Here is a 52,060-nt window from a genome sequence, read left to right as displayed (position 1 = left end):
GCACCACGTGGATCCCGAAGGAGAGCCCTCGCGAGGCGAGTTCGCCGATCTTGGTCTCCACGTCGGCGAAGTCCTGCTTGACCGTGAACCAGCCGGTGCGTCAGGTGCGGCCGGGGACCGTGCGGGCGACGATCATGCGCTGGAGCTTCTGCGGCACCAGGCGGCCGATGGTGACCAGCGCCTTGTACTGCGCGCCCGGGATCGAGACGTCCTTGCCGCTGCGGAGATCCGCCAGCGCACCGTGGACCACCTGGTCGGCTTGCAGCCAGAACGCCTTGGGCAGGCGCCCCATCTCCAGCCCGGCCCGCTGGTGGAACTCGGTCTGGGTGAAGCCCGGGCACAGCGCCATGACCCGAACCCCGGTGCCGATCAGCGAGACCGACAGGCCCTGCGAGAACGCGGTCACGTACGCCTTGGTCGCGCCGTAGGTCGAACCGGCCACCGGGAAGAACCCGGCCACGCTCGACACGTTGATCACGTCGCCCCGGCCGCGCTCGCGCATGCCCGGCACGGCGGCGTGGGTCAGCGCGAGCACTGCGCCCGCGTTGACGTCCAGCTGCTTCTGCAGCTCTGCGGCGGGGGTTTCGGCGAACGAGCCGGCGGTGCCGAACCCGGCGTTGTTGACCAGCACGTCGACCGGCCGGTCGACGTCGGCGAGCCGCTGCTCGACCTTCGCGCGCTGCTCGGCGTCGGCGAGGTCGGCCGGCAGCACCTCGACGCGCACCCCGTGCCGGGCCTGCAGCCGGTCGGCGAGTTCGGAGAGCCGGTCGACGTCGCGGGCGACCAGGACCATGTCGTGGCCTTCGGCGGCGAGTCGGCGGGCGAACGCGCGCCCGATCCCCGCGGTGGCTCCGGTGACGAGTGCGGTAGGCATGTGCCCGAATTTACCGTGCGCCCGGCGCGGTGCGACCACACCCGTGAGCTCTTTGGGTGCCTATGGCAACCCGAAGTACTCACGGGACCTGACGTGCGAAAACGGCCTCAGCGGGCGGACTCGGAGGAGGTGGTTTCCGGCTCGACCGCGGTTTCCTCCTCGTTGGGGTCCGCGTCGAACGGGTCGATCAGGTCGGCGAGGTCGCCGAGGTCGCGCAGCAGGCGCTCTAGGCGGGCCGGGTCGGCGTTGCCCGGTTCCAGGGCGGCCAGGACCCAGTCGTCCTCCAGCCACACCACGGTGACGTCGGAGCCGATCTCCTCGGTGGCGTCCACCAGGTCCGGGGTCACCAGCGGCCGGGCCGCGGCCACCTCGGTGACGAACGCGTAGCGGGCGCCGACCGGGCCGAGCAGGTCCAGCTCGGAGTCCTGGGGCACCGGCACGTCGGGCAGCCACAGCTCGATGGTGGCCGGGGTCGCCCGGCGACAGCGCATGCCGACCAGCACGGTCGCCGACCGGCTACCGGCGTCGAGGTCCATCACGTAGACCTGGCGGCGGCCGTCGGAGGTGAAGGTCGAGCCGGCGACCACGTCGGTGGCCATCGGGCTGCCGTACTGGGCGAGCGCGCCGCGCTCCCAGCGGGTCGGCAGGACTTGGTCCACCTCGGCGAACTGCCAACCGCGCAGCGCTGCCCAGCGCCGCCGTTCCCGGTTGTTCGAGACGCGCTGCGACCGGTCAGCGATCAGCAGCACGACGCCCGCGCCGATGGCGAGGACGGCGATGACGAACCAGAGCCACGCAGGGATGCCCACACTGCGCAGGGTAGTCCGATCACCGCTGAAGACGAAGATCACCTGGTGATCCAACGCGGATCCGCCCCATCGGTTGAAGTTGACCTGCGAAAACACGCGGGGTGGGGCGCGGCCGGGCGTTGCTTCCGACCGCGCCGCCGATCAGGCAGCGATCTGCTGCTCGATCCAGTCCCGGACTGCGGCCGGATCGGCGAAGACGATCGGCTCATCACCGCACGAAGAACCCGGTTCGGGCTTGGTCCCGTGACTGGTGACGCCGGGAATCGGCCCTGAACAGCAAAAACGCCCCAGACGAAGCCGGGGCGCAAGCGCAGACTCGACCTAGGACGACTAGATCAGGAGGCGGCGAGGTTGTCGCAGAGGGCTTGCCACTCCGCTCGGTCCGGGGCCGGGCCGGTGAGTTCCGGGCCGCTCGGGCGCAGGCCTTCGAGGATCAGGCCCAGGTAGCGGGAGCGGAGTTCGGCGCGGCGGTGCTCGGTGGTGGGCAGCCGCGGGTTGAGGTGCTTGAACAGCAGGACGATGTCGGTCCAGTCCACGTCCTCACGCAGCTCACCAGCCTGCTTGGCGGCGGTGACGAGCTCCTCGATCGCCTTCGCGCCGCGCTCGCGGAGGTCGCAGAACTCCTGGGAATAGACGTGCAGCGGGTCCATCGGCGGCAGCACCGTGCCGATGCCCGAGCCTTCCCGCAGGGACCGCCGCATGAACCGGACCAGGGCCGCCCAGGCGTCGGGCTCCTCGGCGCGCGCGCTTTCCGCCTCGTCGATCAGCAGCTGGAACGCGGCCATGCGCACCTGCTCGATCAGCTCGTTCTTGCTCGGGTAGCGGCGGTAGATGCTGGCCACGCCGACGCCCGCGCGCTTGGCGACCTCGGCCATCGGGGCGGCGAAGCCCTGCTCGGCGAACACGTCGCGAGCCGCCCGGATGACCAGGTCGTCGTAGTGCGCCTGCTTGCTCGGTGTGGTCATGACCACAGGATATCGCCGCGCCGGAATGATCCGTTCCGACATCGGGTTGGACCGGAACGGAATAATCCGTTCCGGTCTTCCGAGGATTGGACATCAATGACCACCACGGAACTCGTCCGGCCCCGCGCTGCGGCGCTGTCCCGGTCCGCTTCGTTCTGGTTCATCGGCGCGCTCTACGCCCTGTTCCTGATGGCGTCCACGGCACCGTCCCCGATGTACGCGATCTACCAGCAGCGATGGGGCTTCACGACCACCGTGCTCACCGAGCTGTTCGCCGTCTACGCGGTGGCGATCCTGGTCGCGCTGCTGATGTTCGGCTCGCTGTCCGACCACGTCGGCCGACGCCCGGTGCTCCTGGTCTCGCTCGCACTGGAGATCGTCTCGATGCTGCTGCTCGCGTTCGCGCCGAGCATCGGCTGGCTGTACGCGGGTCGCGTCCTGCAGGGCCTGGCGACCGGTGTGGTGACCAGCGCGATCAGCGGCTCGCTGCTGGATTTCCAACGCCCCGGCACGAACCGCGGAGCGCTGGTCAACGGCGTGGCCGGAGCGTTCGGCATGGCGCTGGGCTCGCTGATCGCCGGAGCGCTGGTGCAGTACGTTCCGGGCCCGACGCTGACCAGCTACCTGCTGCTCGTCCTCGGCTTCGCGGTGGCGATCCCCGGCGTGCTGGCCCTGCCGGAACCGGTCGCACACCGCGGCTCGCTGCGCGAGGTGCTGCGCCCGCAGCGCCCAACCGTCCCGCCCGGCAAGGGCGTGGCGTTCGCGCTCATGGCCACCACGCTGCTCGCGGCCTGGATCGTCGGCGGAATGTTCATGTCCCTGGGCCCATCGGTGGCCAAGGGAATGGTCCACGGCAGCCCGTACCTCATCGGAGGCGCAACAGTCGCGACCCTTGCCGGGTTCGGCGGCTTGTCCCAGCTGGTCCTGTCCAGCGTCGATGCCCGCCGCGCAGTGCGAATCGGCGGCCCGGTGATGATCCTCGGCTTGGCCGGGATCGCGACCTCGACTGTCGAGCACCAACCACTCGCCTTCTTCGCCGCAGCAGCCGTCTTGGGAACCGGTTGGGGCGTGATGTTCATGGGCGGCTTGCGAATGCTGACCGGCCTGGCCTCCCCCGAACAGCGCGCAGGCACCTCGGCCCTGATCTACGTGGTCGCCTACCTGTCAGCAGGAGTCCCCAGCGTCACCCTCGGCGTGGTCAGCACCTTCTTCGGCCTCACCACGGCAACGGTCGTCTTCGCCTCGGCAGCAGCCCTTTTCGCCGCAGCCGCCGTCGCTTCCACCTACGTCCGCCGCTGACCGATCCACTGTGGAGCGTCAGTTTTCGGCGGAGACCAAGAGGGACTCGTTGTCGTCCGCGGTGTCGACGAGGATCTTGTCGCCCTCCCGGATTTCGCCCGCCAGGAGCTTGCGGGCCAGCTGGTCTCCGATGGCCGATTGGACCAGGCGGCGCAGCGGCCGGGCCCCGTAGATGGGGTCGAAGCCGTTGAGGGCCAACCAATCCCGGGCCGCTGGCTGGACGTCGAGGGCCAGACGACGCTGGGACAGGCGTTGGGCGAGGCGGTCCACCTGGATGTCCACGATGGACGTCAGCTCCTCGGTGGACAGCGCGTGGAACACCACCACGTCGTCGAGGCGGTTCAGGAACTCCGGCTTGAAGTGCTTGCGCACCACCGAGAGCACCGCGTCGTCACGTTCCCGCTCGGTCAGGTTCGGGTCGGCGATCGCCTGCGAGCCGAGGTTCGAGGTCAGCACCAGGATCGTGTTGCGAAAGTCCACCGTGCGTCCCTGGCCGTCGGTGAGGCGACCGTCGTCGAGCACCTGCAGCAGCACGTCGAAGACGTCCGGGTGCGCCTTCTCCACCTCGTCGAACAGCACCACCGAGTAGGGCCGGCGGCGCACCGACTCGGTCAGCTGCCCGCCCTGGTCGTAACCCACGTACCCGGGCGGCGCGCCGACGAGCCGGGCCACCGAGTGCTTCTCGGCGTACTCGCTCATGTCGATGCGGATCATCGCGCGCTCGTCGTCGAACAGGAACCCAGCCAGCGCCTTGGCCAGCTCGGTCTTGCCAACACCGGTCGGGCCCAGGAACAGGAACGATCCGGTGGGCCGGTCCGGGTCGGCGACTCCAGCTCGGGTGCGACGCACCGCGTCGGACACCGCGCGCACCGCCTCGGCCTGCCCGACCACGTGGGCGCCGAGTGCTTCCTCCATGCGCAGCAGCTTCGTGGTCTCGCCCTCCAGCAGCCGACCGGCGGGGATGCCGGTCCAGGAGCTCACCACGTCCGCGACGTCGTCGGCGGTGACCTCCTCCTGCAGCATCGCCTTGCGCTCGGACTGCGCCGCGGTGGCCGCGTCGAGTTCCTTCTCCAGCTGCGGGATCCGGCCGTAGCGCAGCTCGGCGGCCTTGCCCAGGTCGCCGTCGCGCTCGGCGCGATCGGACTCGCCGCGCAGCTGCTCGAGCTGCGTCTTCAGGTCGCGGACGGTGTCGATGGACTCCTTTTCCTGCTGCCAGCGCGCGGTCAGCTCGGACAGCTTCTCGCGGCGGTCGGCGAGTTCGGCGCGCAGCGCCGCCAGCCGCTCCAAGGAGGCCGGATCGTCCTCTTTGGACAGCGCCATCTCCTCGATCTCCAGCCGCCGCACGGCGCGCTCGACCTCGTCGATCTCCACCGGCCGCGAGTCGATCTCCATGCGCAGCCGCGAAGCAGCCTCGTCGACCAGGTCGATCGCCTTGTCCGGCAGGAAGCGCGCGGTGATGTAGCGGTCGGACAGGGTGGCGGCGGCGACCAACGCGCCGTCGGTGATCCGCACGCCGTGGTGGACCTCGTAGCGCTCCTTGAGCCCGCGCAGGATCGCCACCGCGTCCTCCGGACTCGGCTCGCCGACCAGCACCTGCTGGAACCGGCGCTCCAGCGCGGCATCGGTCTCGATGTGCTGGCGGTACTCGTCGAGCGTGGTCGCGCCGACCATCCGCAGCTCACCGCGGGCCAGCATTGGCTTGATCATGTTCCCGGCGTCCATCGCGCCCTCGCCGCTGGCACCTGCGCCGACGATGGTGTGCAGCTCGTCGATGAAGGTGATGACCTGCCCGGCCGAGTCGGTGATCTCCTTGAGCACCGCCTTGAGCCGTTCCTCGAACTCGCCGCGGTACTTCGCCCCGGCGACCATCGAGCCGAGGTCCAGCGACACCACGCGCTTGCCGCGCAGCGATTCCGGCACGTCACCGGCGACGATGCGCTGGGCCAGGCCCTCCACGATCGCGGTCTTGCCGACACCGGGCTCGCCGATGAGGACCGGGTTGTTCTTGGTGCGGCGAGAGAGCACCTGCACGACGCGGCGGATCTCGGTGTCGCGGCCGATCACCGGGTCCAGCTCGCCCTTGCGCGCGCGGTCGGTGAGGTCCTGGCCGTACTTCTCCAGGGCCTTGTAGGTGCCCTCGGGGTCCGGACTGGTCACGCGCGCGGATCCGCGCACCTTGCCGAAGGCCTCGGTCAGCGCCTCGGGCGTAGCGCCGTGCTGCTTGAGCAGGTCGGAGACGCGTCCGCCTTCAGCTGCCAGGCCGACCAGCAGGTGCTCGGTGGAGACGTACTCGTCGCCCATCTCGGTCGCCAGCCGCTGGGCATGGGTGAGCGCGCGGACCGCGTCGCGGGACAGCTGCGGCGCTGACACCGTGCTGCCGCTGGCGGTGGGCAGCTTGTTGATCAGCTGGTCGAGCTCGCGGTGCACCGCCGACGGCTCGGCGCCGACCGCGGTGAGCAGCGGTGCGGTCACCCCGTCGCCCTGGGCGAGCAGCGCGCCGAGCAGGTGCGCGGGGCTGACGTCCGGGTTGCCGGCCACCGTCGCGGCCTGCACCGCCGAGGAGATCGCCTGCTGGGTCTTGGTCGTCGGGTTGAACGCGTCCATTCTCCACCTCGTCGCCGCTGGCTCCTACCAGGACATCTTGCCCTGCAACCGCCATGTCTACACAGATAACGGTAGAAAAGTTGAGCTGGTTCCGCTCAATCCTGGAACGTGATGCACACAACACGAACCGATCTCATTTTCGACGAATGTCACGAAGAAGCCTTGCCCGAAACATTTCACCCGTTTTAGCTAAATCGCCATGACCAATACGACAGCGCCGGACGGGCAACTCGTCCTGGCTGCCGAAGAGGGCGGCGCGCTCTCTGGCATAGAGAACGCGATCAACACCGTTTTCAACCCGATCTCCGAGGGCTTCTCCAACATCGTCTTCGGCGAGGTCACCGTCTTCGGCGTGACCTTCCCGTGGATCGTGGCCTGGCTGGTGATCGCCGCCGTGGTGTTCACCCTCGTCTTCGGGTTCGTGCAGATCCGCTCCTTCAAGCTGGCCATCGACCTGGTGCGCGGCAAGTACAGCGAGAAGGATGCGCCCGGCGAGATCACCCACTTCCAGGCACTCGCCTCGGCCGTTTCCGGCACCGTCGGGCTCGGCAACATCGCCGGTGTCGGCGTGGCGGTGACGGTCGGTGGAGCCGGCGCGACCTTCTGGATGGTCGTCTGCGGCCTGCTCGGCATGGCCACCAAGTTCGTCGAGTGCACCCTGGGCGTGCGATACCGCGAGATCGCGGCGGACGGCACCGTCTCCGGCGGTCCGATGCACTACCTGCGCAAGGGCATCGCCGAACGGTTCCCGAACGCGTTCGGCGTGACCCTGGGCAAGGTGCTGGCCGTGCTCGCCGCGGTCATGATCCTGTTCTTCGCCATCGCCGGCGGGAACATGTTCCAGGCCAACCAGACCTTCGCCCAGCTGCGCAACGTCACCGGCGGCGACACCGGCCTGCTCGGCTCCGACGGCGCGGCGCTGATCTTCGGCATCCTGCTGGCGGTGCTGATCGGCGCGGTGATCATCGGCGGCATCAAGTCCATCGGCGCGGTCACCAGCCGCCTGGTGCCGACCATGGGCGTGATCTACGTGGTCGCCTGCCTCATCGTCATCGGCGTCAACTACGACTCGGTGCCCAGCGCCATCGGCGATATCATCTCCGGCGCGTTCACCCCGGAGGCCGGGTTCGGCGGGCTGATCGGCGTGCTGATCATCGGTTTCCAGCGCGCCGCGTTCTCCAACGAGGCGGGCCTCGGCTCGGCCCCGATCGCGCACTCGGCGGTCAAGACCAGGGACCCGGCCACCGAGGGCATCGTCGCGCTGCTGGAGCCGTTCATCGACACGGTCATCGTCTGCACCATGACGGCGCTGACCATCGTCATCGCCAAGACCCAGTTCTGGACCGACGCGCAGCAGACCGTGCTCAACGGCGGGGACACCCCGGACGGCGTCACGGTCACCTCGGAGTCCTTCGCCACCGTGCTGCCGTGGTTCCCGTACGTGCTGACCGTCGCGGTCGCCCTGTTCGCGATCTCCACGATCATCACCTGGGGCTACTACGGCCAGCGGGCGTGGCTGTACCTGTTCGGCAAGAGCAAGACCCAGGAACGCGTCTACAACGTGGTCTTCTGCGCGTTCACCGTGGTCGGCTCGGTGCTGACCCTGGGCAGCGTGCTCGACTTCGCCGACGCGGTCCTGTTCGCGCTGGCGCTGTTCAACATCACGGGTCTGTACCTCCTGATCCCGGTGGTGAAGAAGGAGCTGTCGTCCTACAAGGCCAAGCTCCGCACCGGCGAAGTCCGCAAGACCGAGAAAGTCTGACGCCCGGGGAACGCGATTCCCCCGAAGTCCCGGACTTCCCCACGAACTCCGGTGTGTCAGACACCCGACACACCGGAGTTCGTCGTTTCAACCCGCCCTGTCCTCGTCCCGCCCAGCCCCAGGGAGACCACAGTTTCAATTGAAACTGTAAATCCCACCCACGACGGATCACAGTTTCAATTGAAACTGTGATCCTGCGCGGGGTCAGGCCTCGTGGACGGCTTGGATGTCGATCTCGACCTTGAGGGTCGTGCCGATCGCCGCGATTCCCGTCTGCAGGGCCTGGTTGAAGTTCATCGCGAAGTCCTCGCGGCGGAGCTGAGTCGTCGCAGCCGCCGAGGCGCGGGTGCCGCCCCACGGGTCCGGGCCGACACCGGCGAAGCGGGTGTCCAGGCGCACCGGACGGGTCACCCCGCACAGCGTCAGCTCGCCCTCCAGGTCCCAGCGGTCGCCGCCGCGCGGGCGCAGCGCCGTGGAGCGGAAGGTGATCTCGGGGTGGCGCTCGACGTCCAGGAAGTCCGCGTTGCGCAGGTGGTCGTCGCGCATCCCGTTCGCGGTGTCGATGCTGGACGCGACGATCGAAGCCTCCACTGTGGACGATTCGATCGGGTTGCCGATGCGGATCTCACCGGAGAACTCGTTGAACCGACCGCGAATGCTGCTGATCCCCAGGTGCCGCGCGGTGATCTGGATCGACGAGTGCACCGGGTCGATCCGCCACAAGCCCGGCGCAGGCAGATCGGCACCACCCGCACGGCGCAGCTCGACCTCGCCGAGCGTGGCCGCGGTTCCGTCGTGCACCAGCGTGGTGCGCGCTACCGGTTCGTGGCCCATCGCCGTGACGATCGCGGTGTAAGCACCGGCCTTCAGCCCGGTGGCGACCACCGAACCCTGCGCGTCGCCCTGCACGCGGGCGACCTGGGTGCCGGTGCCGTCGATGACGGTCAGCACCGCCTCCGGGACCGGCCAGCCGTCGCCGCCGCGCACGGTCGCGGTGACCGCACCCGCGCCAGCACCGACGCCGGTCGTTTCGACCTGCTGTTGGCCGAGGTCCATCTAGAACATCTCCTCAGAGCCTGTTTTCGAACTCATTTTGCGCAGCGGTGCAGGTAGCGGAACCTCAGCCGCGGCAGTGCCAGCGCCGTAAGCGGGCTAAGCGGCTACGCCGCTTCAAGACAAAGAACCAGGATCAACACACACGATCAGAGCGTGAAGATCGTGGGCGGGGTGGAGCGAACGGACCAGGGCGGCCCGTTCGCTCCACCGCTGCTCAGTCGGCTTCCGGGTAGCCGAGCTCGACATCGTGCGTGCTCGTCTCGCCGGACAGCTGCAGCGACGTGGCGACCGGCGGGTAACCGGTGGCGATCACCGTGTACTCGCCGTCGGGCAGGTCGGTGAACGTGTAGTTGCCGTCGACGTCGGTGGTCGCCGCGCCGACGACCGCGCCGCCGGAGTTGAGCAACGTCACCCGCGCGTCCGGCACCGCGACACCGAGGTTGGCCGACCGGACCACGCCGGTGAGCTGCGCGCCGTTCTGCAGCACGACGTCCGCCGTGGTCTGCTCGCCGTCGGCCACGGTCACCGAGTTGGCCACCGGCCGGTACTTCGGCGCGGTGACGGTCAGCGCGTACGAGCCGCCGACCAGGTCGGCGAACGCGTAGCGCCCGTCCGCGGTGGTCGCCGTGGTGGCCACGACCTCGCCGCGCACGTCGGTGAGCACGACCATCGCCCCGCCGACGCCGACACCGCCGACGTGCACGAGACCGGCCAGCTGACCGGCGCCGAGCAGCTGCACGTCGTGGCGCACCGGGTGCTCGCCGACCGCCACCATCGACGCGGTGGGCTGGTAGCTGCCGCCGGAGGCGATCAGCACGTAGGTACCGCCGTGGGTGACCGCCAGCCGGAACTGGCCGTCCTGGTCGGTGCGGGCCCGCTCGACCTGCCGCCCGTTGGCGTCGGTGAGGGTGAGCACGACACCGGCCACCGGACTGCCGACGGAGTCCTGCGCGGTGCCGTGCACGTACAGCCCATCGCCGCCGAGATCGCCCGCCAGGTGCTTGCCGTTCCGCTGCGGCGACACCGGCTCTGACCAGGCCTGCGAGCGCCTGTCCACAGAGTTGTCCACAGGCTCGGCGGCCAGTCGCACGGTGTCCGGGCTAACGCCTCCAACCTGCGAAGAACCGTTGGCCAGGGCGCCGGTCACCAACGAGTTGTCCACAGGACGAGTGGGGTTGTCCACAGCGTCCTCGTGCGCGGCCACCGCAACCGCCTCCTTTTCCGCGTGACTGTCGACCGTGGTCCGCAGCGGGGTCTCCCGCACGAACAGCACCGCCAGGAAGGTCACCACCGCGATGCAGGCGGAGATGAAGAAGATGTCCCCGATCGCATCGCCGTAAGCGGCGCGGACGACGACCTGGATCGGCGCCGGCAGGTGGTTGATGTCCAGCGAACCGCCGCTCTGGCCACCGGCCGCCTGCGCGGCGCCGGGGATCTTGGCCAGGCCCTGCACGATGTAGTCCGACACCTGGGTGGCCAGCACCGCGCCGAGCACCGAGACACCGGCCGAACCACCGAGGGTCCGGAAGAAGGTGACCATCGAGGTCACCGAACCCATGTCCCGAGCGCTGGTCGAGTTCTGCACCGCCAGCACCAGGTTCTGCATCAGCATGCCGACGCCGGTGCCCATCAGGAACAGGTAGATGCCGATCAGCCACAGCTCGGTCTGGTGGTCCATCGTGCTCAGCAACCACATGGCCGCGACCATCACGATCGACCCGGACACCAGGAACGGCTTGATCTTGCCGGTGACCCGCGAGATCACCTGACCGGAGATCGTCGAGGACAGGAACATCCCGCCGACCATCGGCAGCGTCATCAGACCCGCGTGGGTCGGCGTCATGCTGCGCGAGATCTGGAAGTACTGGCCGAGGAACACCGAGCCGCCGAACATCGCGGTGCCTACCGCGACGGTGCCGATGGTGGCCAGCGTGACGGTTGGGTTGCGGAACATCCGCAGCGGCACGATCGGCTCGCTGACCTTCGTCTCGATGATCACCGCGATGATCAGCGCCAGCACACCGCCGCCGACGTAGGCCGCGGTCTCGGGTGACCACCAGTCGAACGACTTGCCCGCCAGCGAAACCCACACCAGCAGCAAGCTCACGCCGCCGACCAGGAACAGCGCGCCGAACCAGTCGATCTTCACCGGCCGCTTGATGACCGGCAGCTTCAGCGTGCGGCCCAGCACGATGAACGCGATCACCGCGATCGGCACGGTGACCCAGAAGCACCAGCGCCAGCCCAGCCAGGACGTGTCCACGATGAGGCCGCCGACCAGCGGGCCGCTGACCGTGGCCACTGCGAAGGTGGCGCCGATGTAACCGCTGTAGCGGCCGCGGTCGCGGGGGGAGACCATGGCCGCGATCACGACCTGGATCAGCGCCTGCAGACCGCCCATGCCGATGCCCTGCAGGGCGCGGAAACCGATCAGGGTCTCCATCGACTGCGCGAAACCGCCGGCCACCGAACCGACCGTGAAGATCACGATGGCCAGCTGGTAGAGCAGCTTCTTGTTGAACAGGTCGGAGAGCTTGCCCCAGATCGGGGTGGACGCGGTGGAGGTCAGCAGCATCGCCGTGACCACCCACGTGTACTGCCCCTGGGTGCCGTTGAGGTCGGCGATGATGCGCGGCAGCGCGTTGGACACGATCGTCGAGCTGAGAATGGCGACCAGCAGCGCCAACATCAGCCCGTACATCGCCCGCAGGATCTGCCGGTGGGTCATCGGCGATTCATCGGCGGACCCGTGCGCATCCCGCCGGGCCGGTGCGTCTTGCACCTCCTCCGTCGAGCTGGTCATCGAGTTCCTTCCCTGGTCTCGGGGCCCGCGTGGCAGATCCCCTCGTCGATCGTGTAGCGGCGGATGTCGTCCATGGCTTCCCCCAGCAGCCGGGTGAGTTCGCGGACTTCCGCGTCCTCCCAGCCCTCCAGTGCGCCGGCGATCCACTCCGTCTTCTTGCGTTCGAGTTTGGCCACTGCGTGCTCGCCCTCCGGGGTGGCGCGCAGCAGCGACACCCGCCGGTCGGCGGGGTCGGGTCGTCGGCTGATCAGCCCTGCCTGTTCGAGCTGGCCCACCTGCCGACTCACCACGGAGGCGTCGACGACGCGGTGGTGGGCGAGGTCGGAGGCCCGGCATTCGCCGCGGAATACGAGCTCGGTGAGCAACCCGGCCGCGGCGTAGGGCACCTGATCAGCGAAGTGTCCTCGTTGTAGTGCGACCTGTTTGAACCCCATCAACGCCCGGAGCGGGCGGAGCAGTTCACCGCAGGTCTCGAGCTTCGGTCCCATGCGAACCCAATCCTTTAGTTGCTGCACGCAACCATAACCTCAATTGGTTGTAGCACACAACTTGTCTCCCTGTGACCCCAGGCACCACGATCGTTCAGCCTGCTCCGGGCGAGGTGCGGTTCGGGCTGTTCAATAAAAAGAGCCCCACCGCTGAAGCACGAGCGGTGGGGCGAGAAGACTGAGCACCCTCGCGGGGCTCACATCATGTCGTTGAGCTTGGCCAGGAGCCTGGCCAAATCCTTCAGATCATCGGTGGTCCAGCTGGCGAACTGGCCGTGGAGGTGCTTGCGACGCTCCGCGCGGACCTGGGCGAGGCGTTCGCGGCCGAGGTCGGAGAGCTGTATGCGGCGGGCTCGGCCGTCGTCCGGGTCCGGGACGCGCTCCAGGAGGTTCAGCTCCACCAGAGTCGCGATCTGACGGCTCACCGTCGACTTGTCCAGGCCGGTGCGGCCGGCCACGTCCATGCCGCGCAGCGGTCCCGCGTCGTCGATCATCAGCAGCAGGCTGTAGGACGCCGGGTCGAGGTCCGGGTGGACGTGCGCCGCGACCGTGGTCGACAGGTTCCGGGCGCGGCGGAACATCATCACCAGCTCGCGCTCGACGTTCTCCGCTGCGGTGCGCCGGTCCACGCCTTCCTCGCGCACACCCTCGGTCGCCCGCGCCTCGTCCTGCTCGATCACAGCTCTCCCACCCGCGCCTCCGCCGCTCGAAGACGCACCCGCGGCCCGATCACAGGGCCCGAGCACCACGTTAGTCCGTTTCACCCCACTCCAAGGAACCGGTATCCGAACCAATTGTGGGTGACGCCGCAGGTGGCGGAACCCCGCGTCACTTCGCGGAGATCGGCTCCGAGCCGTGCCAGGGTCGCGGGGTGCCCTTGGCCTCGAAGTAGTCGCCGCCCTTGCGCTTGACGTCGTCGGTGCCCCAGGAGCGCTGGCGCAGCACCGGGACCATCCGCGGGATGTGCTTGCGGCAGTGGATGTAGGCCTCCTCGACCTGCACCACCACCCAACGCTCGGGGGTGCGGCCGCGGTCGAACTCGGTGGGCAGCGCTGGGTGGATCGCGCGCAGGTCGGAGTCCTCGACGATGCGGGCCTTGCCGTTGAGGTGCAGGCCGATCAGGTCGGTCACGAAGTCCACCAGCAGGATCCCGATGTGCGGGTTCTCGCTGATGTTGCCGAGGCTGGCCATCACGCCGTTGCCGCGGTACTCGGGGTAGCAGACGTGCCAGTCGTCGAGCACTTCGATGAAGCCGGGCGGGCCGACGCGCAGACTCGAGTCGCACTCGCCGCCGGCGTCGGAGGTGGCCACGAAGGCCATGTCCATCCGCCCGATGAACTCCTTCATCTGCGAGTTCAGGTGGTCGAGCACCTGGTCGTCGTAGAACTTGTGGGCGCGCTTCTCGGTGCCGTAGGCCCGCTGCAGCAGGTGCTCGCCCGACGACCCGGGCAACTGCGCCAGCCGGTCTTCGTCGACGAACGGATCGCGGGGGACGGCGTCCAGCGCGTGGTTCTGCAGCGGGGTGGTGGCCTGCCAAGCGTCGGTCGGGGGCGACGGCTCGGACAGTTCGAGGTCCAGCAACGCGTCATCAGCGGTGCCGGTCGGGGGCAGGTGGTCGGGGCTCACGCGGCTCACCGTGTCACGCCTTCCTCTCCACTCACAGACGTGGATACTAGGTTCCCCCGACAGGTTCGTGCACCATCAACCAGCAGTAGTTAACAACCACTCAAAAGTGGCATCAAGGCAGACGTGTCCCGGCGCACCAGTTAGGGTCAGCCCAGTGTCGGGGGACGCATGCAAGGAGCGGTGTACCCAAAGGGTGCCGCCGCCAACGTGGAGAAGACTGCGCCCGAACCATGACAGCGAACGCCGTACTGAGCCCCGGACCACCCCCGAACGAGCCGTCCTCCGGTGTGAGCAAGATGGTTCGACTGATCCGCGAGAGCTTCGAGGTCGTCGAACCGCGGATCGACGAGGTCGCCAAGTTCTTCTACGGGATGCTCTTCAGTCTTTCCCCGGCCACCCGCGAACTGTTCGCGGTGAACATGGAAGTGCAGCGCAGCCGCCTGCTTCGGGCGCTCGTGCACGTGATCCAAATGGTCGACAAGCCCGATGAGCTGCTGCCGTTCCTGCACCAGCTCGGCCGCGACCACCGCAAGTTCGGTGTGGTCTCCGACCACTACGAGGCGGTGGGCACCGCCCTGCTGGCCTCGATCAAGAAGCACGCCGGTGACGCCTGGAACGACACCGTGGAGCGCGCCTGGGCCGAGGCCTACACGGTGATGGCCTCGGCCATGACCGAAGCGGCCGCCGCCGACGACGGCCCCGCCTGGTACACCGGCGAGATCATCCACCACGAGCGGTTGAGCTGGGACGTCGCGGTGATCCGCGTCCAGACCGACCACCCGATGCCCTACGCGCCCGGCCAGTACGTGAGCGTCGAGGTGCCACAGCGGCCGCGGCTGTGGCGGTACCTGAGCCCGGCCAACGCGCCGACCGAGGACGGGATCATGGAGTTCCACGTCCGCTCGGTCGACGGCGGCTGGGTGAGCCGCGCGCTCGTCGGGCACGCCCGCATCGGCGACCAGTGGCGGATCGGTTCGCCGATGGGCCGGATGTCGGTGGACCGGGAGGAATCCCCGGACGTGCTGATGATCGCCGGCGGCACCGGGGTGGCCCCGATGCACGCGATCATCGACGAGCTCGCCCAGTACGGCGAGAACCCCCGCGTCCAGCTGTTCTACGGCGGCCGCACCCGCGAGGACCTCTACGACCTGGAGAACCTCCAGCGGATCGCGATGCACAACCCGTGGCTGACGATCACCCCGGTGCTGGAGGACGACCCGTACGTCTCCGGCGTCGAGCACGGCACCCTGCCCGAGGTCGTGACCCGCTTCGGCGCTTGGCAGGGCTGGGACGTTCTGGTCAGCGGTTCACCGGCGATGATCCGAGCGACGGTCTCCCGGATGCTGGTCGCGGGCACGCCCCTCGACCGGATCCACTACGACCCGTTCGCCTTGGACTGAGACGTAAAAGCCGAAGGGGCCTTCGACCGAACTGGTCGAAGGCCCCTTCGCTTGTGTCTGAGTGCCTGTTTTTGATCCGAATCAACGGCGCTTGCGGTCTGGTTTCCAGACGACCAGCGCGGTTTCCTGGCGCACCGGCACCAGATCTCGACGGTAGGAGGCGTGGATCTGCGCCGCCGCCTGCTCGGCCGCCGCGTGAGCCGCCGCGACTTCTTCGGCCAGTTCCTGAACCTGCGAGCGCAGCACGTCGACCTCGTTCTCCAGGTCGATGATCCGCTTGATGCCCGCGAGGTTGACGCCCTCTTCCTGCGACAAGCGCTGGACCTCGCGCAGCAGCGCGATGTCCCGGAGGGAGTAGCGACGGCCACCTGCCGGCGTTCGCCCGGGCGAGACCAAGCCCAACCGGTCGTAGCTGCGCAGGGTTTGCGCGTGCAGACCGGAGAGCTGGGCGGCCACCGAGATCACGAACATCGGCGTGTCCTCGTTGGCCCCCGGCGGGAACCCGAAGCCCGGATCGGTTGTGCGGCGACCGGCCATGACTACCTCCCGAGAAACTCGTTCAGGTCCTGGCGCGGATCGTGGTCGGCGGTGGCCTCCGCGTAGTCCGCCAGCGCCTCGGCTGCCTTGCCGTCCAACTTGGACGGAACCGTGACCTGCAGCGTGATCAGCAGATCCCCGCTGCTGCCGTCCTTCTTGCCCACGCCCTTGCCGCGCACCCGGAAGGTGCGGCCGCTGGCGGTCCCGGCAGGGACCTTCAGCGAGACCTTCCCGCCCAGGGTCGGCACGGTCAACGTAGTGCCCAGCGCCAGCTCCGGGAAGGTCGTCGGCACCGTGATCGTCAGATCATCACCGGAACGTCCGAACACCCGGTGCGCGTTGACGTGCACCACGACGTAGAGGTCACCGGAGGCAGCGCCCTTCCGGCCCGGCTCGCCCTGACCCGCTAACCGGATCCGCTGCCCGTCGTTGACGCCAGCCGGGATCCGCACCGTCAGCGTGCGGCTGCGGGTGCTGACCCCCTCACCGGCGCAGTCCGGGCACGGGTCGTCGATCAGCTGTCCGCGACCGCGGCAGTCCGGGCACGGCTCGCTGAACGCGAACGCGCCCTGGTTGCGGGTGACCAGCCCCGAACCGGAGCAGGTGCTGCAGGCACGCGGCCGGGTGCCCGGCTTGGCGCCGGAACCGCGGCAGGTCTGGCAGGTCGCCGGGCTGGAGAGCCGCAGCGGCACGGTCGCGCCGCGCACCGCCTCGGTGAAGTCGATGCGGACTTCGGTTTCCACGTCGGCGCCGCGCTTGGGCCGGTTGGCCGTGGACGCGCCGCCGCCGGGGCGGCGGTTGCCGAACAGGCCGCCGAAGAGGTCGCCGAGACCTCCCGAGCCCTGACCAGCGCTGGCGCCACTGCCGAAGAGGTCACCGATGTCGAAGCCGCCGCCCGGTCCGCCGAAGCCGCCGAACCCGCCCTGGCCACCGCCTCCGCTGAAACCACCGGAGCCGAACAGCCTGCGGGCCTCGTCGTACTGCTTGCGCTTGTCCGGATCGGACAGCACCCCGTACGCCTCGGAGACGGCCTTGAACTTGGTCTCCGCCTGGGCGTTTCCGGGGTTGGCGTCGGGATGGTTCTCCCGCGCCAGCTTCCGGTACGACTTCTTGATCTCGTCCGCCGAAGCGCCGGAGGAGACGCCCAGCTCGGCGTAGAAATCCTTCTCAAGCCATTCCCTGGCACTCACTGGACGCCCCTCCTCCCGAAAACCTGTTGGCGGTTGCCTTGCTCACGTGGTCGCTGAGCGGAACCTGGAAGATTCCCTGGACTGCGGGTGCCCCTCCTGATGTATGTCCAATACACGGCGGAGGGGCCGTCCTCGCTAGGAAACCTCTCAGAACCCGCCGGTGGCCACCCTGCATAGGTGGTCCAAGCGGCTGACGCCGCTTCCACAAGCGCGGACGGCATTCGCCGACAGGTTCTCACTCTCGATCAACCCTGCTCGGTGTTCTCGTCAGCGGCAGCAGGTTCCGCCGACGTCGGCTCGTGGTCGGTCACCGCGACCATGGCCGGCCGCAGCACCCGGTCGGAGAACCGGTAGCCGCGACGCAGCACGGTGGTCACGGTCGGACCGCTCACGTCCGGGGAGGTGCTGTGCTGCACCGCCTCGTGCACGGACGGGTCGAACTCGTCGCCCTCCGCGCCGAACGCTTCCAGACCGGCCGAGTTCAAGGTCGCGACCAGCTTGTCGGCCACGGCCTTGAAGGCACCGTTGAGGTCCCCGTGCGCCTCGGCGCGCTCCAGGTCGTCCAGCACCGTCAGCAGGTCGCCGGCCACCGAGGCCTTGGCCCCGGCGATCACCGACTCGCGGTCGCGTTCCACCCGCTTGCGGTAGTTCGCGTACTCCGCGGTGACCCGCTTGAGGTCAGCGGTGAGCTCGTCGACCTGCTGCTGCAGACCGGCGGACTCGCCCTGGGGGGCTTCGGCGGCGGGAGCGGACTCCTCCGCCGGGACGTCCTTGGAGATCTCCTCGTCGAGGGTGCCGGAGATGCTTTCGGACACCTGCGCCTCTTCTCCGTTCGGAGCGGGCTCCCGGCGCTGGCCGGTGACCGGGTCGATGCGACGCCGGTCCCGGACCACCACCGGTTCCTGCTCTTCGTTGTGCGACATCTCGGACCGGTCCGCCGTCACTTCTTCTTCTTCTCGTCCTCGTCGTCGACGATCTCGGCATCCACCACGTCGTCGGCACCGGAGGCCTTGGCGTCCGCGGCGTCGTCCGCAGCGCCCGCACCGGCACCCGCCGCCGCGTTGGCACCGGCGTCGGCGTACAGCGCCTGGCCGAGGGCCTGGGACTCGGTGGCCAGCTTCTCCACCGCGGCGGAGATGGCGGCGACGTCCTCGCCCTTGAGCGTCTCGTTGACCTCGTCGATCGCGGACTTGACCTTGTCCTTGACCTCCGACGGCAGCTTCTCGTCGTTCTCCTTGAGGACCTTCTCGGTCTGGTAGACGAGGGTCTCGGCCTGGTTGCGGGCCTCGGCCTCCTCGCGACGCTTCTTGTCCTCGTCGGCGTGCGCCTCGGCGTCCTTGACCATGCGGTCGATGTCGTCCTTCGGCAGCGCAGAGCCGCCGGTGATCGTCATCGACTGCTCCTTGCCGGTGCCCAGGTCCTTGGCGGAGACGTGCACGATGCCGTTGGCGTCGATGTCGAAGGTGACCTCGATCTGCGGCATGCCGCGCGGCGCCGGCGGGAGACCGGTCAGCTCGAACATGCCGAGCTTCTTGTTGTGCGCGGCGATCTCGCGCTCGCCCTGGAAGACCTGGATCTGCACCGACGGCTGGTTGTCGTCCGCGGTGGTGAAGGTCTCCGAGCGCTTGGTCGGGATCGTGGTGTTGCGCTCGATCAGCTTGGTCATGATGCCGCCCTTGGTCTCGATGCCCAGGGACAGCGGAGTGACGTCGAGCAGCAGGACGTCCTTGACCTCACCGCGCAGGACACCGGCCTGCAGGCTGGCGCCGACCGCGACGACCTCGTCCGGGTTCACGCCCTTGTTCGGCTCACGGCCACCGGTCAGGTCCTTGACCAGCTCGGAGACCGCCGGCATGCGGGTGGAACCGCCGACCAGCACCACGTGGTCGATGTCGTCGAGCTTGACGCCCGCGTCGCGGATGACCGCCTCGAACGGCTTGCGGCAGCGATCGAGCAGGTCGGAGGTGATCCGCTGGAACTCGGCGCGGGACAGCGTCTCGTCCAGGAACATCGGGTTCTTGTCCGCGTCCACCGTGATGTACGGCAGGTTGATGTTCGCGCTGGAGGAGCTGGACAGCTCGATCTTGGCCTTCTCCGCGGCTTCCTTGATCCGCTGCATGGCCATGCGGTCCTTGGTCAGGTCGATGCCCGACGAGGTCTTGAACTTCTCGACCAGCCACTCGACGATGCGCTCGTCCCAGTCGTCACCACCGAGGTGGTTGTCACCGGAAGTCGCCCGCACCTCGACGACGCCCTCGCCGATCTCCAGCAGCGAGACGTCGAAGGTGCCGCCACCGAGGTCGAAGACCAGGATGGTCTGCTCGTTCTCGCCCTTCTCCAGGCCGTAGGCCAGCGCGGCCGCGGTCGGCTCGTTGACGATGCGCAGCACGTTCAGACCGGCGATCTGGCCGGCTTCCTTCGTGGCCTGCCGCTGGGCGTCCTCGAAGTACGCCGGAACGGTGATCACCGCGTCGGAGACGTCCTCGCCCAGGTACGCCTCGGCGTCCCGCTTGAGCTTCATCAGCACGCGGGCGCTGATCTCCTGCGAGGTGTAGGCCTTGTCATCGATCTGGACGTTCCAGTCGGTGCCCATGTGGCGCTTGACCGACCGGATGGTGCGGTCCACGTTGGTGACCGCCTGGTTCTTCGCGGGCTGACCCGTGAGGATCTCCCCGTTCTTCGCGAAGGCCACCACGGACGGCGTGGTCCGCGAGCCCTCGGAGTTGGCGATCACCGTCGCTTCGCCGCCCTCCAGGACGGAAACGACGGAGTTGGTCGTTCCCAGGTCGATGCCGACCGCTCGCGCCATGCTGCTTTCCTCCCGACTGTGTCTGTCCACCCAAGCGCCACCCCGGGCCCTTGAGCCTTGCTCACTCAAGTTTTACCCACTGCTCATCATCACCGTCAATCCGGATTGAGCGCGGGCCACTCAAGCTTTCTGCCAGAACAACGGCTGACCAGGCGCGGGAGTTCCGGCGGCAGCACGGACGTGACGTGGCCGACAGGCGGCCGGTCGCGGCCAGGACCACTGGACGCGGATGCCAGCACCCCCGATCAGCACCAATGCCGCCCGGCCGCCGTCGGAGTTTTCGACGTCATTCGCCTTCTGGAACGCGGCGAACCGGCATGGCCGGGAGCCGACACGTCGGCTTGTCGACATGTCGACGCTGATGCCGGGGGTCAGGCCTGCTTGACGCGGATCTCGCCGCTGCCGCTGGACAGCGTCAGCCGCTTCGCGGCGGCCGGATCCTGCGCCACGTCCACGTCCACGTCGACGCCGCCGGAGCCGCTGTCCGTGTCGACGCGGTAGCGGTCGCCGGGCACGTTCAGCTCGATGCCGCCGCTCCCGGTGAACACCTCGACGGTCTGCGGCCTGACCAGTTCCAGCTCGACGTCGCCGGATTCGGCCTTCGCGACGACGCCCGGGCCGCGCAGGCCGCGCCCGCTGATCCCGCCGCTGCCGGTCTCGACCCCGATCTGGCCGCCGATCTCGCTCAGCGTGATTTCCCCGGACCCAGTGTCCGCATCGACCGGACCGTCGACCTCGCTCACCGACACGCCACCAGAGCCGGCGTGCGCCCTGACTTCGCCGGCGATCTCGGCCAGCGTGATCTCCCCGGAGCCGGTTTCCGCGTCGACCGGACCGCGGACCTGGGTCACCGACACGCCGCCGGAGCCCGTGCGGACGTCGACCGGGCCACCGATCTCGCTCAGCAGCACCTCGCCGGAACCCGTCTTGGCATGCACCGACTGCATGCCCACCACGTTCAGGTCGCCGGAGTCGAGGTTGCCGTGAACGGGCACCGAGGTCGGCGGCGTGACCTGGTAGTCGACGGAGCAGTTCCAGCCGCAGTCGGTGGGCAGCACCAGCGCGCCACCCTCGACGCGGTGCTTGATCTCGGTGGCGTCGTCCCCGCCTCCGCCCAAGAAGGTGCTTTCCCAGCGGTGGACCCGCTGCACGATCTCGGCGCGGGCGCCCGGCGCGTGCCGCACCTCGACGTCGCCGGTGCCGCCGACGAGTTCTACGCGGTCGATCCCGCCCAGTCCGGTGGCGCGCTCCCGCACGGATGACGAGGGCCACCCGAACAGCGCTGCTCCCCCGATCAGCACCAGCGCCGCCCCGCCCACCACGAGCCCAACCCGAGCCATCGTCGTCCCCCCAAGCTTTCCGACTGCCGCGCGGTTGAAGTTACGCATCACGTCCGGCCCGCACCTCAGGGACACCCCGGAAGTTCCCCCGAAACCGACCTTCGGCGCAGCCCACCGCAACCTTCGCCTTCGGCCATCTGGCGGCATTTCCGCCACGCCCCGGGGAAAACCGCCGCTTGTGGCCCGGCGCACCCGACCGCTGATCGGCCTGGCCAGTGCTTTGGGTCGCTGTAGCTGGCTGTTTCCAGGCTCGTCCTGCGTGACGGTGCGGGTAGCGGCCCCCTGCGGGAGTTACGGCCGCCGCTTGGACTCCGGGATCCCCGACTCATGTACCAATACGCCACGTCGGGGACTGGCCTCGCCAAGAGCCCTGACGGGGTGGGCACAGCCTGAGAACCCGCGGCGGTGCAGGTTGCTTAGGTGGGCTGAGCGGCTACGCCGCTTCAAAGACACAAGCCCGCCCTACCGCACCCCGGACGATCACTTCCAAAACAGCCTCTATAGCAGCTCGAAGTACTCGTGAGCACTCACCTGCGCGAACATTCGTCCACTTTGGACCATCCGGGTTTCCTGGTCGCGGTCGGGAGTTTCACGCTCCGAAGACCTCGTCGTAGGCGGCTTCGAATGCGGCCAGGGACTTCGCGTCGAAGAGCACGAAGCGCACCTCGTCGACATCGGTCGGAACTTCGCGCACCGCGCGCATCGCAATCCGCGCCGCCTCGTCGAGCGGATACCGGTAGACACCGGTGGAGATCGCGGGGAAGGCGACCACTTTCGCGCCGAGTTCGTCGGCGACCCGCAGGGACTCCCGGAAGCAGGAGGCCAGCAGCCCGGACCGGTCCTGGGAGGCGGCGTAGGTGGGTCCGACGGTGTGGATCACCCAGCGCGCCGGGAGCTCGCCGGCGGTGGTCGCCACCGCCTGCCCGGTCGGCAGCCCCTCCGGGAGCTCGCAGGACCGGATCAGCCGGCATTCCTGGAGGATCGCCGGCCCGCCGCTCCGGTGGATCGCGCCGTCCACGCCACCACCGCCCAGCAGCGAGGAGTTCGCCGCGTTCACGACGGCGTCGACCTCCTGCTCGGTGATGTCGCCCTGGACCAGCGTGACCCGCATGCGGGGAGTGTGCGCCAGCACACCCAACCCCGCTCGTTACGACGTGAATCGCAACGTTCGGCTCGAACCCGCGGCTCGCGGACTACGACCCGGTGGGCGTGGCCCGGCCGGGCCGGACAACACGAACCTCAACTGATCAGCCTGTCGAATTCCGCAGGTAGTCCACCGGTTGCATACGACGTCTGAGGTTCCGCTACTTGCACCGCCACGCAGAATGGTTGCAACCCCTGAACGAGTCAGGCGTTGCAACCACCGCTAGAACCCAAGCCCACCATAAGAAAGGCACCAAACCCCGGCGAAAAGGTTAAAACCCAAGCTGAAGCTGCTACGTGGTTGGTTCCTTTTCACCGTCGACCGGCGTTCCGGTCGCGGCAGCCGCGGCGAGCAGGTCCATGACGGTGCCGGAGTAACCCCCTGTCAGCATCTTGACGGCGAGGGCCCAGGTTTCTACGTCGGCACGGGGAATGCGGGCGGCAATCAGCTCACGGCAACGAGGCACCAGCTCGACGACGGTGTCCTGCACCGTTTCCAGCACGTCCGCCGCGTACCAAGCGGGCGCCAGTTGGCCGAGTAGATCCTCGGCGTCCACCAACCGTCGCTGAACGACGTTGATCAGGCTGGACGACCGGACATCCGGCGCGATGCGATCCCAGTGAGGCAGCACTTCTCGCAGCAGCCATCGTGGTGGAGCCAACTCATGGTGATGATTGCCCGAGAGGGGAGGCCGGGCGCACAGCTCCGGGTGTGCTTGGAGAAAAAGTGGTTGCAGCTCATGCGGGAAGTCTGGACGATGGACCAACTTTACGAGGGCCTCGTCGGTGAGCTTGTCGCCGCTGCGGTAGAAGCTGATGACCTCCTCCCAGGCGACTGGAGTCCGAGGCCGATGGACCCGTCGGACGGCTGGCTCCATGGCCAGTAGTTCAGCCAGACCGACCTCGGGCGACTCCATCTCCTCCCGTGCGATCCTCCGGCGTCTCTCCGACTGCGCCAGCCATGCCTCCGCATCTGGGAGGTGATGTCCGGCCAACTCCCGCACGCCGGGCACGTCACCCGCGTCCAGCGCGACCAGCAGGAATTCGGCTGCGTCCGTCATCCCGGTGTCGCCTGCCGCCTGCACGGCCGTGTCGGCCAGCATGTCGCGGACGGCCAAGTCTGAGCGGGCCCTGGCAATTGCGCAGAGCACCGAACGGTACGGCCTCAGGTCTGCGTCCTTGTCTTTGTCGTCGACCGGTACGCCGGTGAGCCATACGGCGGCGTGCCGGGCAAGTCCAAGCGCGTCCTGGCCTGAGACCCGGGACAGCACTTCGCGCACGGTCTCGGCTGGGGCGAAATGCAGCAGCAGGTGCAGCAATTCGGCGCCTTCTGGAGTGAGATCTGCGGTGTCCGGTTGCGCTGCACCGGTGGCCAGCAACTCCGGCAGCGTGCCGTCGAAGCCCGGACCCATCCGAGCGGCGCCGAGCAATGCCTCCGGCGAGACGTCCTTCAGTAGTTCGTTGAGGGCGACGTTCAGTTGAGCGCGATACACGAGGTCTATGGGCCAGCCCAAGCTCTGGTCGCGGGTGGGATCCAGCAACTCGGCCAGGTGGCCTACCGGCGCGGTAAACCCCACGACGTCCTCGGCGGGAGCAGTCTGCAGCACCTGACGTGGCGTCACCAACGCAGCGTCAGGGTCGTCAGCCACGTCCCGATGATCCAGCAGGGACCGGCCGATCTCAGATGGGCACTCCTCCCGGATCCCGGAGACCAAGAGCTGCCGTGTCTTGCGGGGCAATGCGGCGCCGACCAATGCGTTCAGGTCGTGTAGGTGCGGGCTGTGCAGCACGAAGTACAGCGGCTGTCTTTCCCCGGTGAGATGCTCGGCAAGAAGCCGGCCGAGCTGGCGAGGCGTCTGTGCCTCCTCGGCGACGCGGCGCAGCGCCGCCACCCGGGGGGCCTCGGACCCTGCCGGGACACCCTCGGCGAACGCTGCGTCCAGTTCTGCCACGATGTGCACCCCAGGCTTGCCATGCCCCGGAACAGGACGCAGCAACTCCTCCAGCTCGCCCCCGAGCCCTCGCTCCAGCAGCAACATCGCCGCCTGAGCCTGCTCCCCTCTGGTCACCGAGGCGGCAGGCAGCCGCAGCAACCGCCGCGCCACCTCCGGGTCGCCCGTTGCAAGCAGCGGGCGCAGGTGCAGGGGCGAAGGAGTGTTGTCCGCGAGGAGACATTCGGCCATCGCAGGACCGAGCGGCCCGCGCGCGAGGCTGTGCCGGATGGCGGAGGTGGCGTCGGAATGCGCGTACACCTCGGCAGCGATCTCGGCCAGTTGCGGGTCACCGATGTCGTTCAACCCGGCGGCCACCCGTCGCAGCGTCCATTCGCCAGCAAGTGGTCTCGCCCCCAGAACCTCCCGGATCAGGTCAGGGTTACGACCCTCCACGACGGCGTCGACGAGGGCGTCGCACGACACGGCGTCAGCGAAAGCGTCATACGCACACCTGTCGGACCGCACCTCCAGCCAGGGCTGATGCAGCGCCTCCACCACTGACAGCCCCAGCCTTTCCACCACCGGCACCAGCATGTGCCCGGGAATCAGCGGTGCCAGCTTGAACAAGGCGTTCAGACCTTCGGGCTCCTGATCTGAGTCGTCCCACTCCTCTGGGTCCTCGAAGTCCTCGCTGCTTATACCCTCGTCATCCACGGCCGCGAGCGTACAGAGCGCAACTGACAGGTGAACCCGCGAGAACGTGAAGGTCTCCCTCCGCCCCGCAAACGCAGCCGGGCCGAACAACACCGTCATCGGCTGACCGGTTCCTCCCGGATCTGCGAGTACCTTGGGCCGCCCGCGCATCCCGAAATGCCTCCGCTATTCCGGAGTGGCGTTCAGCGGCGTTTTTCCAGGTAGTCCACCGGTTGCATGAGGAAGCGCAGCGTCGGTTCGAGGTCGTCGGCGGTGGGCGGCTCGTCGGCGATGAGCGCCTGCATGAGCAGCCCGTCGATGGCGGCGAACAGGGCCCGGCCCACCGGCTCGTCGCCGCCTCGGCCACCGTTGACGTAACCGGAGGCGACCTCGATCCACCTGCGAGCGGCCGGGCGCAGCGCCGGGCGGCGGGCCGCCAGCAGGTACAGCTCGTACTCGCCGAGGGTGCGCTCGCGGTGTTCGCGCACCAGCCCCGCCAGGTTCTCCGCGATGGCCCGGGGCCAGGCGGTGCGCTCGCGGACCTGGTCCGGCAGCTGGCCCATCTGTTCGAGGAGCCCCTCGCAGCCCGACATCAGCGCGGCCACCAGCAGGTCATCGATGCCGTCGAAGTAGTAGGCGATGGACGCCGGCGGAACGCCTGCTTCGCGCGCGATGTTGCGGTGGCTGACGGCACCGACCCCGTCGCGGGCGACCACCCGCAGCGCGGCGTCGATGATCGCGCGACGGCGGCGCTCGCCCTTGGCCCGGCGGCCGTCGGTCTCGTCGTCCGGGTTGCGACGTACCTGGGTCAATGCGCACCTCCCAGTTCCAGCGCGACGACACCGCCGATGATCAGTGCGAGACCGGCGATCTGCACGGCGGTGATCGACTCGCCGAGGAACACCACCCCGATGATCGCCACCAGCGCGACCCCGGCCCCCGCCCAGATCGCGTAGGCGACGCCGACCGGCAGTCCGAGCTTGAGCACCGAGCTCAGCGCGGAGAAGGCGATCAGGTACCCGATCACGACCAGGACCGAGGGGATCGGCTTGCTGAACCCCTCGGAGAGCTTCAACGAGACCGTGGCGAGCACTTCGCTCAGGATCGCCACCGCCAGGACCAGGTACGCCACACCCATCTCCCAAGAAAATCGTACGATCGCCCCACTTTAAGGGCAGACCGGTTCCCCCACATCAGGACACTTCGGCTCAGTCCTCGGAGCGCTCCGACTTCCCGCCGCCGCCGGAGACCATCCCGCTGACGATCACCGCGGCCCAGATGCCCAGCGGGATCATCGGCCAGAAGAAGTAGGGCCCACCGGCTGCGATCGACGTGACCGCCCAGATCCCGCACAGGATGACGGCGACGCCGCCCCACTCCCGCCACTCCTTGATCTGCTTGCGCTTCTGCTTCTCGCGCTTGGCCAGATTCCCCGACTTCTTCGGCGGGGTCGGTTCGGGCAGGTCGGCAGTGATCGGCACGAGCTCGCCGTAAGTGGTCGCGGAGAACGCCAGCTGCAAGCGCTCGTCGTACTCGGCGACGGTGAGCCGCCCTTCGTCCAGCGCCGCTCGCAGCCGCTGCGCCACGACCTCCCGGTCGCCGTCCGACGCGCGCATCGACCCGTTGTCCCCAGCCATCGCAACCCCCTGAACGCTCGGCATCGCCGAACGAACCGTTCACCCGAGCAAATACGTGGCGAAAATCGCACTGCGTCTTCGAGTCTGCCCTGATCGACATCGACCGCGCCCGGTCCGCGACTCGATCGCAACCGCCGACGCTGCGTTCAACAGGAACAACTCGGATGACTCCAGCAACGGCGACCCGCGCCATCCGCAACCGACGGAGCTAGGCTATCCGATAAAGCTGAACGATTGAACAACTAGTTTTTCGCGCGGCGGTCTCGCAGAATCACCGACTGTTGCCAATACGCGCACGGCCCCTGTAGTTACCGATGGGTAACAGGGCGTACGCTGCCCGAACGGACAACCCCCTCGAAACAGGAGGCCGCGAGCATGGGTGCTGTTCAGATCACGCTTGGCGCGATCTCGGTCGCGCTCGGCGTCGTCGCGTGGAGCATGTTCGCCGCGACCATCGCCCGGTTCGTGCGGATCATCCGCCTCGGGCAGCCGGATGACACCCGCAACGGCCCGGTCATGGCCCGCCTGGCGACCCTGGTCAAGGAGTTCGCCGCGCACACGCGGATGAACAAGTTCCGCAACGTCGGCATCTGGCACTGGCTGGTGATGTGGGGCTTCCTGCTCGGCTCGCTGGCCCTGTTCGAGGCCTACGGCGAGGTCTTCGTACCGACCTGGGGTTGGCCGATCCTCGACGACCTGGCGGTCTTCCACCTGCTGATGGAGGTCCTGGGCGTCGGCACCATAGTCGGCATCCTGGTGCTGATCGTCATCCGCCAGCTCAACCACCCGCGCCGCGCCGACCGCGTCTCGCGCTTCCAGGGCTCCAACTTCAAGTGGGCCTACTTCATCGAGGCCGTCGTCCTGATCGAGGGCATCGGCATCATCGGCGTGCGCGCCGCGAAGTCCGCGCTGGGCGTGCACGAGATCCCGCTGTGGGCCGAGTTCGTCTCCGGCCCGATCGGCTCCCTGCTGCCGGCCAGCGAGAACCTGGTCTCGGTCTTCGCCTTCATCAAGCTGATGAGCGCGACCGTCTGGCTGATCGTGGTCGCCCGCACCATGACGATGGGCGTCGCCTGGCACCGGTTCAGCGCGTTCTTCAACATCTACTTCAAGCGCGAGGACGACGGCGACGTCGCGCTGGGCGCGGTCAAGCCGATGATGTCGGGCGGCAAGCCGCTGGACTTCGAGGAGGCCGACCCGGACACCGACGTGTTCGGCGCCGGCAAGGTCGAGGACTTCTCCTGGAAGGGCTGGCTGGACTTCACCACCTGCACCGAGTGCGGTCGTTGCCAGTCGCAGTGCCCGGCGTGGAACACCGGCAAGCCGCTGTCCCCGAAGCTGATGATCACCTCGCTGCGCGACCACGCCTACGCCAAGGCCCCGTACCTGCTGGCCGGTGGCAGCAAGGACATGGCAGGCGACGAGGTCGGCATCACCGGTGACGACGCCGAGGCCCGCCTGGCCAAGATCGACGCGCTGGCGCTGGCCGAGGCCGAGCGCCCGCTGATCGGCGGCCCCGAGGAAATGGGCGTCATCGACCCGGACGTCCTGTGGTCCTGCACCAGCTGCGGTGCTTGTGTCGAGCAGTGCCCGGTGGACATCGAGCACGTCGACCACATCGTCGACATGCGCCGCTACCAGGTGATGATCGAGTCGAACTTCCCGACCGAGCTGGGCGGGATGTTCAAGAACCTGGAGAACAAGGGCAACCCCTGGGGCCAGAACGCCAAGGACCGCCTGGCCTGGACCGAGGGCCTGGACTTCGAGGTGCCGGTCTTCGACGGCGAACTCGCCGACGACGTGGAGTACCTGTTCTGGGTCGGCTGCGCCGGCGCCTTCGAGGACCGCGCGAAGAAGACCACCCAGGCCGTGGCCGAGCTGCTGCACATGGCCGGCGTGAAGTACACGGTGCTCGGCCCGGAGGAGACCTGCACCGGTGACCCGGCGCGGCGCGCGGGCAACGAGTTCATCTTCCAGATGCTCGCCCAGCAGAACGTCGAGGTGCTGAACTCGGTGTTCGAGGGCCGCGAACCGGGCAAGCGCAAGATCGTCGCGACCTGCGCGCACTGCTTCAACTCGCTGGCCAACGAGTACTCGGAGCTCGGCGGCGACTTCGAGGTCGTCCACCACACCCAGCTGCTGAACAAGCTGGTCCGCGAGAAGCGCCTGACCCCGGTCGCCCCGGTCGCCGAGGACGTCACCTACCACGACCCCTGCTACCTGGGCCGCCACAACAAGGTCTACACCCCGCCGCGCGACCTGGTCGGAGCCTCCGGCGCGACCTTCCGCGAGATGCCCCGCCACGCCGACCGCTCCATGTGCTGCGGCGCCGGCGGCGCCCGGATGTGGATGGAAGAGCGCATCGGCAAGCGCATCAACGTCGAGCGCGTGGACGAGGCCCTGGGCACGGCACCGTCGAAGATCGCGACCGGCTGCCCGTTCTGCAAGGTGATGCTCTCCGACGGCCTCACGGCCCGCCAGAGCGAGAAGGTCGCCTCCGAGTCGGTCGAGGTCGTCGACGTCGCCCAGCTCCTCCTCTCCGCAGTCAAGCGCGGCGAGAACAAGGACTCCGAAGACACCGCAACGACCGGCAGCTGACCCCAGCAACCAACGAAGGGCGTCTCCCACACGGGAGGCGCCCTTCTTGCTCTCAGGACAGGGCGTCCAGCCTCTTCTTCGCCAAGCGGGTGTCCGGGTGCCGCTCCCCGAAGACCTGGCACCGGAGCTCCCACACCCTCCGGTACTCCACCTCAGCTTCGGCGCGCTCGCCCCGCTCCATCAGCACCTGCGCCAGGTTGTGCCGGAGGATCAAGGTGTTCGGGTTCTCCTCCCCGAGCAGCCGGGTGGCTGGGGCGAGCAGTGCGCGATACTCCGCTTCGGCCTGCTCGAAGTCGCCTCGGTCGCACAGCACGAGGGCCAGGCTGTTCCGGATCATCCAGACCACGACGTCGGACTCCCCGCGAGCTCTCAGCTGCAGCCGGAGCACCTCGCGCAGCTCCGCCTCGGCCTGCGCCAGTTCGCCGCAATCACGCAGCATGACGGCCAGGTTCCCGCGAAAGGCCAAGGTCTGCGGATGCTCCTCCCCGACGGCCTGGGACGACAGCTCCAGAGCCGTGCGGAACTCCGCCTCCGCCGCCTGCGCCTCACCTCGATCCCACAGCATCCCGGCCAAGTTGCTCCGCGCCGCCAGTGATCCGGGATGCGCCTCGCCGTGGACCTGGACGGACAACTCGAGCACCTCCCGGAACTCCGCCTCGGCCTGCTCGTGCTCACCCTGCTCCTGCAACACCCCGGCGAGGTTGTTCCGCGCGGTCAGGGTGCGCCGGTGCTCGTCCCCCAATTCTTCGCGATAGCACACCAATGCCAGCTCGAGGAGGTCTCGGGCTTGGGCGAACTGCGCCGTCTCGTTGCAGAACTTCGCCGCCTTGATGCACATGTCCCCGATTTCCTCCGGCAGCGCTTCGCGGAGTTCGCCGTCCTGATCGGCGAGGACGGCCAAGCGTGCGCAGTGCGGAAGCAGGAGCCGCCAGCACGGCCAATTCGCGTGATCCTCGGGGTCGACGGTGAGCACTGCGCTCGCCAGCATCACGATGAACCGCCCCACGTACGAGGCTTGCTCGAACTCGTCGCCCTGGTGGCGGTTCGTCTCGCGGATGACCGGGTGCAGGCGGAGGACGGGGATCGCCTCCTCGCCGTGGGTCGTCGTTTCGACGAGCCCGACCCCAGACAGCGCGCCGAGCACGGCGGCCAGCTCCAGCGCGGTAAGTCCGTCGAACTCCGGTGCCCTGGCGAGGACTTCTGCGATGAGCAGTTCGAGCGGGATCGGGGCAGCGGCGAACTGAGACAACGCCCGGAGCAGCGGCCGGGCCATCGGATGGCCGCGTTCGGTGAGCAGGTCCAGCGACAGCTCCCAGGTGCGGTCCAACACCTCTCGCTGCGAATGTGGCGCGCCCGGAAGTTCGGTCACCTCCGGCCAACGTTCGTCCAGCGCAATCCGGTAGCTGTTGAAATCGACCGGCAGCTCGAGGCCCGGAACCCGCGGCATGGTGGCGGCGACCGACAGGTACTGGCCAGCCGAGTGCAGGGCGAGCGGCAATCCGCCCAGCCGTTCCGCCAGTTCCCCCGCCTGCTCGAAAGTTCCGGCGGTCGGCGCGCGGTCCAGCAACACCTGCGCGCCGGCTCCGGACGCCAACGGCCCGACCGCTTGGAGCTGTGCGAGGTCTCCCCAGACCTGCGGGTTTCCATCTCGGCTGGTGATCAGCACAGCACCGCTCTTGGACGTCCGCAGCCAGCCAGTCCCCTCGGCGACCGGTCGCCCAGCGCCGAGCACGCTCGCGTCATCGGCGTTGTCCAGCACCAGCAGCCACCGGGTCTCTCGCAGGCTCAGCTGCCGCCACAGCAGATCAGGCGCCAGCCCAAGCCCTTCCCAAGCTCGGTGCACCTCTTCCGGATCCGCGCCCGCGCGCAGCGCGACCTCGCGCAACCCCTCGTGCAGGCTCGCGTCGGACGACGCGTCGACCCACCACGTCTCCACGTCGAGATCCGCCACCATGCGCTGCGCGACCGTGGTCTTGCCGTAACCACCAGCACCGTGCAGCACGACGCAGCCCTGCCCGCTCAGCGCTTCGACGACCGATTCGACCAGGTCATCGCGCCCGCGCACGTCGTGCGAAGCCGTCGGCGGAGTTACCGAGCCGAGCCCTGGGCCAGCACCGGGAGTCATGTAGAAGTTCACGCCGCCGTGGATCTGCCCGGCCTGCACCGCCTGGCCGATGCGGTCACCGAGGACGTTGCGGACGTTGGTCGGTTGCTGGTCCATCGCACCCCCACGAGATCAGTCCCCACGGTAATCGGACATGCGCATCGAGTTGCCGATTCTCGCGTCATATGCCAGCCGCTCGTCGGTCCCGGTATCGACAGGCACCGAATGCGGAGGAATGATGGCCGAGACGCCCGAGCCCAGCGACGCCGAACTGGTCGAGCTGGTTCGTTCCGGGGAGAAGGGCGCGTACGGGCAGCTCTACCAGCGGCACGTCCGCGCTGCCTACAAGACGGCGCGGCAGTTCTCGCGCTCCGAGACCGAAACCGACGACCTCGTCTCCGAGGCCTTCGCCAACGTCCTCGACAGCCTCAACACAGGCGGCGGACCCACCACCGCGTTCCGCGCGTACCTGCTGACGACGCTGCGGAACCTCGCCTACGACCGCTCCCGTTCCGCCAAGAAGGTCCAGCTCGTCGAGGACGTCCAGACCTTGGCCTGCCACGACTCGGTGGATCCTGTCGAGAACTCAGCGGTGGACGCGGCGGAGCGCTCGCTCGCGGCGAAGGCCTTCTCCCGCCTACCGGCGAACTGGCAGAAGGTCCTCTGGCACACCGAGATCAAAGGCCGAACCCCCGCCGAAGCCGCCCCGCTGCTCGGCCTGCGCCCCAATGCCGTGTCCTCGCTGTCCTACCGCGCACGGGAAGGCCTGCGCCGCGAGTACCTGAACGCGCACCTGGCAGAGGTGTCCGACCAGCGCTGCCGAACGGTGATCGACCGCCTGGGTGGCTGGGCCCGCAACGCGCTGTCGAAGCGCGACGAGCTCATCGTCCAATCCCACCTGCACGACTGCGAGCGCTGCCGCGCCCTGGCCAACGAAGTCGCCGAGGTCAACAGTGGCATCCGCGCGATCATCGAGCCCCTGGGCTTGGACGACAACATCCGCCCTTTCAGCGCGAAGCCCCAGAACCTCCCGCCCTGGCTACTCCTCCTGCTCAGCGCCCTGGTCCTAGCAATCGCGATGGCCTTCGCCTGGTCCAACCCAACATCCCCCAGCAGCAGCACCGCCCGAGGCCTCAGCCAGGAAAGAGGTCAATTTCGCGAGAAATTGACCGTCACCCGGGTCCAAATGACAGCGGCGCGAAGCGCCACCTTGGGGGCCGGCGGTCAGGCGAAGGGCTGGCCCAATTTCTCGCGAAATTGACCACTTGTCGCCCAACCGAGCGACGCAGCGCCAGGAGGCTCCCAAATTTAGGGAAATTTGGGACGGCCCACGTCGAGTCAGGACTCCGCGCGCCGCTCAGCAACCCGCGCCAGGAAGGCCGACCAAGACGACGCCGGGAACGCCAGCACCGGGCCGTCAGGATCCTTGGAGTCCCGCACAGCCACCGCAGGCCCAGCGAACATGTAGAGCACGTCCTGATCCTCTGGTTCAGGAAAGCTGAGGAGCGTGAACGCGCCGCCCACTCCCAGGTGCGGACCGGCTTCCTGCCGATCACGGTGAGTTCGGCCTGATCATCCTCGACCACGCGCAGCATGTGCTTCAGTTGCTTGCGCATCACATCCGGCCCACCAACCGGACGTCCCAGCATGACCTCGTCCAGCACAGCGATCAGCCGCAACGGCTGCTCGACGTCGCAGGGTCGCGAAGAACTCCTGCACGTCGCGGACATAGAGGTCCGGTTGTTCCATCGCTGGGAAGGTTCCGCCGCGGTCGTACTCCGTCCAGCGGACGATGTTGTTGAGGCGCTCCGCGAATGGGCGCACCGGCGCGAGGACGTCCTTCGGGAACACCGCCACTCCGTGCGGGACCGTTCCCTTGCTCAGCTGCTCCATCACGCCTTCCTCCTCCGCCTTCTCGGAGTTGTCCGGAGTCTCCACAAAGGACCGTGCCGCCGAGCACGCCGTGTTGGTGAGCCAGTAGAGCATCACCGTGGTCAGAATCCGGTCGCGGTCGATGGCGTCCTCCGGGGTGTCCTCGCAGTCGGTCCATTCCTTGAGCACCCCGACGATCCAGCCCAGCAGCCCCACCGGGGAATCGGCCAGCGAGTACGCCAGCGCCTGCGGTTTCGTCGACTGGATCAGCTTGTAGCCGTACAGCTCGTCGGTGTAGCGCTGCCACCTGCCCATCCGCGCGTGGTCGACGTCGGTCAGCTCCGCCATCTCGTTCGGGTCACCGGTCGGGAAGGTGATCATGCCGTTGGTGTGCAGTCCGATCACGCGGTCCGGTTCGTTGATCGCCACCGTGCGCGAGATCCACGTGCCCCAGTCGCCGCCCTGCAAGCCGTACCGCTCGTAGCCGAGGCGGCTCATCAGCTCCGCCCAAGCCCGCGCGATTCGCTCGGCACCCCAACCCACCGAGGTCGTCGGACCGGACAGCCCGTACCCCGGCAGCGACGGGATGACCAGGTGGAACCCGGCCTCGGTGAGCGGTTCGACGACGTCCAGGTACTCCGCGACCGAGCTCGGCCAGCCGTGCGTGATGAGCAGCGGAAGCGCGTCCGGCCGCGACGAGCGGACGTGCAGGAAGTGAATGTTCGCTCCGTCGATCTCGGTCGTGAACTGCGGGAATGCGTTCAGCCGCGCTTCCTGCGCGCGCCAGTCGTAGTCATCGCGCCAGTACTCCACCAGCTCCCGCAGGTAGTCCAGCGGCGGGCCGTAGCTCCAGCCGAGGCCGGGCACCTCGTCGGGCCAGCGGACGCGGGCCAGGCGTTCCCGCAGGTCGCCGAGGTCCTGCTGCGGGGTTTCGAGCCGGTGCGGGGTGATGTCGGGAGAGGCCATGCACGCTCCTTCGTACGTTGTACGGTAACTAATACGCGCAAGCAGCCCGAGTTGTTCCCGAACCCGGCGAAAAAAGTCGAGGGGCGCCCCGAACGGGACGCCCCTCGACGAATGCCTTTGCTCTTGTCAGAACGAGCTTGGAAACAGGCTTTGTCAGCTGCCCATTTCCTCCAGGGAGCGGCCGTTGGTCTCCTTCAGGTACTTCACCACGAAGACCACCGAGATCAGCGCGAACCCGGCGTAGATGAAGTACGTGACCGGCAGGTTCCAGTCCCGCATGCTCGGGAAGCTCACCGTCACCAGCCAGTTGGCGATCCAGTTCGTCGCTGTGCTCAGGGCCAACGCGGCGGCGCGGATGCGCGTCGGGAACATCTCGCCCAGCAGCACCCACATCACCACGCCCCACGACGCGGCGAAGAACAGCACGAACGCGCTCGCCGAGATCAGCGCGACAACGCCCCACTCGTACGGCAGCTGCGCGTCCTCGCCGACGACCTGGGCGAAGCTGAACGCCCAACCGGTCACCGCCAGCGACACAGCCATGCCCAGCGAACCGATCACCAGCAGCGGCTTGCGGCCGATCTTGTCAACCAGCGCGATGGCCACGAAGGTGCCGATGATGTTCACGATCGAGGTGAACAGGCTCAGCAGCAGGGAATTGCTCTCGTCGAAGCCGACCGAGTGCCACAGCGACGACGAGTAGTAGAAGATCACGTTGATGCCGACGAACTGCTGAAGCGCAGCGATCGCCATGCCGATCCACACGATCGGCAGCAGGCCGAGCTTGCCGCGCAGATCGCTCAACCGCGGCTTGCGCTCCCCGCCCAGCGCGGACTTGATCTCGGCGACCTTCTCGTCCGGGTCACCCGGGTCGACCTGCGCCAACACCTCGCGCGCCCGGTCGATCTTGCCGACGGCCACCAGGTAGCGCGGCGACTCCGGGATCGTCGAGGCGACCACCAGGTAGATCACCGCGGGCACCAGAGCGGCGGCGAGCATCCACTGCCAGGCCTGCAACGGCCCGAGCATCCCGGACGCGCTACCACCCGCGGCCTGCGCCAAGGCGTAGTTCACCAGCTGCGAGATCGCGATACCGAGCACGATCGCCAACTGCTGCAACGAGCCCAACCGCCCGCGATAGGCGGCGGGTGCCACCTCGGCGATGTAAGCCGGCGCGATCACCGAAGCGATACCGACCGCGACACCGCCGACGACCCGCCAGAGCGCCAGGTCCCAGATCGCGAACGGCAGAGCCGAACCGACGGCGCTGATGATGAACAGGATCGCGGCCATCTGCATGACCCGGATCCGGCCGACCCTGTCGGCCAACCCGCCGGCAACCCCGGCGCCGACGGCAGAGCCGAGCAGCGCGGAGGAAACGGTCAGGCCGGTCAGCGCAGGGCCGACGTTGAAGTGCTGCTGGATGGCATCCACGCCGCCGTTGATCACCGAAGTGTCGTAGCCGAAGAGGAATCCGCCGAGCGCGGCAGCTCCGGCGATCATCACCACGCGCCCGAGGTGCTCGGTGGCAGCGCCCGAGGCACGCGATTGCAATGCGGACATCGAGTACTCCTGCTGCCCGCACGTCGACCGCTCCGTTGCGAATCGTTCCAGAACGCCGGGCGGGGGGATCGTAAGTTCTGAACCCCCAACTTGCTTATTCGATTCAGGGTGAAGTAGCTCACCGTCATCAAAAATGCAGGATTCCTCGGTGATCTATGCCACCAACAGGCAAAACAGGATCAAACTCGGCTACGGAGAGTCACCGCTTGGTTTCGGCACGCTTGAAGTTCAGGTGCGCCCGCGACGGCGTCGGACCCCGCTGGCCCTGGTACCGCGAGCCGGCCTCCTTCGACCCGTACGGGAAGTCGGCAGGACTCGACAGGCGGAACAAGCACAGCTGCCCGATCTTCATCCCCGGCCACAACGTGATCGGCAGATTCGCCACGTTCGACAGCTCCAGGGTGATGTGCCCCGAGAACCCGGGGTCGATGAACCCCGCGGTGGAATGCGTCAGCAAGCCCAGTCGCCCCAGCGACGACTTGCCCTCCAGGCGACCGGCCAGATCGTCCGGCAGCCGCACGGCCTCGAACGTCGACCCGAGCACGAACTCACCCGGATGCAACACGAACGGGTCGTCGTCGGGCGTCTCCACCAGTGACGTCAGCTCGTCCTGCTGCTTGGACGGATCGATGTGCGTGTACCGGGTGTTGTCGAAGACCCGGAAAAATCGGTCCAACCGCACGTCGATGCTCGACGGCTGGATCATCGTGGCGTCGAACGGATCAAGTTCGAGACGGCCCTCGTCGAGCTCTTTGCGCAGGTCCCGGTCACTCAGCAACACACCCACAGCGTATCGGGAGCCCACCTGCGATCTTCGCACCCCACCGTGTTAGGCTGTGCACGCCTCGAACAAGGGGTAACGCGGATGTAGTTCAATGGTAGAACATCAGCTTCCCAAGCTGAGAACGCGGGTTCGATTCCCGTCATCCGCTCGGAGCTGGGAGTCGTGTGCTTGCGGAGAACGCAAGCCGCGGCTCCTTCGCCATTTTATTGGGGGGTTCGAACCCCCCAAGCCCCCCACGGTGCGGGGGTTGCGTATCGCTTGCTCCTTGCGCTGGGTGGTGTACCCGGCCTGCTTACCCACCAGCTTTTCGTGGCTTCGTGGCTCTGCGGGTTGGTTGTTGCTCGTGCTTTCGCACTCGCACTTGCTGGGTTTGTCGGCTTTACTCGCCGGAGTTCGTGGTGGCCTGTTCCGTGATGATGTCTAGGTGGCCTAGGTGGCGGGCGTATTCCTGGAGTAGGTGGAAGAGGATTCGTTCCAGGGTTGCCGGGTCTTGGCCCCGCCAGCGGGGGCCTGGTTGGCCTGGTTTCGAGAGGTTCGTGTTCTCGATGACCGTGGTGGTGTGGCGGCCTTGTGTGTGTAGGTTTTGCAGGAGTTCTTCTTTGGTTTCTGATGGTTCTACGTGCCAGCGGTCGTCTTTCCTGTCGCCCCAGGGGTTTTCGACGTTTTGGCCTTGGAATCCCCATTCGATCCAGCGGAGTTCCACGTAGGTCAGGTGCTTCACCAGTTCCAGCGGGGTCCAGTTCGACGGCACTCGGCTGTTGCGGAGTTCGTGGTCGGGTAGACCTTGGACCTTGTCGATCACCCGGGAGCGGAAGAAGTCGAGGTAGTTGGTGAAGACCTCGGCTCGGGATGCCGCTGGGGTTGTTGGTTCTGGGAACGGCATCGTCATCTGGTCAGCTCCTGGGGTTCGTGCGCGGGCGTGCGGTTGGGTTTCCAAATTTCCCTAAAGTTGGGAATCTTGGCGCGGCGGCGTCACAGGAGGCGGGTGCCGTTGGGGACCGGGTGGGCGAAGTCGGCCAGGACCACGTTGCCGTTTTCGTCGTGGGCTCCGGTTACCAGGACTTCTGACTTCACTCCTGCGATGCGCTTCGGGGCAAAGTTGCAGACGCACAAGACCTGGCGGCCTTGGAGGTCTTCCGGTTCGTAGTGGTCGGTGATCTGGGCGCTGGACGCCTTCATGCCGAGTTCTTCGCCGAGGTCGACTTTCAGCACGTAGGCGGGTTTTCGGGCCTTCTCGTTGGGCTTGGCTTCCACGATCGTGCCCACCCGCAGCTCGACCTTCTCGAAGTCGGCCCACTCGATCTCCTGCACCCGGCACCTTCCTGCTCAGAACTGCTGTTGCAGCACCCTATTCGGTGGCTGAGGTTAGAGCAGGTACTCGCAGTCCTTGCAGCGGCGGTGGGCCTTGAGCTCTAGGGTCGCGGCAGTCGTCGGGTGTGTTCGCACTGGCCCAGCGGGAGTTCGCGCCGCTCGCACCTGGGCTCGTTCGGCATGCGCTCATGTTGCCCGACGACCGCCGCATTCTGGCCCCGAATCCGGAGATTCCGCAGATCAGAGGTCGAAGACGACTCCGGTTTCGTTCTGGAGGACGCAGGCGTTGGGGTAGGTCTTGGTGTAGCTGACCACGTTTCCCCGCCACTTGCCCTCGAGCTTCGCCGTGACCGGCAGGTACTCCAGGGTGCACGCGCGGGCCAGCTTCGCGTTCATCTCGCGGAAGTCTCCCTGGACCGGTTCGAGGTCGCCGCACGCCTTTTCGGCGAACTTGTGGGAGCCGCCCGCCGGGTGGCATTCCAGGACCGCCGTGCGCTGGACCGAAGAGCCTTCGGTGTTCAGCGAGAGTTGGAGGACGCTGGGCAGATCGGTCTGCGCCGGGGCCGTTGTCGCGGAAACGACCGCGGTTCCGACGATCAGCGCGGAACCGAGCAGAACGCGGCGGGCCAGCTTCACCAACACGGTTACTCCACCTTCCAATCGATGCATCGATGCACGAGGAGAATCCCGATACTTCTCTCGGGACGGGCCGCGGTTGAGCCCCCGCGGCAGAGGGAAACGCGGAGGACATTACTGGACGACTTGGCGTAATAACGACTAGCCCAAAAGGGTCAGATTCCGATTCGCGCTTCGCATTTCGAGTCACGCGCCGTGTCAGCGAACGCCGGAAACTCGGCGCAGTCACGTTCTCGCGCCCAGACTCGTCCCCATGACGAACACCTGATGGAAGGAAGAACCATGCGACTGGATCTCAGCAAGACCGCCCCCGAACCGTACGCGGGCTTCAGCCAGGCCGACACGGCGATCCGGCAGGGGCCGTTGGACGAAACGGTGCGCGAGCTGGTCAAGATCCGGGTGTCGCAGATCAACGGCTGCGTGTTCTGCGTCGACATGCACAGCCGGGAAGCGCTGCGGATCGGCGAGGACCAGCACCGCCTGCTCCAGCTGCCGGTGTGGCAGGAGTCGGAACTGTTCGACGAACGGGAGCGGGCCGCACTCGCCTATGCCGAGACCGCGACCCGGCGCGAGCGCGTCACCGACGAGCTGTGGGACGCGCTGCGCGAGGCGTTCCCGGACGAGGCGGAGCTCGGGCACCTCGTCACGCAGGTTTCGCTGATCAACGCCCTGAACCTGCTCGGGGTGCCGCTGGAGATGAAGCCGCCGCGCCGATGACCTCGTGAGGGGCGGTGAACGCGACCCGGTGTCACTCGGTGATCAGATCCTCGCGGATCGGTTGGTCGGCACCGACGGTTTCGAACAGTTCGCTGGCCTTCTCCTTGTCCCAACGGGTCGCGGTGACGTCGGTGACCGGGACCGTCGTGGTCACCACTCCGCCCGAGGAGATGCCGCGCATCGCCCAGGCCAGCGACAGCAGGTCACCCGTGCCGTCCGAGTCCAGCATCGTCAGCGCGTTCGCACCTTGGTCGGCCAGGCTGTAGGTCTTGAACGGGTTGATGAGGGTGCTGAAGCTCGAGGCCTCCTGGACCAGCGCGCCGATGAACTTGCGCTGGTTGACCACCCGGTCGAGGTCCGATCGCGGGGTCGCGTCGCTGTAGCGCATGCGGACGAACGTCAGCGCCTTCTCACCGTCCAGGGTCTGGCAGCCGGCCGGCAGCGTCTGGCCGGTCTTCGTGTCGTGCATCTCCTGGTCCAGGCACATCTCCACACCGCCGACGGCGTCGACCATCCCGGCGAAGCCGCCGAAACCGACCTCGGCGTAGTGGTCGATGCGCAGGCCGGTCGCCTGCTCCACGGTCTGCGCCAGCAGCTCCGGACCACCGATGGCGAAGGCTGCGTTGATCTTCGTCCGCCCCTGGCCCGGTACCGGAACCTCGGAGTCGCGCGGGATGCTGATCAGCGTCGACGGCGTGTCGTTGTCCGGCACGTGCGCGATCATGATCGTGTCCGTGCGCTGCCCGTCGGCGTCACCGACGTGCAGGCTCTCCGCCGTGTCCGGGTCCAGACCTTCGCGGCTGTCCGAGCCGACGACCAGCCAGTTCGTGCCCGAACCCGCCGCCGGCCGACCGGAGTAGTCGGGGAAGGCGCTGATCCGGTTGATCGACGAATCGACGCGGAACCAGAGCCACCCCCCCGAACACCAGCGGGAACAGGACCAGCGCGAGCAGCACCAGGCCCAGCACGCGACGTCCACGCCGCCGCGGCGCAGGCCTGTGCCCGTAAGCCGGTCGCGGCGCGTTCCAGTCGTTCCGCATCTGTTGGGTGTTCATACCCATCCAGACGTCCTACGGCACCTTCGGTTGCCACCCGTCCAGAAAAAGGGGACGCGCCGCTGTCCTCAGCCGTCACCGAACCCGCTTGCCTGAACACCGTACGCACCAGCTACGACGCGTTGGCCGAGGAGTACGCCGCCCACTCCAAGACGGAGCTCAACGCGAAACCGCTTGGGCGCGCGATGCTCTCCGCCTTCGCCCAAATCGTGCGCGCGACCGGCGACCCGGTCGCCGACATCGGCTGCGGCACCGGCGACGGCACCGCCCTCCTGCGCCAAGCCGGCTTCACCGTGACGCCCCGCCTGGAACGCGAAGCGGACGCAACCAAACGCACCCCGCACATCCTCGCCCGGCGGCCGTGACGCCTGTGGTGGTCAATTTCGCGAGAAATTGACCACCCGGGTGACGGTCAATTTCTCGCGAAATTGGCACATTGTCCCTCGCCACGGCGACCTTTGGTCTACTGTGGACTCAGCTCCAGAGGGCGGTGCTGTGGTTGGCGATCAGGTCGGTGATGCGGGACAGCGCCTCAGCGGCTGGCTGGGGGTTCAGGCGTTGGCCGTCGCGCAGGCGGAGCGAAACCTGGTCCTCCGCAGCCTCTTTCGCTCCGATGATCGCCTGGTAGGGAACCAGGCGCGCGTCGCGGATGCGGGCGCCGAGGCTGCCGCTGGCTGAGACCTCCGCGCGGAGGCCGAGTTCCAGGCACTGCTGCGCGAGACGTTCCGCCTGCGGCAGCTCGGCGTCGGAGATCGGCAGCACCACGAGCTGGGTCGGTGCCAGCCAGGCCGGGAAAGCTCCGCCGTGCAGCTCGATGAGGTGCGCGACGGCCCTTTCCGCGCTGCCGATGATGCTGCGGTGCACCATGACCGGCCGGTGCTTGGCTCCGTCCGCACCGATGTAGTGCAGGTCGAACTGCTCGGGCTGGTGGAAGTCGACCTGCACGGTGGACAGGGTCGATTCACGCCCAGCGCTGTCGGCGACCTGCACGTCGATCTTCGGGCCGTAGAACGCCGCCTCACCCTCGACGGCTTCGTACTCCAGTCCGCTGCGCTCCAAGACTTCGGTCAGCAACTCCGCCGCCCGCTGCCACTTCTCCGGCGCAGCAACGCACTTCCCGCCTGCACCAGCCAGCGAAAGCCGATACCGAGCAGGCCGGATTCCCATTGCGACATAAGCATTCCGGATCAACTCCAGCGCGGCGGACGCCTCGTCGGCGACCTGCTCCAAGGTGCAGAAGATGTGCGCGTCGTTGAGCTGAATCGCCCGCACCCGGGTCAAACCACCGAGCACGCCGGACAGCTCCGAGCGGTACATGCCGCCCAACTCCGCCAGCCGCAGCGGAAGCTCCCGATAGCTGTGGGAGCGGGACCGGTAGATCACCGCGTGGTGCGGGCACAGGCTCGGCCGCAGCACGACCTGCTCACCACCGAGATCCATCGGCGGGAACATGTCGTCGCGGTAGTGCGCCCAGTGCCCGGAGATCTCGTACAGCTCGCGTTTGCCCAGCACAGGCGAGTAGACGTGCCGATATCCCGCCCGCCGCTCGGCTTCGCGGATGTACTCCTCCAGGGTGTGCCGCACGACAGCGCCGTCGGGCAGCCAGTACGGCAGACCCGCGCCGATCAGCGGATCGGTGTCGAACAATCCCAACTCGCGGCCGAGTTTGCGGTGGTCGTGCATGGTGGTCTCCTCACCGGTGATGAGGCGGGTGACCACACGACGAAGCTCCGGGGCACCCGCCCCGGAGCTTCGCGAGAACAGCAGTCAGCGCGCCGGGACGTCGTCCGGCGTCGTAGTCAGACCAGCGCGCTTCACGCCACCAACGCTAGCACTCGTGAGTGGCGATGGTCGCCGCTGAGGCTCCGAGCGCGTCCGCGGTGGGGACGACGAGACCGAACAGGTCGGTGATCGCGGTCAACCAGGCCTGCTGGAGCGCAGCGGAAGGCACAGCGGTGCCATCCGGAGCCGACAGGGACCGGGTGGCCCTGGCCTCGGCGACCACACTGGATTTCCAACGAAGGGGTCAGCGTCCTCCCCGATGTGGCTGCCATGGTCAACCTGTCCGCTGATGGACCGGCAGTCTCCATCCTGGCTCTCGGCGGCTGACCGCTCGCCCTCGCCGCACCCCACGGGCAGGAGCTTGAGTGGCTGGACACAGCCTGATCAGTTCGACCGATTCCAGTCGATCACTACACGATCGCGTGGCGATCTATCCCCGCCACACCTCGCGTCTCAATTCGATGGCGGATCCGCCATCGGTCCGCCATTCAAATCAAGAATCCACGATCAGCCGTGAGGCCCTGCTGCAGGGTCTCATCGGGCGTGACATGTCGATCTTGCGTGCCCTTGGGGGTTCTCGGTTGTCTCACCGTGATGTCACCCAAGAGCAGTCTCAGTTTCGCGGCATTTCCTCAGCGGTCCGGTGAGTTCTGGCGCGGTGCGGCGTGGGTGGGGACCGTTACCGCGCGAAAGGGTCGACGCCGGTGAGATCGACGCTGGCGGTCCACAGGCGAGTGGCCAGCGCGGTGTCGGCCAGTACTCCCCGCACCGGCTCGAGCCGAGGTTCACCACGAAGTCCGAACATCCGCGGGCCCCACAACTGCCCGCCCCGGACGGCTGGATCGAGGACCGCTCGGACCGCTGGCCATGCGGCCGTGTCCTTGCCCTGCAGGAGGACGCCAGCGGGCAGGCCGCGCAGGCGTTGGCCTCTGGTCCGGATGTGGACCGGCGGGCGGGACGAGGTGATCGAATCCAGCGCGCCGCCGGGGTGGTTCACCACGCTCATGACCGTGCCTCCCGCGGCCCGCAGACGGCGGTCGAGTTCGAAGCCGAACAGCATTTGCGCCAGCTTCGACCGGCCGTAGGTGCCCTTCGGCCGGTATCCGCGGGTGACCTGGAGGTCGGCAAGGTCCAACCGCGCCGATTTCGCCACGAAGCTACCCGTGGTAACGACCCGGCCGGCGGGGGCCGCGGACAGCAGCGGCGCCAGCCATCCGGTCAACGCGAAGTGCCCCAGGTGGTTGGTGGCGAACATCAGCTCGTGGCCGTCGCGGGTTTCGCACCGTCGCGGGTGGTCGAGCAACACGCCGGCGTTGCACACGACCGCGTCGAGGCATTCCAGCTCCAGCGCATCCACCGAAGATTTGAGCGTGGCCAGATCGGCCAGGTCCAAGGGGAGGTGACGCACCCGCGCCTCGGGGACGCGGGTCCGGATCGCGGTCATGGCGGCCGTGGCCTTGGCGGCGTCCCGGCTACCCAGGATGACGGTGGCACCGGTGCCGGCGAGTTGTTCGGCGACGAAGTAGCCGATACCCGCGTTGCCGCCGGTAACCAGGAAGTTCTTGCCCTCGGCCGATGGGAGTCGATGAACGTCCCAGTGCTGCCCTGCGGTCAGAAACGACATGTCGGCTCCCGTGAGTTGGCAGTCGGACGGAAGCGCTCGGCTCCCGGATCAATAGTCGAAGTGACTTCGATTATGCATGGATTTCGAATTCAGAGCGACTTTGCCTGGCTGATACCCTGGCGCCATGGCAGAGACGGAGACACGGACACCGGGGCGGCGTGAGCGCAAGAAGGCCGCCACCCGCCAGGCCCTGGCTGCCGCGGCCCGGCGACTGTTCCTGGAGCGGGGGTTCGACGAAGTCACCGTCGCCGAGATCGCCGACGCCGCGGACACTGCGGTCTCCACGCTGTTCGCGCACTTTCCCGGCGGAAAGGAGGCACTGGTCCTCGGCGACGGCGACGAGCGCGAGCAGGCCCTGACAGCCGCGGTGCGACAACGCCCGGCCGGGGTTTCTGTGCTGCAGGCCCTGCGGGACTTTCTCGCCACACGGGGTCCGTTCGACCCCGATCCTTCCCCGGAGGCGCGCAGGATCGCAGCACTCGTGATCGCCACACCGGCTCTACGGGCCTACGCCAGGGCGCTGTGGACCAGCTGCGGAACCGCACTCGCCCGAGCCATCGCTGAGCAGACCGGCCGTGACGCCGACGACTTGTCCCTCCGCCTGCTCGCCCGCTACGTCCTGGAAATCCCCGATCTCGCCGGAACGGAACCGGACCCAACCGCCGCCTTGGACACCGCTTTCGCCCACCTCCAGCGCGGCTGGCCCGACCTGTAACTCAACCGCTCATCGGCTACAGCGGACGTTTTGCGGCAGGAGTCCGCGCTTCCACACGAATGACCCGATCTCACAAGCCGCTGCACAAGCGCAGCCGAGATGCAGCCTCATGCGAGAAAGTGCAGCGGAAAATGAGGCCCTTGCAGGGTCTCAGATCGCGTGACATGTTGATCTTCGCTGGCCAGGGGATCTTTCAGTTGTCTCACGGGATGCAATGCGGCTGGAATCTCAGTTCCGTGGCATTTCTTCAGTTTTGGTGAGGTTGCGTCGTCTCAATGCGTCAGCGCCGAGCTGGCGCCACGCGCGGCGCTAGTCCGGCCCCTTGGCCGCGCGTCAGCTTGAGATGCGGGCTTCGATGCCGTCGAGGAGGAAATCGAGGCCGCTCCGGAAGGTTTGGTCGGCGTCCAGATGGGGGCCATCGTGGACGACCGTGGCCAGCGCGGGGAATCGGCCGGTGGCGAAGGTCCGCTGCAGATAAGGCCCGAAGGTGGCCTGCCACTGCTTCTGGTCCATCCCGGAGACCCGCTCGGCGCGCCGCTCGGTGATCTCCCGGCGTACCGCGCCGATCACGTACGCATTGACCGCGGCGACCGCCGGCACGACAGTCTCCAGGTCGACGCCGCCCATCGCGGCCAGCACGGCCTCTCCGCTGGCCAGCGTGTTCGGTCCGAGCTGGGGCCGCCCACCGATCAGGTCGGCGAGCCATTCGTGCTGGTGGGCGGCCTGCCGGGTGGCTTCGGCAAGGGAACGCAGCACCTCTCGCCAACCGTCCCCGGTCGGCCGGATCTCGACGTGGACCGCATCGACCATCAGGTCGAGCAACTCCTCCTTGGTGGCGATGTAGCCGTACAGCCGCATCGGTCCGACGTCCAGCGCCGCGGCGACCTTGCGCAGTGACACCGCGTCCAGGCCGTCCGCATCGGCGAGTTGGATCGCCGCTTGGACGATCCGCTCCCGGCTCAGCGGGGCCGGCATCGGTCGATCCGGCGGCTCCGGCCGCTCCCACACCAACATGCCGACGACAATACAGCGTTGGACGCGATACAGTGTATTGATTGATACGGTGAATCGAGGTAACCATGACCATCGCCATTGTCGGAGCCGGCTTGGGCGGCCTGACCCTTGCCCGTGTGCTGCACGTGAACGGCATTGACGCCGTCGTGTACGAACGTGAAACGTCGCGCGACGCGCGCGATCAGGGCGGCATGCTCGACATCCACTCCGGCCAGCGGGCGCTGCGCGAGGCCGGTCTGATCGACCAGTTCTACGCGATTGCCCGTGGTGAAGGCCAGGACATGCGGCTTCTCGAGCCGGACGGCACCCTGCTGCTGCAGGAGGACACACCCGAGGGCGCCCCGCTTGAGCGACCCGAAGTCGACCGTGCCGATCTGCGTAACCTGCTGCTGGACTCGCTTCCTGAACACACGGTGCGCTGGGGGCACGCGTTCGAATCCGCCGACAACGGCGTGCTGCACTTCGCCGACGGCAGCAGTGCGACGTATGACCTGCTGGTCGGCGCCGACGGCGCGAACTCCCGGGTCCGCGCACTGCTCACCGACGCTCGACCAGCGCACACCGGCCACAACGCCGTCGAACTCGGTATTCCCGACATCGACCACACCCACCCCGACCTCGCGGCGATGGTCGGCCGCGGCAATTACTGGGTGCTCGGCAACGGACAATCCCTGGCAGCGCAACGCAACGGCGACGGCCGCGTACGCATCGGCCTCAACTTCTACAACACCGCCGAGGACTGGTTCGCCACCAGCGGCATCCCGTTCGACGACCCCGCCGCCGCCCGGGCGCGGCTGATTGACCTGTTTGCCGGCTGGGACGCACGGTTCACCGCACTGATCGCAGCCTGCGACGACACGGTCCAGCCACGGTCGATCACCACTCTCCCGGTCGGCCTGACCTGGCCATCGACGCCAGGTGTCACGCTGCTCGGCGATGCCGCGCACCTGATGCCGCCGGTGGGGGAGGGCGCCAACATGGCGCTGCTCGACGGAGCTCTGCTCGGCCTCGCTCTGGCCTCGCACCCGAACGACTGTCCGTCCGCCGTCAAAGAATACGAACGCGAGATGTTCGAGCGCACCAGCACCGTCGGCCGGCAGTCCGCCCAGGTGCAGGAACTCCTGACGTTGCCGGACGCGAGCCAGAGAATGCTCGCATTCTTCCGACCTGGCTGAATGTAGCCGAATACGACAAGGCAATCGGCCGCCCAGCCAGCGCGATCACCCGCAGTTCGGGTCCCTCGGTCGTCTCACCGACATTGGTCGAGAGTGGCCAGGATTGGCAGTACTTCTCGGGTGAATTTCTCGCCGGCAGGCGTCAACCTGATGCCCTGAATCGCAGAGGCGACCACCGGCGGGCAAGCGCAGGTGACAGTCCGCATGATCGCCTCCCGTACCCAGCTCAACGACAGCCTCGTGAGGCTCGTGACCCAGCGCCTTGTTAACGCCGAGCTCCGGATGGCCAATTGGCCATCCGGAGGCCATTAGAACTGAGAATTGGCCATGGAAATTCGATGACATGTTGATCTTGTGTGACCTGGGCTTTCTCAGTTGTCTCACCGCGTTGTCACCATGATCAGTCTCAGACTCGTGGCATTTCCTCAGCGTCGATCGCCCGGCCGCTGATAGGGCCGGTCAGCGGGCGAGCCTTGCACGGGCCTCGTCGGTAAGCGGGGTGAAGAAGTTGACCAGGTTGCCGTCGGGGTCGCGGAACAGCAGGGAGCGGTTTCCCCACGGCATCGTGGTCGGCTTCTGCACGATCTCGGGGGCAACAGCCAGGCTCGTCAGCCGTTCGTACTCCCGGTCGGCGTCCTCGACGAGGAACTCGAGGATCGCGGTCCGGTTCGACTCGGGCACGGCCGCCCCGGCACTGAACAGCGCCATCGTCTCGGCACTGCCGATGGCCAACGTGCACGACGGGCCTACGAGCTCGGCGAACTGCTCGGCGGGCCGCCGGGCATTGAGGCCGGTCACCTGCTCGTAGAACTCGACAAGACGGGCGACGTCGTTGGTGATGACGCGGACAGAGACAAGCTGCACGGTGGATCCTTTCTGCGCTGGAGAGCGGTTCTGACCCCCGTCCTCCGGGGGGACACCGAACACGCTAAAGGCAATAGTGGACAGGATCCGCCCGGTATTGGGAGGATCTTGTGCGTGACTCGGCCAATCGCCCGCGTACTGGCATTGCTGGAGATCCTCCAGCGCGGAGGTACCCGGACCGTCGCCGAGCTCGCCGAGCGACTCGACGTGGACGAGCGCACCGTCCGCCGCTACGTCGGTCACCTCCTCGACCTGGACATCCCGGTCCGCTCGGTGCGCGGGCGGCACGGCGGGTACCGCCTGTCCCCGGGCTATCGGATGCCTCCGCTGATGCTCACCGACGAGGAGGCACTCGCTGTCCTGCTCGGTCTGGTCGCGGGCCGGCGCGCCGGGTTGCTCAGCACCTCGGTCGCGGCCTCCGAGAGCGCGGTCGCGAAAGTCCGTCGAGTGCTGCCCGAAGCTCTTGGCCGCCGGCTCGACGCGCTGCTGGAGATCGCCGACTTCACCGCGCCCGCACGATCTGCGCTCACGGCGGAATCCGAGGTCCTGCTCACCGTCGCGGAGGCGGCGCGGGATCGTCGCCCGGTCGATCTTGGCTACATCGCCGGCCACGGCGGTGCCAGCGAACGCGTCGTCCATCCGTACGGGGTCGTGGCCCACTCCGGGCGGTGGTACCTGACCGGCTTCGACTCCGCCAGCGGGCAGGTGCGCACGTTCCGCGTCGACCGGATCACGACCGTCGAGATGCGCGCTGGAACGTTCGACGTACCAGTCGGATTCAACCCAGCCCAGCGGGTGCTGACCGCGATCGCCGAGACGCCGTACCAGCACGAGGTATCCGTGCGGATTCGATCGACGCCCGAACAGATCTGCTCCGTCTTCCCGCCGTCCGTCGCCAAACTGGAGGAGATCGATCCCGGCACTTCCTGGGTGCGGGCCCGGATACGGGCACAACGGCTCGAATGGGTACCACCCCTGCTCGCCGCGCTCGATCGGCCGTTCGTCGTCGAACAACCCGACGCCCTCCGCGACCTGGTGCGAGCACTGGCCAGCCGACTCGCCGGCCACGCCGACGCGCGACAGGGAGACTGATTACGCGCTGGCGCGGCTCAAGGGAGTGGCGAGATCAAACGTGAACTGCTGCTTCCACATCAGGTTCAGCAGAGCCGAACGCACCGACAGCCGCGGGTAGGCCGGTGCGGCTTTCAGGGCTTACTTCAGCGGGATTCCGTCTAGATCCGCCGCGTACAGTTCCTCCAGCAAACCCAGGTCAAACAGCCAGTCGCGGCGGTATCCGGCCAGGAAACGCACGTTCTCCAGCTCGGCCTGTGGAGGCTCGCTGAACACCTGGTATCGCCCCCCTTGACTCGACCAGTCGTCTGGTCCAGTCGAAGGTGACCGCGTTCTCCGGTCTGGTAACCCGATGACGAGGCTTGACATCGACCACGAGGGGAACGTCATCGGTGAAGAGCAGGAAGTCCGGGACATGCTTTCATTCCCGTCCGGAGAGCGTGGACTTCAGCAGAAATGGCTGCGCAACGATGCCACGCACCGACGTATCGAAGTCTGCGAGCAGAAGACGAGCGAGCTCCAGCCGTGACTTGTAGACGACGTAGTCCTTCTCCGTTGCAGCCCAGTACGTGCCTGAATAATGCTTCTGGCCTCGGTACCAGCGAAAAGTCCGCCATGGCACGGCAGTCCTCAGAGCGTCAGCGTCGATATCGCTCCACGGCGCCACGACCTCCGTCTCGTAGAGCGAAGACCGGAACGCGACCGACGCCGCGTTGGTCGTCGGTCGTCCTAACCGAAGCTTCTCCGAGCCATCGCCCACCACTTGATCGAGAGCCACGACCGACCATCGGCAGCACCACCACAGGCCATAAGGATCAGTTCGGTACTCCACCCGGACGGCCCAATCTCAGTCCAAACCGCACAAGTGCAATCGAGGTGCAGTCGAGAATGAGAAAGTGCAGCTGAATTTGAGAACCTACAGGCTGACCGGCTATTCCTGGGCCATGTCGACGAAGCGGCTGTAGTGGAGCTGGTGGGCGACGGTGACCGTGGCCGTCGGACCGGCTCGGTGCTTGGCCAGTACCAAGTCGGCCTCGCCCATGCGGGGGTCGTCCCGCTCGAAGGCGTCGGGGCGGTGGATCAGGATCACCATGTCCGCGTCCTGCTCCAGGGAGTTGTGCATGGAGATGCCGTTGGCGACGAAGTTGTGCGTTCCATCGACCGTGGCGTCGTAGACCGGCTGCTCACCGATACTGGTGATCTCGGCGATCTCGTCCCAGAAGACGTCGTTGGTCGCCAGCATCTCCATATCCGCGTCGTCCAGGACGGCAGCAACACGTGCCAACCGGGTTCGGCTCGGCGCGTGCTTCCACATGGTCGAACCGGAGAACTGGATGTTCATCTGCGCCGAGAAGTCCCGATGGGTCATCGAGCGCGTTGCCAGCAAACCACGGACACGCTCCCAGATTTCCTTCGGAACCGTGTCCCGGTTCGTGTTCCCCGAGATCGCGCGCAGCTTTTCAGCCGCGAACGCCGCTTGAACCGAACGAGCTCCGTGGATCCCAGCCTTGTCCAGGAACTGCAGCTGGTTCTCCGCACCGTAGATGAGGACGTGGTAGCAGTCCCGATAACCGGACTTCTTGGCGGTCTTGATCCGAGCGAAAACGCCGATGCGCAGCAACAGCCCGGTCAAGTCGTCAGCAAGCCGTCGGCTCGTCGTGGCGTAGTAGAGCCGCGCCTGACCGACCTTTTCGTCCCAGCGCACCGAACCGTCCGTGGCCCAGAGGTGCCGCAGGAACAACGCGATCTGGGCGGGGGGAAGCGAGAAGACACGCTCCGGGATGAACTTCTCAGGGCTGCGCAGCCCGAACAGCCCCATCTCGTCGAGCCAGGACGCGATCGGATTCCGCTTGCGATGGGTGAGGTGGTGCGGAGCGGGGAGTCGCAGCGTGGTCACCTTCGCCGCTGCGTACTCATCGCGAACAGCAGTGATGCCGAAGTGCTTCGCTGCTTCCGCCACGGCTCCGAGATTCGCCTCGTCCACGCTCGCGTAACGCAGCGATTGCCGCTTGACGAATGAGCCATCGCCGATCAGATGCGCGAGGAGCACGACCTCGGCCTCGGGCATCGGCTTGATGTCCATCGGTTCCGGCAACTGCCTCGGTACTGCGACCCGTGATCCCTCGGTCAGCTCGCCCAACGGCACCCAGCCGTCCACGGTGAGCATCGGGTGGTTCGCGGTCGCCTCGATCTCCCGGCCGGAGGCCAGCCTGATCTTGAAGGCTTCCTGGGTCCCGCTGGAGAAGACGTTAGTGATCGGGCGCGGCACCAGCCGCATCCGGTCATCGAGCGACCAAACGATCGGCCGCTCACCAGTCCGCATCAACTCAGCGAAGGTGACCTCGGATCCGGTGTCCGCACGCAACAGCCGGGTGCTGGCAGTGAGGCAGCCGGACTCGCGGAGGTCGGAGAGCTGCGGCTTCTTGTCCGTTCGCTGCTCGGGGCCTCGGTTGAGCTGGGAGATCGCGACCAGCGGCACTTCGAGTTCCTTGGCCAGCAGCTTGAGGTTTCGGGAGAACTCCGAGACCTCCTGCTGACGGGACTCGACGCGCTTGCCCGAGGTCATCAGCTGCAGGTAGTCCACGACGATGAGCTGGATGTCGTGGCGCTGCTTGAGCCGCCGTGCCTTCGCGCGGATCTCCATCATGGTGAGGTTCGGCGAGTCGTCGATGAAGATCGGCGCCTCGCTGATCTCGCTCATCCGCCGCGCCAACCGGGTCCAGTCGTCGTCGGTCATCCGGCCACCACGCATGTCGCCGAGCCGGATCCGGGCCTCGGCGGAGAGCATGCGCATGACGATCTCGGTGCGCCCCATCTCCAGCGAGAAGATGACGCTGGCCAGCCCGTGCTGCACCGACGCAGCCCGGCAAAAATCCAGTCCCAGGGTCGATTTGCCTACACCAGGACGCGCCGCGACGATGATCATCTGGCCTGCGTGGAGGCCGTTGGTGAGGGCGTCGAGGTCGACGAAGCCGGTGGGGATGCCCTGGGACTCCCCGCCTCGGGACGCGATCGCGTCGATCTCGTCCATCGTCGGCTGGAGGAGTTCCTCGAGGGCGTGGTAGTCCTCGCTGGCCCGGCGTTCCGTGACGTCGTAGATCGACGCCTGGGCGCGGTCCACGACCTCTTCGATCGCCGCGCCTTCGGAACCGTGGTAGCCGAGCTGGACGATGCGGGTGCCAGCCTCGACCAGACGGCGCAGGATCGCCTTCTCGGCGACGATCTCCGCGTAGTAGCCCG

At 67.6% G+C, this 52,060-nt stretch carries 45 protein-coding genes, 1 tRNA gene and 2 pseudogenes (1 of these 48 running past the window's edge); 11 read left to right on the top strand and 37 right to left on the bottom strand.

Translation table 11 applies throughout. The annotated features are described in order from the left end of the window. Nucleotides 1-100 precede the first annotated feature (100 nt). The 3 genes from ACWCO2_RS15680 to ACWCO2_RS15670 all read right to left on the bottom strand — a co-directional run bounded on the left by ACWCO2_RS15680 (nt 101) and on the right by ACWCO2_RS15670 (nt 2,648). Nucleotides 101-874: an SDR family NAD(P)-dependent oxidoreductase gene (locus ACWCO2_RS15680; protein WP_450128424.1), complete on the bottom strand. Its 774-nt coding sequence runs from the start codon at nt 872-874 to the stop codon at nt 101-103. Nucleotides 875-981: 107 nt separating this feature from the next. After that, nucleotides 982-1,683 carry a hypothetical protein gene (locus ACWCO2_RS15675; protein WP_450128423.1) on the bottom strand — a complete coding sequence of 234 codons (702 nt, stop codon included), beginning with the start codon at nt 1,681-1,683 and terminating at the stop codon, nt 982-984. Nucleotides 1,684-2,018: 335 nt separating this feature from the next. Beyond that, nucleotides 2,019-2,648 carry a TetR/AcrR family transcriptional regulator gene (locus tag ACWCO2_RS15670; protein ID WP_450128422.1) on the bottom strand — a complete coding sequence of 210 codons (630 nt, stop codon included), beginning with the start codon at nt 2,646-2,648 and terminating at the stop codon, nt 2,019-2,021. Nucleotides 2,649-2,744: 96 nt separating this feature from the next. Between ACWCO2_RS15670 and ACWCO2_RS15665 the strand changes: the two genes are divergently transcribed. Continuing rightward, complete coding sequence (locus tag ACWCO2_RS15665) at nt 2,745-3,947, top strand: MFS transporter (RefSeq protein ID WP_450128421.1); 1,203 nt, start codon at nt 2,745-2,747, stop codon at nt 3,945-3,947. An 18-nt stretch (nt 3,948-3,965) separates the two neighbouring features. Here the strand turns inward: ACWCO2_RS15665 and clpB are convergent, their stop codons facing one another. Then, entirely contained in the window at nt 3,966-6,551 is a 2,586-nt protein-coding gene (clpB, locus tag ACWCO2_RS15660; RefSeq protein WP_450128420.1) for an ATP-dependent chaperone ClpB, read from the bottom strand. 199 nt (nt 6,552-6,750) lie between these two features. On the opposite strand from clpB, the gene ACWCO2_RS15655 reads away from it, so the two are divergent. Further along, nucleotides 6,751-8,313: an alanine/glycine:cation symporter family protein gene (locus ACWCO2_RS15655; protein ID WP_450128419.1), complete on the top strand. Its 1,563-nt coding sequence runs from the start codon at nt 6,751-6,753 to the stop codon at nt 8,311-8,313. A gap of 204 nt (nt 8,314-8,517) precedes the next feature. Here the strand turns inward: ACWCO2_RS15655 and ACWCO2_RS15650 are convergent, their stop codons facing one another. From ACWCO2_RS15650 to ACWCO2_RS15630, 5 genes are all read right to left on the bottom strand, one after another. Then, nucleotides 8,518-9,369 carry a YceI family protein gene (locus ACWCO2_RS15650; protein ID WP_450128418.1) on the bottom strand — a complete coding sequence of 284 codons (852 nt, stop codon included), beginning with the start codon at nt 9,367-9,369 and terminating at the stop codon, nt 8,518-8,520. Between the two features lie 214 nt (nt 9,370-9,583). Next, complete coding sequence (locus ACWCO2_RS15645; RefSeq protein WP_450128417.1) at nt 9,584-12,172, bottom strand: MFS transporter; 2,589 nt, start codon at nt 12,170-12,172, stop codon at nt 9,584-9,586. Next, the gene (locus tag ACWCO2_RS15640; protein ID WP_450128416.1) at nt 12,169-12,660 is read right to left on the bottom strand and encodes a MarR family winged helix-turn-helix transcriptional regulator; all 492 of its coding nucleotides are present in this window, start codon (nt 12,658-12,660) and stop codon (nt 12,169-12,171) included. The genes ACWCO2_RS15645 and ACWCO2_RS15640 overlap by 4 nt, the downstream gene beginning before the upstream one ends. 197 nt (nt 12,661-12,857) lie before the next feature. Then, a complete protein-coding gene (locus tag ACWCO2_RS15635) occupies nt 12,858-13,340 on the bottom strand; it encodes a MarR family winged helix-turn-helix transcriptional regulator (RefSeq protein WP_270954183.1) in 483 nt (160 codons plus the stop codon). Between the two features lie 148 nt (nt 13,341-13,488). After that, nucleotides 13,489-14,286, bottom strand: a complete 798-nt coding sequence (locus ACWCO2_RS15630) for a pyridoxamine 5'-phosphate oxidase family protein (protein ID WP_450128415.1) — start codon at nt 14,284-14,286, stop codon at nt 13,489-13,491. Nucleotides 14,287-14,582: 296 nt separating this feature from the next. Between ACWCO2_RS15630 and ACWCO2_RS15625 the strand changes: the two genes are divergently transcribed. Then, nucleotides 14,583-15,686, top strand: coding sequence for an FAD-binding oxidoreductase (locus ACWCO2_RS15625; protein WP_450128429.1), 1,104 nt, complete (start codon nt 14,583-14,585; stop codon nt 15,684-15,686). Nucleotides 15,687-15,767: 81 nt separating this feature from the next. Here ACWCO2_RS15625 and ACWCO2_RS15620 read toward each other — a convergent pair whose 3' ends face one another. The 10 genes from ACWCO2_RS15620 to ACWCO2_RS15575 form a co-directional block, all read right to left on the bottom strand. Then, nucleotides 15,768-16,223, bottom strand: a complete 456-nt coding sequence (locus ACWCO2_RS15620; RefSeq protein WP_450128414.1) for a heat shock protein transcriptional repressor HspR — start codon at nt 16,221-16,223, stop codon at nt 15,768-15,770. Nucleotides 16,224-16,225: 2 nt separating this feature from the next. Beyond that, the gene (gene dnaJ / locus ACWCO2_RS15615) at nt 16,226-17,413 is read right to left on the bottom strand and encodes a molecular chaperone DnaJ (protein ID WP_450128413.1); all 1,188 of its coding nucleotides are present in this window, start codon (nt 17,411-17,413) and stop codon (nt 16,226-16,228) included. A gap of 245 nt (nt 17,414-17,658) precedes the next feature. Then, complete coding sequence (gene grpE, locus ACWCO2_RS15610) at nt 17,659-18,357, bottom strand: nucleotide exchange factor GrpE (protein WP_450128412.1); 699 nt, start codon at nt 18,355-18,357, stop codon at nt 17,659-17,661. Continuing rightward, nucleotides 18,354-20,222, bottom strand: a complete 1,869-nt coding sequence (gene dnaK / locus ACWCO2_RS15605; protein WP_450128411.1) for a molecular chaperone DnaK — start codon at nt 20,220-20,222, stop codon at nt 18,354-18,356. Before dnaK ends, grpE begins: the two co-directional genes overlap by 4 nt. 371 nt (nt 20,223-20,593) lie before the next feature. Beyond that, nucleotides 20,594-21,562, bottom strand: a complete 969-nt coding sequence (locus ACWCO2_RS15600) for a DUF4097 family beta strand repeat-containing protein (protein WP_450128410.1) — start codon at nt 21,560-21,562, stop codon at nt 20,594-20,596. Between the two features lie 589 nt (nt 21,563-22,151). Further along, nucleotides 22,152-22,673 carry an O-acetyl-ADP-ribose deacetylase gene (locus ACWCO2_RS15595; protein ID WP_450128409.1) on the bottom strand — a complete coding sequence of 174 codons (522 nt, stop codon included), beginning with the start codon at nt 22,671-22,673 and terminating at the stop codon, nt 22,152-22,154. Between the two features lie 325 nt (nt 22,674-22,998). Further along, a complete protein-coding gene (locus ACWCO2_RS15590; protein ID WP_450128408.1) occupies nt 22,999-25,452 on the bottom strand; it encodes a hypothetical protein in 2,454 nt (817 codons plus the stop codon). Between the two features lie 83 nt (nt 25,453-25,535). Further along, nucleotides 25,536-26,144 (bottom strand): TetR/AcrR family transcriptional regulator, encoded by a 609-nt coding sequence (locus ACWCO2_RS15585; protein WP_450128407.1) that lies wholly within the window; start codon nt 26,142-26,144, stop codon nt 25,536-25,538. Further along, on the bottom strand, nt 26,141-26,464 hold the full coding sequence (locus ACWCO2_RS15580; RefSeq protein WP_450128406.1) for a DMT family transporter: 324 nt from the start codon (nt 26,462-26,464) through the stop codon (nt 26,141-26,143). The genes ACWCO2_RS15585 and ACWCO2_RS15580 overlap by 4 nt, the downstream gene beginning before the upstream one ends. A gap of 76 nt (nt 26,465-26,540) precedes the next feature. Continuing rightward, complete coding sequence (locus tag ACWCO2_RS15575; protein ID WP_450128405.1) at nt 26,541-26,969, bottom strand: DUF1707 SHOCT-like domain-containing protein; 429 nt, start codon at nt 26,967-26,969, stop codon at nt 26,541-26,543. A 375-nt stretch (nt 26,970-27,344) separates the two neighbouring features. On the opposite strand from ACWCO2_RS15575, the gene ACWCO2_RS15570 reads away from it, so the two are divergent. Next, nucleotides 27,345-29,567, top strand: coding sequence for a (Fe-S)-binding protein (locus ACWCO2_RS15570; RefSeq protein ID WP_450128404.1), 2,223 nt, complete (start codon nt 27,345-27,347; stop codon nt 29,565-29,567). A gap of 52 nt (nt 29,568-29,619) precedes the next feature. On the opposite strand, the gene ACWCO2_RS15565 is transcribed toward ACWCO2_RS15570, so the two are convergent. Beyond that, entirely contained in the window at nt 29,620-31,788 is a 2,169-nt protein-coding gene (locus ACWCO2_RS15565) for a tetratricopeptide repeat protein (protein WP_450128403.1), read from the bottom strand. Between the two features lie 121 nt (nt 31,789-31,909). On the opposite strand from ACWCO2_RS15565, the gene ACWCO2_RS15560 reads away from it, so the two are divergent. Continuing rightward, on the top strand, nt 31,910-32,932 hold the full coding sequence (locus tag ACWCO2_RS15560) for a sigma-70 family RNA polymerase sigma factor (protein ID WP_450128402.1): 1,023 nt from the start codon (nt 31,910-31,912) through the stop codon (nt 32,930-32,932). Between the two features lie 77 nt (nt 32,933-33,009). Here ACWCO2_RS15560 and ACWCO2_RS15555 read toward each other — a convergent pair whose 3' ends face one another. The 5 genes and pseudogenes from ACWCO2_RS15555 to dcd all read right to left on the bottom strand — a co-directional run bounded on the left by ACWCO2_RS15555 (nt 33,010) and on the right by dcd (nt 36,853). Continuing rightward, nucleotides 33,010-33,135: a DUF397 domain-containing protein gene (locus ACWCO2_RS15555; RefSeq protein ID WP_450128428.1), complete on the bottom strand. Its 126-nt coding sequence runs from the start codon at nt 33,133-33,135 to the stop codon at nt 33,010-33,012. Nucleotides 33,136-33,278: 143 nt separating this feature from the next. Next, nucleotides 33,279-33,401, bottom strand: a pseudogene (locus tag ACWCO2_RS15550) (hypothetical protein); the annotation flags it as partial. Further along, nucleotides 33,364-34,509 (bottom strand): annotated as a pseudogene (locus ACWCO2_RS15545) (epoxide hydrolase family protein); the annotation flags it as partial. The pseudogenes ACWCO2_RS15545 and ACWCO2_RS15550, both read right to left, overlap by 38 nt. A gap of 153 nt (nt 34,510-34,662) precedes the next feature. Next, nucleotides 34,663-36,072, bottom strand: a complete 1,410-nt coding sequence (locus ACWCO2_RS15540; protein WP_450128401.1) for a sugar porter family MFS transporter — start codon at nt 36,070-36,072, stop codon at nt 34,663-34,665. 199 nt (nt 36,073-36,271) lie between these two features. Further along, complete coding sequence (gene dcd, locus ACWCO2_RS15535) at nt 36,272-36,853, bottom strand: dCTP deaminase (protein WP_450128400.1); 582 nt, start codon at nt 36,851-36,853, stop codon at nt 36,272-36,274. A gap of 80 nt (nt 36,854-36,933) precedes the next feature. Between dcd and ACWCO2_RS15530 the strand changes: the two genes are divergently transcribed. Then, nucleotides 36,934-37,004 (top strand) — tRNA-Gly (locus ACWCO2_RS15530). A 231-nt stretch (nt 37,005-37,235) separates the two neighbouring features. Here the strand turns inward: ACWCO2_RS15530 and ACWCO2_RS15525 are convergent. The 3 genes from ACWCO2_RS15525 to ACWCO2_RS15515 all read right to left on the bottom strand — a co-directional run bounded on the left by ACWCO2_RS15525 (nt 37,236) and on the right by ACWCO2_RS15515 (nt 38,809). After that, on the bottom strand, nt 37,236-37,745 hold the full coding sequence (locus ACWCO2_RS15525) for a mycothiol transferase (protein ID WP_450128399.1): 510 nt from the start codon (nt 37,743-37,745) through the stop codon (nt 37,236-37,238). Nucleotides 37,746-37,828: 83 nt separating this feature from the next. After that, nucleotides 37,829-38,167: a tRNA-binding protein gene (locus ACWCO2_RS15520; RefSeq protein ID WP_450128398.1), complete on the bottom strand. Its 339-nt coding sequence runs from the start codon at nt 38,165-38,167 to the stop codon at nt 37,829-37,831. 240 nt (nt 38,168-38,407) lie between these two features. After that, nucleotides 38,408-38,809 carry an SSI family serine proteinase inhibitor gene (locus tag ACWCO2_RS15515; RefSeq protein ID WP_450128397.1) on the bottom strand — a complete coding sequence of 134 codons (402 nt, stop codon included), beginning with the start codon at nt 38,807-38,809 and terminating at the stop codon, nt 38,408-38,410. Between the two features lie 276 nt (nt 38,810-39,085). Between ACWCO2_RS15515 and ACWCO2_RS15510 the strand changes: the two genes are divergently transcribed. Continuing rightward, nucleotides 39,086-39,520 (top strand): carboxymuconolactone decarboxylase family protein, encoded by a 435-nt coding sequence (locus ACWCO2_RS15510; RefSeq protein ID WP_450128396.1) that lies wholly within the window; start codon nt 39,086-39,088, stop codon nt 39,518-39,520. A 31-nt stretch (nt 39,521-39,551) separates the two neighbouring features. Here the strand turns inward: ACWCO2_RS15510 and ACWCO2_RS15505 are convergent, their stop codons facing one another. Further along, nucleotides 39,552-40,499: an LCP family protein gene (locus ACWCO2_RS15505; RefSeq protein ID WP_450128395.1), complete on the bottom strand. Its 948-nt coding sequence runs from the start codon at nt 40,497-40,499 to the stop codon at nt 39,552-39,554. 198 nt (nt 40,500-40,697) lie between these two features. On the opposite strand from ACWCO2_RS15505, the gene ACWCO2_RS15500 reads away from it, so the two are divergent. Next, a complete protein-coding gene (locus ACWCO2_RS15500; RefSeq protein ID WP_450128394.1) occupies nt 40,698-40,940 on the top strand; it encodes a hypothetical protein in 243 nt (80 codons plus the stop codon). 109 nt (nt 40,941-41,049) lie between these two features. Here the strand turns inward: ACWCO2_RS15500 and thrS are convergent, their stop codons facing one another. The 3 genes from thrS to ACWCO2_RS15485 all read right to left on the bottom strand — a co-directional run bounded on the left by thrS (nt 41,050) and on the right by ACWCO2_RS15485 (nt 43,981). Next, nucleotides 41,050-42,339, bottom strand: a complete 1,290-nt coding sequence (thrS, locus tag ACWCO2_RS15495; RefSeq protein ID WP_450128427.1) for a threonine--tRNA ligase — start codon at nt 42,337-42,339, stop codon at nt 41,050-41,052. 64 nt (nt 42,340-42,403) lie between these two features. Beyond that, nucleotides 42,404-42,526, bottom strand: coding sequence for a hypothetical protein (locus ACWCO2_RS15490; protein WP_450128393.1), 123 nt, complete (start codon nt 42,524-42,526; stop codon nt 42,404-42,406). Nucleotides 42,527-43,036: 510 nt separating this feature from the next. After that, nucleotides 43,037-43,981 carry an SDR family NAD(P)-dependent oxidoreductase gene (locus tag ACWCO2_RS15485; RefSeq protein ID WP_450128392.1) on the bottom strand — a complete coding sequence of 315 codons (945 nt, stop codon included), beginning with the start codon at nt 43,979-43,981 and terminating at the stop codon, nt 43,037-43,039. A gap of 124 nt (nt 43,982-44,105) precedes the next feature. Here ACWCO2_RS15485 and ACWCO2_RS15480 point away from each other — a divergent pair, with 124 nt between their 5' ends. Then, entirely contained in the window at nt 44,106-44,696 is a 591-nt protein-coding gene (locus tag ACWCO2_RS15480) for a TetR/AcrR family transcriptional regulator (RefSeq protein ID WP_450128391.1), read from the top strand. 333 nt (nt 44,697-45,029) lie between these two features. On the opposite strand, the gene ACWCO2_RS15475 is transcribed toward ACWCO2_RS15480, so the two are convergent. After that, nucleotides 45,030-45,710, bottom strand: coding sequence for a TetR/AcrR family transcriptional regulator (locus tag ACWCO2_RS15475; protein ID WP_450128390.1), 681 nt, complete (start codon nt 45,708-45,710; stop codon nt 45,030-45,032). 65 nt (nt 45,711-45,775) lie between these two features. On the opposite strand from ACWCO2_RS15475, the gene ACWCO2_RS15470 reads away from it, so the two are divergent. Further along, on the top strand, nt 45,776-46,885 hold the full coding sequence (locus tag ACWCO2_RS15470) for an FAD-dependent oxidoreductase (RefSeq protein ID WP_450128389.1): 1,110 nt from the start codon (nt 45,776-45,778) through the stop codon (nt 46,883-46,885). Between the two features lie 459 nt (nt 46,886-47,344). Here ACWCO2_RS15470 and ACWCO2_RS15465 read toward each other — a convergent pair whose 3' ends face one another. Next, entirely contained in the window at nt 47,345-47,749 is a 405-nt protein-coding gene (locus ACWCO2_RS15465; protein ID WP_450128388.1) for a VOC family protein, read from the bottom strand. Between the two features lie 114 nt (nt 47,750-47,863). Between ACWCO2_RS15465 and ACWCO2_RS15460 the strand changes: the two genes are divergently transcribed. Beyond that, nucleotides 47,864-48,841, top strand: coding sequence for a helix-turn-helix transcriptional regulator (locus ACWCO2_RS15460; protein WP_450128387.1), 978 nt, complete (start codon nt 47,864-47,866; stop codon nt 48,839-48,841). 120 nt (nt 48,842-48,961) lie between these two features. On the opposite strand, the gene ACWCO2_RS15455 is transcribed toward ACWCO2_RS15460, so the two are convergent. The 3 genes from ACWCO2_RS15455 to ACWCO2_RS15445 all read right to left on the bottom strand — a co-directional run. Further along, entirely contained in the window at nt 48,962-49,096 is a 135-nt protein-coding gene (locus tag ACWCO2_RS15455; RefSeq protein ID WP_450128386.1) for a hypothetical protein, read from the bottom strand. Between the two features lie 145 nt (nt 49,097-49,241). Next, nucleotides 49,242-49,598 (bottom strand): hypothetical protein, encoded by a 357-nt coding sequence (locus tag ACWCO2_RS15450; protein ID WP_450128385.1) that lies wholly within the window; start codon nt 49,596-49,598, stop codon nt 49,242-49,244. A gap of 153 nt (nt 49,599-49,751) precedes the next feature. Continuing rightward, nucleotides 49,752-52,060, bottom strand: the 3' portion of a protein-coding gene (locus ACWCO2_RS15445) for a replicative DNA helicase (RefSeq protein WP_450128384.1). Its footprint extends 364 nt past the window's final position; the window shows 2,309 of its 2,673 coding nt (coding positions 365-2,673); its start codon lies off the right edge, out of view; its stop codon occupies nt 49,752-49,754.

It is taken from the genome of Saccharopolyspora sp. NPDC002376 (genome assembly GCF_053593195.1).
This window is presented reverse-complemented; position numbering and strand designations above follow the sequence as displayed.

Coding starts and splice junctions, on each gene's coding strand:
- ACWCO2_RS15680 (WP_450128424.1), bottom strand. CDS start 874: ATGCCTACCGCACTCGTCACCGGAGCCACCGCGGGGATCGGGCGCGCG.
- ACWCO2_RS15670 (WP_450128422.1), bottom strand. CDS start 2,648: ATGACCACACCGAGCAAGCAGGCGCACTACGACGACCTGGTCATCCGG.
- ACWCO2_RS15665 (WP_450128421.1), top strand. CDS start 2,745: ATGACCACCACGGAACTCGTCCGGCCCCGCGCTGCGGCGCTGTCCCGG.
- clpB (WP_450128420.1), bottom strand. CDS start 6,551: ATGGACGCGTTCAACCCGACGACCAAGACCCAGCAGGCGATCTCCTCG.
- ACWCO2_RS15655 (WP_450128419.1), top strand. CDS start 6,751: ATGACCAATACGACAGCGCCGGACGGGCAACTCGTCCTGGCTGCCGAA.
- ACWCO2_RS15650 (WP_450128418.1), bottom strand. CDS start 9,369: ATGGACCTCGGCCAACAGCAGGTCGAAACGACCGGCGTCGGTGCTGGC.
- ACWCO2_RS15645 (WP_450128417.1), bottom strand. CDS start 12,172: ATGACCAGCTCGACGGAGGAGGTGCAAGACGCACCGGCCCGGCGGGAT.
- ACWCO2_RS15640 (WP_450128416.1), bottom strand. CDS start 12,660: ATGGGACCGAAGCTCGAGACCTGCGGTGAACTGCTCCGCCCGCTCCGG.
- ACWCO2_RS15625 (WP_450128429.1), top strand. CDS start 14,583: ATGGTTCGACTGATCCGCGAGAGCTTCGAGGTCGTCGAACCGCGGATC.
- ACWCO2_RS15620 (WP_450128414.1), bottom strand. CDS start 16,223: ATGGCCGGTCGCCGCACAACCGATCCGGGCTTCGGGTTCCCGCCGGGG.
- dnaK (WP_450128411.1), bottom strand. CDS start 20,222: ATGGCGCGAGCGGTCGGCATCGACCTGGGAACGACCAACTCCGTCGTT.
- ACWCO2_RS15600 (WP_450128410.1), bottom strand. CDS start 21,562: ATGGCTCGGGTTGGGCTCGTGGTGGGCGGGGCGGCGCTGGTGCTGATC.
- ACWCO2_RS15595 (WP_450128409.1), bottom strand. CDS start 22,673: ATGCGGGTCACGCTGGTCCAGGGCGACATCACCGAGCAGGAGGTCGAC.
- ACWCO2_RS15590 (WP_450128408.1), bottom strand. CDS start 25,452: ATGACGGTGTTGTTCGGCCCGGCTGCGTTTGCGGGGCGGAGGGAGACC.
- ACWCO2_RS15575 (WP_450128405.1), bottom strand. CDS start 26,969: ATGGCTGGGGACAACGGGTCGATGCGCGCGTCGGACGGCGACCGGGAG.
- ACWCO2_RS15570 (WP_450128404.1), top strand. CDS start 27,345: ATGGGTGCTGTTCAGATCACGCTTGGCGCGATCTCGGTCGCGCTCGGC.
- ACWCO2_RS15565 (WP_450128403.1), bottom strand. CDS start 31,788: ATGGACCAGCAACCGACCAACGTCCGCAACGTCCTCGGTGACCGCATC.
- ACWCO2_RS15560 (WP_450128402.1), top strand. CDS start 31,910: ATGGCCGAGACGCCCGAGCCCAGCGACGCCGAACTGGTCGAGCTGGTT.
- ACWCO2_RS15555 (WP_450128428.1), bottom strand. CDS start 33,135: ATGTTCGCTGGGCCTGCGGTGGCTGTGCGGGACTCCAAGGATCCTGAC.
- ACWCO2_RS15540 (WP_450128401.1), bottom strand. CDS start 36,072: ATGTCCGCATTGCAATCGCGTGCCTCGGGCGCTGCCACCGAGCACCTC.
- ACWCO2_RS15525 (WP_450128399.1), bottom strand. CDS start 37,745: ATGACGATGCCGTTCCCAGAACCAACAACCCCAGCGGCATCCCGAGCC.
- ACWCO2_RS15510 (WP_450128396.1), top strand. CDS start 39,086: ATGCGACTGGATCTCAGCAAGACCGCCCCCGAACCGTACGCGGGCTTC.
- ACWCO2_RS15485 (WP_450128392.1), bottom strand. CDS start 43,981: ATGTCGTTTCTGACCGCAGGGCAGCACTGGGACGTTCATCGACTCCCA.
- ACWCO2_RS15480 (WP_450128391.1), top strand. CDS start 44,106: ATGGCAGAGACGGAGACACGGACACCGGGGCGGCGTGAGCGCAAGAAG.
- ACWCO2_RS15475 (WP_450128390.1), bottom strand. CDS start 45,710: ATGTTGGTGTGGGAGCGGCCGGAGCCGCCGGATCGACCGATGCCGGCC.
- ACWCO2_RS15470 (WP_450128389.1), top strand. CDS start 45,776: ATGACCATCGCCATTGTCGGAGCCGGCTTGGGCGGCCTGACCCTTGCC.